The organism is Aquimonas voraii (assembly GCF_900101825.1).
GTDB classification, from domain to species: domain Bacteria; phylum Pseudomonadota; class Gammaproteobacteria; order Xanthomonadales; family Xanthomonadaceae; genus Aquimonas; species Aquimonas voraii.
The window spans coordinates 1-54,327 of the sequence record NZ_FNAG01000011.1; the positions used below are offsets into that span (position 1 = coordinate 1).

Here is a 54,327-nt window from a genome sequence, read left to right on the forward strand (position 1 = left end):
GATCGCCCCGATCGCGATGGAAGAAGGCCTGCGCTTCGCGATCCGCGAAGGCGGTCGTACCGTCGGCGCCGGTGTTGTCGCCAAGATCATCCAGTGATACGATAGCGGGCTTGCACCCGGGGGGTGGGACAGACGCTCCCACCCCCGACGCTCTTTAACGAAAACCAAGGACCAGGCCCATGGCGGACCAGAAGATTCGGATTCGGCTCAAGGCGTTCGATCACCGTCTGATCGACCGTTCTGCGAGCGAGATCGTGGAGACGGCCAAGCGGACCGGCGCGCAGGTGCGCGGCCCGATCCCGCTGCCCACGAAGACCGAACGCTACACCGTGCTCGTGTCGCCGCACGTCGACAAAGACGCCCGCGACCAGTACGAGACCCGCACGCACAAGCGCGTGCTCGATATCGTGGATCCGAACGACAAGACCGTGGACGCGCTGATGAAGCTCGAGCTCGCGGCTGGCGTCGACGTTCAGATCAAGCTGTACTGAGGCATTCCCCATGAGCATCGGAATCGTTGGCCGCAAGTGCGGCATGAGCCGGATCTTCACCGAGTCGGGTGAGTCGGTGCCGGTCACCCTGATCGAGGCGACCCCCAATCGCGTGGTCCAAGTCAAGACGCTGGAGTCGGACGGTTACGCCGCCATCCAGGTCACGGCTGGCGCGAAGCGCGCCGCTCTTCTGAACAAGCCGGAGGCCGGTCACTTCGCGAAGGCGAAGGTTGAAGCAGGTCGTGGTCTTTGGGAGTTCCGCGTTGCCGCCGACAAGGCTGGCGAGTACGCGGTGGGTGCGGAGATCCGCGCCGATATTTTCGCCGAAGGCCAGAAGGTCGATGTCGCTGGCGTTACCCGCGGCAAGGGCTTTGCGGGCACCATCAAGCGCCATGGTTTCACCATGGGCGACGCAACCCACGGTAACTCGCTGTCGCACCGCGCTCCCGGCTCGATCGGTCAGCGCCAGACCCCGGGTCGAGTGTTCCCCGGCAAGAAAATGTCCGGCCACATGGGTGCGGTCAATCAGACCTCCCAGAATCTTGTCGTCATGAAGGTGGATGCCGAGCGCGGCCTGATCGCCGTGCGTGGTTCCATCCCGGGTGCTCCCGGTGGCGACGTCATCGTCCGCCCGGCGGCCAAGGCCTAAAGGAGCTCAGTCATGGAACTCGCAGTCAAGGGAAGCTCCAAGACGCTGACCGTCTCCGACGAGGTGTTTGGTCGCGACTTCCGCGAAGACCTGGTACACCAGGTGGTCGTGGCCTACCGCAATGCCGGTCGTGCTGGCACCAAGGCTCAGAAGAGCCGTTCCGAGGTGTCCGGCACCACCAAGAAGTTCAAGAAGCAGAAGGGTGGCGGTGCTCGCCACGGTGACTACCGCGCGCCGATCTTCATCGGCGGTGGCGTCAGCTTCGCCGCGCGTCCGCGCAGCTTCGCGCAGAAGATCAATCGCAAGATGTACCGCGGTGCCCTGCGTTCGATCCTCTCCGAGCTCAACCGCCACGGCCGCCTGCTGGTCGTCGAATCCTTCGACCTTGCGCAGCCGAAGACCAAGGAATTGGTCGCCAAGCTGGCCGAGCTGCAGTTGGGCAAGCGTCCGTTGATCGTGACCGAAAACGGTTCCGAGGCGCTGTATCTCTCCGCTCGCAATATCCCTTACGTCGAAGTCCGCGACGTTCAGGGTCTGGATCCGGTTTCCCTGGTGGGCGCCGATCACGTCGTGGTGACCGTGGACGCGGTCAAGAAGATCGAGGAGTGGCTGGCATGAGCACCGAACACATCCTGAGCGTGCTGCGCGCGCCCCTGATCTCCGAAAAGGGTGCCCGCCTGCAGGAAGTCTCGAACCAGTACGTCTTCGAGATCGCCGCCGGCGCCACCAAAGCCGACGTCAAGGCTGCCGTGGAGCAGCTCTTCTCGGTCAAGGTCGAGGCGGTGAACGTCGTCAACGTCAAGGGCAAGAGCAAGTCCTTCCGCTCCCGCGCGGGTCGTCGCGGTGATTGGCGCAAGGCCTACGTCAAGCTGGCCGAAGGTCAGTCCATCGACGTTATGGCCCGGGCCTGAGGTAAGCAGACATGGCAGTGATCACTTACAAGCCCACGTCGCCGGGTCGCCGCTCCAAGGTGAGCGTCAGCCGCGACCATCTGTACAAGGGTGCGCCGCACGCGGCTCTGGTCGAAGCGCAGTCGCGCACCGGCGGCCGCAACAACGCCGGTCGCATCACCACCCGCCACATCGGTGGCGGCCACAAGCAGCATTACCGCATCGTCGACTTCAAGCGTGACAAGGAAGGCATCGCCTCCCGCGTCGAGCGCATCGAGTACGATCCCAACCGCACCGCGCACATCGCGCTGCTGTGCTACGCCGATGGTGAGCGCCGCTACATCATCGCGCCCAAGGGCATCCAGGTTGGCGACCAGCTGATGTCGGGTCGTGACGCCCCCATCAAGGTGGGCAACACCCTGCCGCTGCGCAACATTCCGATCGGCACGACGGTGCATTGCGTCGAGATGAAGCCGGGCAAGAAGGCCCAGCTGGCGCGCAGCGCCGGCGCCTCCTGCCAGCTGATCGCCCGTGAACAGGGCTACGCGACCCTTCGCCTCCGCTCCGGCGAGATGCGCAAGGTGCCGGCGGATTGCCGCGCCACGATCGGTGAAGTCGGCAACAGCGAGCACAACCTCACCAAGATCGGCAAGGCCGGTGCGAAGCGTTGGATGGGCGTCCGCCCGACCGTTCGCGGCGTGGTGATGAACCCGGTCGACCACCCGCACGGTGGTGGTGAAGGCCGTACTTCGGGCGGTCGCCACCCGGTCACCCCGTGGGGTGTTCCGACCAAGGGCTACAAGACCCGCAACAACAAGCGCACCGAGCAGTTCATCGTGCGGCGCCGGAAGTAATAGGAATAGGTCATGGCACGTTCACTCAAGAAAGGCCCGTTCATTGATCTGCACCTTGCCAAGAAGGTGGAGACCGCTGCGGCCACGAATAACAAGCGCCCGATCAAGACCTGGTCCCGTCGCTCGATGGTGCTGCCGGAAATGATCGGCCTGACCATTGCGATCCACAACGGTCGCCAGCACGTCCCCGTGCTGATCAACGAGAACATGGTCGGCCACAAGCTGGGCGAGTTCGCCGTCACCCGGACCTTCAAGGGTCACGGTGGCGACAAGAAGTCCGGCCGCTAAGGAGCGATAGCAATGGAAACCAAAGCCATCCTCCGAGGTGCCCGCATCTCCGCACAGAAGGTCCGCCTGGTCGCCGACCAGGTCCGTGGCCTCCCCGTCGATCGCGCCGACAACTTGCTGAAGTTCAGCGAGAAGAAGGCCGCCCAGATCGTCCGCAAGGTCCTGTTGTCGGCGGTTGCCAACGCCGAGAACAACGACGGCGCCGACGTCGACGAGCTCAAGGTCGCCCGCATCTTCGTCGATGAGGGCCCGACCATGAAGCGCTTCCACGCCCGCGCCAAGGGCCGCGGAGCTCGCATCCTGAAACGCACCAGCCACATCACTGTGGTTGTGGGCACCGGCCAGTAATCGGGGACGCACGATGGGTCACAAAGTTCATCCGATCGGAATTCGCCTTGGTATCTCCAAGGACTGGAATTCCAAGTGGTACGCCAACAAGCGCGAGTTCGCCGGTTACCTGGCGGGCGACCTGAAGGTCCGTGAGATGCTTCGCAAGCGCCTCGCCGCTGCGGGCGTTTCGCGCATCCAGATTGAGCGTCCGGCCAAGACCGCCCGCGTGACGATCCACACCGCCCGTCCGGGCGTTGTGATCGGCAAGAAGGGCGAGGACATCGAGAAGCTGCGACGCGACGTCAGCGACATCATGGGTGTGCCCGTGCACATCAACGTCGCCGAGGTCCGCAAGCCCGAGCTCGATGCCCAGCTGGTTGCCGAGTCGATCGCTCAGCAGCTTGAGCGTCGCATCATGTTCCGTCGCGCCATGAAGCGCGCGGTCGGCAACGCGATGCGCCTTGGCGCGCTGGGCATCAAGGTCAACGTCGCCGGCCGCCTCAACGGCGCCGAGATCGCGCGTTCGGAGTGGTACCGCGAAGGCCGCGTACCCCTGCACACGCTCCGCGCTGACGTCGACTACGGCTTCGCTGAAGCGCACACCACCTACGGCGTCATCGGTATCAAGACCTGGATCTACAAGGGCGAGATCTTCGATTACTCGCAGGTGGGTCAGGAGAAGGCCGAAGAGCAGCGCCCCGAGCGCGCGCCCCGCCAGGCCAAGTAAGGAACCACTGTCATGTTGCAGCCCAAAAGAACCAAGTACCGCAAGGTACACAAGGGCCGGAACACCGGCCTCTCCTGGAACGGCGCGCAGGTCAGCTTCGGCGAGTACGGCCTGAAGGCGACCACCTACGGCCAGCTCACGGCCCGCCAGATCGAATCCGCCCGCCGCACCATCAGCCGCTATGTCAAGCGTGGCGGCAAGCTTTGGATCCGCGTCTTCCCCGACAAGCCGATCACGCAGAAGCCGATCGAAGTCCGCATGGGTAGCGGTAAGGGCAACGTGGAGTACTGGGTGGCGCTGATCCAGCCCGGTCGGGTGCTCTACGAGATCGAGGGCATCCCGGAAGAGACCGCCCGCGAAGCCTTTCGCTTGGCCGCCGCCAAGCTGTCGGTGCAGACCACTTTCGTGACCCGGACGGTGCGCTGATGGACATCAAGGAACTCCGCCAGAAGTCGGCCGTCGAACTGAAGGCCCATCTCCTCGATCTGCGCCGTGAGCAGTTCAACCTTCGCATGCAGAAGGGTAGCGGCCAGTTGACCCAGAGCCATCAGCTGAAGAACGTGCGCCGCGAAATCGCGCAGGTCAAGATGCTGCTGGGCTCCAACGCGTAAGGCGACCGACATGAGTGACAACACCCAGACTCCCCGCACCGTCGAAGGTCGCGTGGTCAGCAACAAAATGGACAAGACCGTCACCGTGCTGGTCGAGCGTGCTGTCAAGCACGAGCTGTACGGCAAGTACCTGCGCCGTTCGACCAAGCTGCACGCGCACGACGAGAACAACAGCTGTCAGGAAGGTGACATCGTCCGCGTGGTGGAGTGCCGCCCGCTGTCGAAGACCAAGACTTGGCGCGTTCTCGAAGTCGTGAGCCGCGGCGCCTGATCGCTCAAGGAGAAGATCCATGATCCAGATGCAGTCTTTTCTTGATGCGGCAGACAACTCCGGTGCCAAGGAGCTGATGTGCATCAAGGTGCTCGGCGGCTCCAAGCGCCGTTACGCCCACATCGGCGACATCATCAAGGTGTCCGTCAAGGACGCCATTCCGCGCGGCAAGGTCAAGAAGGGCGAGGTCTACGACGCCGTTGTGGTGCGCACCCGCAAGGGCGTGCGCCGCGCTGACGGTTCGCTGATCCGTTTCGACGGCAACGCTGCCGTTCTTCTGAACAACAAGCACGAGCCGATCGGCACGCGCATCTTCGGGCCGGTCACGCGCGAGCTGCGTGGCGAGAAGTTCATGAAGATCGTCTCGCTGGCTCCCGAAGTGCTGTAAAGGAACTAGCCATGAGCCGTATTCGCAAGGGTGACCAGGTTCTGGTGATCACCGGCAAGAACAAGGGTCAGAAGGGCGAGGTCGTGCGCGTGGTCGGTGACCGCGTGGTTGTCTCGAACATCAATCTGATCAAGCGCCACACCAAGGCGAACCCCCAGGCCAACCAGCCGGGCGGGATCATCGAGCGTGAAGCGCCGATCCATATCTCCAACGTGATGCTGTTCAATCCGGCAACGGGCAAGGGCGATCGCGTTGGCTTCAAGGTGCTGGAGGATGGACGCAAACTGCGTGTGTTCCGCTCCAGCGGTGAGGCGATTGACGCCTGAGGAATGCAGTGATGACCACCCGTCTGGAAAAGTTCTACAAAGACCAGGTAGTGCCGAAGATGATGGAGCGCTTCGGTTACGCCAACGTCATGCAGGTGCCGCGCCTTACCAAGATCACGCTGAACATGGGCGTGGGCGAGGCCGTGGGCAACAAGAAGATCCTCGAGAATGCCGTCGCCGAAATGGCGAAGATTTCCGGTCAGAAGCCGGTGACGACCAAGGCGCGCATCTCGGTGGCGAGCTTCAAGATCCGTGATGGCTGGCCGATCGGCTGCAAGGTCACTCTGCGCCGCGCGAAGATGTTCGAGTTCCTCGATCGTCTGATCAATATTTCGCTGCCGCGCGTCCGCGACTTCCGCGGTGTGTCGGGCCGCTCCTTCGACGGGCGTGGCAATTACAACATGGGCGTGAAGGAGCAGATCATCTTCCCCGAGATCGATTTCGACCAGGTCGACGCGATTCGTGGCATGGATATCGCCATCACCACCACGGCCAAGACGGATGCGGAAGCCAAGGCGCTGCTCGAAGCCTTCCGTTTCCCCTTCCGCAACTGATCCTGAAGGACTCAAGACATGGCCAAGACCTCCATGGTCAACCGCGAGATCAAGCGGGCCAAGACCGCCGAAAAGTTCGCTGCCAAGCGCGCCGAGCTTAAGGCGATCATCGCCAGCCCCAAGGCCTCGTACGAAGACAAGGCCGCTGCCCAGGCCAAGCTGCAGAAGCTGCCGCGTGACGCCAGCCCCTGCCGTCAGCGCAACCGCTGCGAGCTTACCGGCCGTCCGCGCGGCGTTTACCGCAAGTTCGGCCTCGGCCGCAACAAGCTTCGCGAGGCCACGATGCGCGGAGATGTGCCTGGCCTTCGCAAGGCAAGCTGGTAAACTGTCGGACTTAAGTTTCTCCGGGCCGGCTCCGTAAGGGGCCGGCTCTTTCCACTTGAACCGTTCGCGAAAGCGGATATCGGTGCAACTCAAAAGGTAAAACCAAATGAGCATGACTGATCCCATCGCCGACATGTTCGTTCGCATCAAGAATGCGGCGGCGGTTGGCAAGAAGACCGTTAGGATGCCGTCCTCGAAGCTGAAGGTCGCCATCGCCAACCTGCTGAAGAACGAGGGTTACCTCGCCGACGCGCAGGTGCAGACCGTCGAGAACAAGCCGGTGCTCGAGATCGCCCTGAAGTATTACCAGGGCCGCCCGGTCATCGAGAAGCTTGAGCGGTTCTCGCGTTCGGGCCTTCGCCAGTACCGCGGCAAGGCCGAGCTCCCCCGTGTTCTGGGTGGTCTCGGCATCGCCATCATCTCCACCTCCAAGGGCATCATGACCGACGCGCAGGCCAGGGCTGAAGGCCTCGGCGGCGAGGTTCTGGGCCTGGTGGCATAAGAGGAGATCGCATATGTCCCGCGTTGCCAAGAAGCCCATTGCCCTGCCCAAGGGCGTCGAACTCAGCCAGGATGCTTTGAACCTGACGGTCAAGGGCCCGAAGGGCTCCCTGACCCAGGCCAAGCCCGCTGGTGTCGATGTCGCCGTCGAAGGTGGCGAGCTCCGCGTCAAGGCCGCCAATGACGACCTGATCGCCATGGCTGGCACCCTGCGCGCCCTGCTCGCCAACATGGTGGCCGGCGTGTCCGAGGGTTACACCCGCAAGCTGGAGCTGGTTGGCGTCGGTTACCGTGCCTCGGTGGCCGGTCGCGACCTCAACCTGAGCCTCGGCTTCAGCCATCCGGTGGTGTTCTCTGCGCCGGAGGGCATCACCATCGAAACTCCCAGCCAGACGGAAATCCTGATCAAGGGTGCCGATAAGCAGGTGGTTGGCCAGGTGGCTGCCAAGATCCGCGCGTTCCGTCCGCCGGAGCCCTACAAGGGCAAGGGTGTGCGCTACTCCGGCGAGAAGATCGTGATGAAGGAAGCCAAGAAGGCCTGATCCGGAGTCTTCGTGGAGCCTGCGTTGCGGGCTCCCCTCCACGCCTTCAGCTTTCTCAAGGAAAGACCATGGAAAAGAAAATCGCTCGTCTGCGCCGCGCCAAGACCACTCGCGCCCACATTCGCGAGCTCGGCGCTGCTCGTCTGTCCGTGTCGCGGACCGGTCAGCATATCTACGCTCAGCTGTTCACCTCGGATGGCTCCAAGGTCCTGGCTGCGGCCTCGACGCTTGAGTCGGAAGTGCGTGAGGGTCTGGAAGGCACCAAGAACAAGGATGCCGCCGCCAAGGTCGGTCAGGTCATCGCCAAGCGCGCTCTGGCTGCTGGCGTTGAGGCTGTTGCGTTCGACCGCTCGGGCTTCCGCTACCACGGCCGCATCAAGGCGCTTGCCGATGCAGCCCGCGAGGCCGGCCTCAAGTTCTGATCGCTGACGCGATCCATTGGCTGCACCACAACTACAAGCGGCCCGAAGGGCCGTAAGCAACGAGAGAAACGCAATGAGCACGAATGATCGTGACAACAGCGACGGCATGCTGGAAAAGCTGGTTGCCGTCAATCGCGTGTCGAAGACGGTCAAGGGCGGCCGCCAGTTCACCTTTACCGCGCTGACGGTTGTGGGTGACGGTGCCGGCCGTGTCGGCTTCGGCTATGGCAAGGCGCGTGAAGTGCCCGTCGCCATCCAGAAGTCGATGGAATACGCCCGCAAGGCCATGGTCAGCGTCGAGCTGAACGGCGGTACGGTGTGGTACCCGATCAAGGCCAACCATGGCGCGGCGCGCGTCTACATGCAGCCCGCCTCCGAGGGTACCGGCGTAATCGCCGGCGGCGCGATGCGCGCGGTGCTGGAAGCGGCCGGTGTCAAGAACATCCTCGCCAAGGCTGTCGGTTCGCGTAACCCGATCAACCTCGTTCGCGCCACCATCAAGGGCCTGCAGGCGATGCACTCGCCCTCGAAGATCGCGGCCAAGCGCGGCAAGAAGCTGGAGGAGATCAGCAATGGCTAATGCAGGCAAGACCGTCAAGGTTCGTCTGGTCAAGGGTCTGCGTGGCACCCAGTCGCGTCACCGCCTGTCGGTGAAGGCGCTCGGTCTGCGCAAGTTGAACGACGTGCGCGAGCTGCCGGACACTCCGAGCGTGCGCGGTCTGATCAACACCGTCTATTACCTGGTCCGCGTCGAGCAGTAAGCGGAATCTCCGGAGAACACCATGCGTCTCAATACCCTCAAGCCCGCTGACGGCGCCCGCAAGGACCGCGTTCGCGTCGGTCGCGGTATCGGTTCCGGCCTCGGCAAGACCTGCGGCCGCGGCCACAAGGGCCAGTACGCCCGCACCGGCAAGGGCAAGGTCAAGCCCGGTTTCGAAGGCGGCCAGATGCCGCTGCAGCGCCGCCTGCCCAAGGTTGGTTTTCGCTCCAAGCTGAAGGATGACGTCGCCGAGGTCTTCCTGTATCAGCTGGCCTTGGTCGAAGGCGATGTGATCGACTTCCCGGCCCTGCAGGCTGCCAACCTGGTGCCCACTCGTGCGCGCACCGCGAAGATCGTCAAGAAGGGCGAACTCGATCGCAAGGTCAGCGTGCGTGGCTTGACCGCCACGGCCGGTGCCAAGGCGGCGATCGAAGCTGCCGGCGGATCGGTGGAGTAATCCGTGGCTCAGTCGAACGTGGGTGCAAGTTCCCTCGCGGCCCTTGGCAAGCTCACCGAGCTTCGCCAGCGCCTGCTGTTCGTGCTTGGCGCACTGATCGTCTACCGTTTCGGCACCTTTGTGCCGGTGCCCGGGGTCAATCCCGAAGCGATGACGTCCCTCATGCAGCAGCAGGGGGGCGTCGTCCAGATGTTCAACCTGTTCTCGGGCGGCGCGCTGGAGCGATTGAGCGTTTTCGCGCTCAACGTGATGCCCTACATCTCGGCTTCGATCATCGTGCAGCTGGCCTCGCAGATCTTCCCGTCGCTGCAGCAGTTGCGTAAGGAGGGCGAGAGCGGTCGGCGCAAGATCACCCAGTACACCCGCGTCGGCACGGTCCTGTTGGCGGTGTTCCAAGCCTTTGGCATCGCCATGGCCCTGCAGGGACAGAGCAGTCCGGTCGGTCCGGTGGTGTTCAATCCGGGCCCTGGCTTCGTCTTCACTGCGGTCGTGTCCCTCACCGCCGGAACCTTGTTCCTGATGTGGCTGGGCGAGCAGGTCACCGAGCGCGGTGTCGGCAACGGCATCTCTTTGATCATCTTCGCGGGCATCGTTGCCACTCTGCCAGGCGCGATAATCACCGTGCTGACCCAGGTCAGCCAGGGTGAAATGAATCCTCTGACGGTGATCCTGCTCACCGTGATCGTCCTTTCGGTGACCGCCTTCGTCGTATTCGTCGAGCGTGGCCAGAGACGCATCACGGTGAACTACGCGAGGCGTCAGGGCGGTCGTCAGGCCTACATGAACCAGAGTTCGCATCTGCCGCTCAAGCTGAACATGGCCGGCGTGATTCCTGCGATCTTCGCGTCCAGCCTGATCCTGTTTCCGGGTACGGCTGCCACCTGGTTCGGTGAGGCCGGCAGCGTCGGCTTCCTTACCGACCTGTCTGTGGCACTCGCGCCTGGGCAGCCTCTGCACATGGTATTGTATGGCGCGCTGATCATTGGTTTCGCGTTCTTCTACACCGCTCTCGTGTTCAACTCGCAGGAGACTGCGGAGAACCTGAAGAAATCTGGCGCGCTGATTCCGGGGATTCGTCCTGGCAAAGCCACTGCCGACTACGTTGATGGCGTGCTGACGCGCTTGACCCTGGCGGGTTCTCTCTACTTGGTAGCCGTCTGTCTGTTGCCCGAGGCATTGCAGCTCGGCATGAACGTTCCGGCCGCCGTCGCCCACCTGTTTGGCGGTACCTCCCTGCTGATCGTGGTGGTCGTTGTCATGGATTTCATGGCCCAGATCCAGGCGCATCTGATGTCCCATCAGTACGACAGCCTGTTGAAGAAGGCCAATCTGAAGGGCGGCTCGCGCGCCGGCTTCTCGCGCGGGTAGTCGACGTCCCGCCCGGGCTTGCTTCTCCCGGGCGGGATCAGACAACGCCGGAGCACGGGCACCATCGCCCCGTGCCCTCAGGGGTGCTGTGTCACTTGCACCCTGGGACTTTATTTGTCCTCGAAGCCAACGTATACTTCCCGATTCACCGCGCAATACCTTGTTGGAGATCGCCTCATGGCGCGCATCGCAGGTGTCAACCTTCCCGTCCAGAAGCATGTCTGGGTGGGGCTTCAGAGCATCTACGGCATCGGCCGTACCCGTTCGCAGAAGATCTGTGTGACTGCCGGGGTCACCCCGAGCACCAAGATCAAGGATCTGACGGAGGCCGAGGTGGATCGCCTCCGCGCCGAAGTCGGCAGATTCGTTGTCGAGGGCGACCTCCGTCGCGAAATCGGCATCAGCATCAAGCGCCTGATGGACCTTGGCTGCTACCGCGGCCTGCGTCATCGCCGTGGCCTGCCGCTGCGCGGTCAGCGCACGCGCACCAACGCCCGTACCCGCAAGGGTCCGCGCAAGCAGATCAAGAAGTAAGGACCGGTCATGAGCAAGCAGGCTCCCGTCAAGGGCAAGAAGAAGATCCGCCGTGTCGTCACCGACGGCATCGCCCACGTCCAAGCGTCCTTCAACAACACGATCATCACGATCACCGACCGCCAGGGCAACGCCCTGAGCTGGGCCACCTCCGGTGGCGCTGGTTTCCGCGGCTCCCGCAAGTCGACCCCGTTCGCAGCCCAGGTGGCCGCGGAGAAGGCTGGTCGCGTCGCGCTGGAGTACGGCCTGAAGACTTTGGAGGTCCGCATCAAGGGCCCCGGTCCGGGTCGCGAGTCGGCCGTGCGTTCGCTGAACGCTGTCGGCTACAAGGTCACCAACATCATCGACGTCACGCCGATTCCGCATAACGGCTGCCGTCCGCCGAAGAAGCGTCGCGTCTGACGCGCGGCTAGGAGCTCATACCCATGGCACGTTATATCGGCCCCACCTGCAAGCTCGCTCGTCGCGAAGGCGCAGATCTCAGCCTCAAGAGCCCGGCCCGCGCGCTGGATTCCAAGTGCAAGCTCGAGCAGAAGCCCGGTCAGCACGGCGCCGCCCGCAAGGGTCGCTTGTCTGACTACGCGGTCCAGCTGCGCGAGAAGCAGAAGGTCAAGCGCATCTATGGCCTGTTGGAGCGCCAGTTCCGCAACGTCTACCGCAAGGCTTCCACCCGCCGTGGCAACACCGGCGAGAACCTGCTGCAGATTCTCGAGTCCCGCCTGGACAACGTGGTCTACCGCATGGGCTTTGCGGTCACCCGCCCGCAGGCACGCCAGCTGGTCAGCCACTGTGGCGTCTTGGTGAACGGCAAGGCGGTCAATCTCGCTTCGTATCAGGTCAAGCCCGGCGACGCGATCGCTCTGACCGAGCGCGCCCAGCGCCAGCTGCGGGTGCAGGAAGCTTCGGCCCTGGCCCAGCAGATGGACCTGGTTCCGAACTGGATCGACGTCGACAGCAAGAAGTTCAGCGGTGTCTTCAAGGCGCTGCCCGAGCGCTCGGATCTGCCCTCGGACATCAACGAGAACCTGATCATCGAGCTGTACTCGAAGTAATCCACGGAGAACCGCCGAATGTCCGTTTCCGCCACCCAGGTGCTGCGTCCGCGCGGCATCGGCATCGAACGTATCGCCAACAACCGCGCCAAGGTGGTTGTCGAGCCGCTGGAGCGTGGCTACGGCCATACGCTCGGCAATGCGCTGCGTCGCGTCCTCCTGTCCTCGATCCCCGGCTTCGCGATCACCGAAGTCGAGATCGACGGCGTGCTGCACGAGTACACCACGGTTGAGGGTATCCAGGAGGATGTGCTTGAGATCCTGCTGAACCTCAAGGACGTTTCGCTGCGCATGCACAACGTTGACCAGGCCACCGTGACCCTGAGCAAGCAGGGCGCGGGCGTCGTGGTCGCAGGTGACATCCGTACCGATCACAACGTCGAGATTCTGAATCCCGAGCACGTGATCTGCACGCTGACCAAGGATGTCGCGCTGAACATGCGCCTCAAGGTCGAGCGCGGTCTGGGCTACCAGCCCGCCTCCGCGCGTCGTCGTCCTGATGAGGAGTCGCGTGCGATCGGTCGCCTGATGCTGGATGCCTCCTTCTCGCCGGTGCGTCGCGTTGCCTTCGCGGTCGAGAACGCCCGCGTCGAGCAGCGTACGAACCTCGACAAGCTGGTTTTGGACATCGAGACCAACGGCAGCATCGACGCCGAGGAAGCCGTGCGCACCGCCGCCGACATCCTCACCGACCAGCTGTCGGTGTTTGGCGACTTCACCCAGCGCCAGCGCGGCGAGTCGAAGCAGGCCGCCACCGGCGTCGACCCGGTTCTGCTGCGGCCGATCGATGACCTCGAGTTGACCGTACGTTCGGCGAACTGTCTCAAGGCCGAGAACATCTACTACATCGGCGATCTGATCCAGCGCACTGAAGTGGAGCTGCTCAAGACGCCGAACCTCGGCAAGAAGTCGCTCACCGAGATCAAGGAAGTGCTGGCTCAGCGTGGCCTGTCGCTCGGCATGAAGCTTGAGAACTGGCCACCGGCTGGTCTGCAGCAGGGCATGCTCGGCTGATCGATTGATCCAAACCGTCGACGGGCCGCATGGCCCGCGACCGTCGGCCAGGGACGGCCGACCCGGACCATCCGCAGTCCATTGTTGCAACGCCAGGACGGCGACAGCGAAATCCAACAGCTGCAGCATTCAACCAGGAATTTCCCATGCGCCACCAGAAGTCGGGCCGCAAGCTCAATCGCGACAGCGCCCATCGCAAAGCCATGTTCAGCAACATGGTTGCCTCGCTCATCAAGCATGAGCTGATCCGCACCACCCTGCCCAAGGCCAAGGAGCTGCGTCGCTTCGCCGAGCCGCTCATCACCCTTGCCAAGGTCGACAGCGTCGCCAACCGTCGTCTGGCGTTCGCGCGTCTGCGCGACAAGGTCGCCGTCGGCAAGCTGTTCGTCGAGATCGGCCCGCGCTACGTCTCCCGTCCGGGTGGCTACCTGCGCCTGCTGAAGTGCGGCTTCCGCGCCGGCGACAGCGCTCCGATGGCTTACGTTGAGCTGGTTGACCGCCCGCAGGTCGATATCGAGCCGGCTGCCGAGTAGTCGCGGCAACCCAGTTCTCCCGACAGCCCCGGCCTCGTGCCGGGGTTTTCGTTCGTGCGGAACCCGCCGGCGCATTTGCAGTCCTTGGTGGGGCGGACACGTTCGGAGACGCTATTCTTCGGCTGCCCGTCCGTCGTGGCGTGGCCGCGTCGACCCACTGCAAGAGAGCATCGATGAATCCATTCGCCTGGAGTTTTCGCGCCCAGTTCTTAGCCGGCTTCGTCTGTTGCGCCGCCCTGCTCGGCTACGCGCTGTACGTTGAGCACGGCATGCTGATGATGCCGTGTCCGCTCTGCATCCTTCAGCGCATCGCCTTTGTCTTCATGGGCCTGTTCTTCTTGCTCGGTGCCATCATCGGGCCGCGACCTGGCTGGTTGCGGATGCTGAACACCGCGATGGTTGGCTTGGGGGCCGCGGTCGGCGTGGGTGTCGCCGGCTGGCATGTCCGCATGCAGCATCTGCCAGCCGATGAGGTGCCGAGCTGCGGCGGCATGGAGCTTGGCTACATGCTCGATGCATTCCCGCTGCAGACGGTGATCGAGAAGGTGTTCACCGGCTCCGGCGACTGCGCCAAGATCGACTGGACCTTCCTCGGTCTGTCCATGCCGGTCTGGACTCTGGTCTGGTTCATCGGGCTTGGCGTCGGAGCGCTGTGGGCCGGGCTGCGCCGTCCCGCTTGAGTCCATCGCGGTGTGACGGATTGGACCAAGGCCTCGGCTACACCTTGGCTCCGCCGGCCCTGTGGCATGATCGCTGACGCAATGCAGCAAGCCCCCGGAGTCGTGTCATGCCGCCCGAACGCAACCTAGAAGCCGTGAACCTGCCCGCTGACTGGAGCCCGTCCTCGTGGCGTGAGCGCCCCGCTCTGCAGCAGCCGCGCTACCCGGACCGCACGGCCCTTGATGCCACGCTGGCAGAATTGAGTCGGCTGCCGCCGCTGGTGACCTCGCTTGAAATTCTGGCGCTGAAGAAGCAGCTGGCCGAAGCCCAGGAGGGCCAGCGCTTCCTGCTGCAGGGCGGTGACTGTGCCGAGAGCTTCTCGGACTGCGAGTCGGGACTGATCTCGAATCGACTCAAGGTGCTGCTGCAGATGAGCGTGGTGCTGGTGTACGGCCTGCGCATGCCGGTGATCCGGGTGGGTCGATTCGCCGGCCAGTACGCCAAGCCGCGTTCGGCGGATACCGAGATCAAGGACGGTGTCGAGCTGCCCAGCTACCGCGGCGACATCATCAACTCGCCCGCGTTCACGCCCGAGGCGCGCCTGCCCGATCCGCGGCGCCTGATCGAAGCGCACTCGCGATCGGCCTTGACGATGAACTTCGTGCGGGCGCTGATCGACGGCGGCTTCGCCGACCTGCATCACCCGGAGTACTGGGATCTGGGCTGGGTCAGCCATTCACCGCTGGCCGAGGAGTACCACCGCATGGTGCGCGCGATCGGCGATGGCGTGCGCTTCATGGAGACGCTCTCGGGCGAGGCCTCGCAAGGCGTGCGCCGGGTCGACTTCTACACCTCGCACGAGGCGCTCCTGCTCGACTACGAGGAATCGCTGACCCGACAGGTGCCACGCAACTGGGGCTGGTTCAACCTCTCCACCCACTACCCCTGGATCGGCATGCGCACGGCCGCACTGGACGGTGCGCACACCGAGTACATGCGTGGCATCCGGAATCCCGTAGCGGTCAAGGTGGGTCCTGGCGTGAAGCCGGAGTCGCTGCTGCGCCTGGCGGACGCTCTCAACCCGGAAAACGAGGCTGGGCGTTTGACCTTCATCCACCGCATGGGTGCGGCCAAGATTGCGTCGGAGCTGCCTGGGCATCTTGAGCTCATGCGCCGCGAAGGGCGCCGAGTGCTCTGGGTGGCGGATCCCATGCACGGCAATACCGAATCCACCAGCAACGGCTTCAAAACCCGCCGTTTCGACAACATCCGCAGCGAGCTGGAGCAGGCCTTCGACCTCCACGCCGCGGCCGGCACGCGTCTCGGCGGCGTGCATCTTGAGCTCACCGGCGAAAACGTCACCGAGTGCACGGGCGGTGCCCGCGATCTGACTGATGTCGATCTTGAGCGTGCCTATCGCTCCACCGTGGATCCGCGGCTCAACTACGAGCAGTCGCTGGAGCTGGCCCTGCTGATCGTGCGCAAGCGCGGCGTGCAGTCGCTGCCCCTGTGATCCGAAGCGCGCGGGTGCATCGCGCCCGCGCGTGACTTATGGGCGGCGCTGGATTACGCGCCCGCCACTATCGTCTCCCCATAGCCCCGGGTGGGCCCATGGGGAATCGAATGTCCAGATCCATCGTCCGGCCGCTGGCCCGGACCTGCCTTCTTGTGCTGCCGCTGGTAGCCGCCGTTGCGGTCGCGCAGCAGCGTACCCTGCCAAGTGAGGGCGTCGCCGATCGGCCTTCGCGCAGCGTGGCGCTGACCAATGCGCGCGTCGTGCCCGAGCCAGGCAAGGTCATCGAGAACGCCACTGTGCTGCTGCGCGACGGCCGCATCGAGTCGGTGGGATCGGGCCTGCGCATTCCCGCCGGCTTCGAGATTCGTGATCTTGGCGGCGCCACGGTCTTCGCGGGTTTCGTCGAGCCGATCACGACGCTTGGCCTGCCTGCGGATCACCAGCGAGGGGGCATCAAGGATGGACAGCCGGGACAGGCGCCGCCGCATGATCAGCAGGCCAGCCAGCCGGGCACACCGCACTGGAATCGTCGCGCCCAGCCCGAGCGCTCCGCGGCGCGCTCGATCGACTACAAGCCGGCAGACGCCAAGCCGCTGCGCGAGCTGGGGTTCGCGGCCGCACACGTGGCTCCGCAGGCCGGCATCCTGGCCGGGCAGGGCGCGCTGATCAGCCTGATCGATACCGGCCCACGCCGCGATGCCGTGCTGGCGCCAGAGGTCTCGCAGGTGTTCGGCTTCGACTTCCAGTTCGGTTCCGACTACCCGGGCTCGCTGATGGGCAGCATCGCCTTGATCCGCCAGAGTCTGCTCGATGCGCGGTGGTATGCCGGCGCGCAGTCGTCCGCCTCGCGGCGCGCTGTCACCGATGCCCGCCTGCAGCACAGCCAGAGCCTGCAGGCGCTGGCGCCGGTTCTGGCGGGCCGGCAGCGCGTGTTCCTGCTGATGGACGACGAGCTCGATGCCGGCCGTTTCCAGGCCATCGCCGCCGAGTTCAAGCTCGATGGCGTGCTGGTCGGCACCGGCCATGAGTACCGCCTGCTGCCCCAGCTCAAGGCTTGGAACAGGCCCCTGGTGCTGCCGCTCAACTTCCCCGAGGCACCCGCCGTCGAACAGCCCGGAGTGGCCCTGCAGACCGCGCTGGCCGACCTGCAGCACTGGGAGCAGGCGCCTGCCAACGCCGCACGCGTCGCCGAAGCGGGGCTGCCGTTTGCGCTGTCGACCCGCGGCCTGAAGGAGCCGGCCAAGCAGTTCTGGCCGGCCCTGCGCCGCGCGGTGGCGGCTGGACTCTCAGAAGACGCCGCGCTGCGTGCGCTCACCGTGACTCCGGCCGAACTGCTGAAGTCAGGCGATCGGCTCGGCCGGGTGGCGCCGGGCCAGCTCGCCAACCTCGTGATCGCCGATGCCGGCCTGTTCCGTGAGGACAAGGCCAAGCTCTATGAGGTCTGGGTGGAAGGCGAGCGCTTCGAGCTGGCGGCCATCGCGCCGCGTCTGCCGGGCGATGCGCTGAGCCTGCGCTGGCATGCCGACGGTCGCAGCGAGACCTGGTCGCTGAGCGGCAGCGGCGACAGTCGCGAGCTCGCGCTCGGTGAGTCCCGATTGAAACTGAAGCAGCTTGATGGCCGCTGGGTGGCACTACCGGAATCCAGTCCCGCCGGCTGGCCCGCGCGCACCGCACGGGTCGACCTTGCGATCGGCGAGGGCGGGGCGGTGGAAGGTTTTGCGGAAACCGTCGATGGTCGCCGCTACGGCTTCTCCGGCACCAGCAGTGCCGTATCGACCGCGCCTGCCAAGGACTTCAAGCCGGCCGAGCCGCCGCGCGCGATCCCTGCTTACCGCGGCTACCCCGCCGGCGAGTACGCCCGCATGGCGCTGCCGCCGCAGGCCGAGGAACTGCTGATCCGCGGTGCCACGGTCTGGACCAACACCGAGCAGGGCGTGCTCGAAGGGGCGGACGTGCGCGTGCGCCGGGGCCGCATCGTCGAGGTGGGGCAGGGCTTGAGTGCCGGCCGCGCTGAGGTGATCGAAGCCCAAGGTCGGCACCTGACCGCCGGCATCGTCGACGCGCATTCGCATACCGCCATCGCCCGCAACGTCAACGAGCCCTCGCATGCGGTCACCACCGAGGTGCGGGTGGGCGACGTGCTCGATCCGACCGATATCAACCTGTATCGCCAGCTGGCCGGCGGGGTGACTTCAGCCAACCTGCTGCATGGCTCGGCCAATCCCATGGGCGGGCAGAACGCGGTGATCAAGCTGCGCTGGGGCGCGGATGCCGCGGGCCTCGTCTTCGAGGGCGCGCCGACCGGGGTGAAGTTTGCGCTGGGCGAGAACGTCAAGCAGTCCAACTGGGGCGAGAGCATGACCGTGCGCTATCCGCAGACGCGGATGGGCGTGGAGCAGATCATGCGCGACCACTTCCTTGCCGCCCGGGCCTACGACTCTTCCCTGAAGCGAGGTGAGCCCGTGCGTCGCGATCTGCGCCTCGAGGCCTTGGCCGAGATCCTGCGCGGCGAACGGCGGGTGCATATCCACTCCTACCGGCAGGACGAGATCCTGATGTTCGTGCGCCTGTCGCAGGAGTTCGGCTTCAAGGTCGCGAGCTTCCAGCACGTGCTGGAGGGCTACAAGGTGGCCCGCGAGATGGCCGAGATCGGCGCTGGCGCCTCGACCTTCGCCGACTGGTGGGGCTTCAAGATGGAGGTCATCGACGGGATCCCGCACAACGGCGCGCTGATGACCCGCGCCGGCGTGGTCAGCTCCTTCAATTCCGACAGCGACGAGATGGCGCGGCGGCTCAACATGGAGGCCGCCAAGGCGCTGCGCCACGGTGGCCTGAGCGACGAGGAAGCCTGGAAGCTGGTGACACTGAACCCGGCAATCCAGCTCGGGATCGCCGACCGCGTGGGCGCCATCAAGCCGGGCCTGGATGCTGATCTCGTACTGTGGAGCGCGCACCCGCTGTCGAACTATGCGCGCGCCGAGACGACCTGGATCGATGGCCGACGCTACTTTGACCGCAGCGAGGATGCTCAGCTGCAGGCGCAGATCCTCGCCGAGCGCGAGCGCCTGCTGGCGCTGGCTGCCGCCGAGCGGCGCAAGTCACAGTCGATGACGGCCGAGGCGAAGCCGGAAGACGAAAAGCCGGCGCGTATTGATCCCGCCCTGCTGCGGCTGGTGCAGAGCGACGTGCGCTGGCTGGCCCATTTCGGCGCCCTGCGCGGGCTTTATCACGACGGCACCGACCTCAACAGCTGCGGGATCAACGACCATGTCCACTAAGCCCCGCCTGTTCGCAGCAAGCGCTTTGCTGGCTCTGGGCCTTGCACCTGCCTTTGCCCAGCCCGGTCCGCCGGCGCGTCCGGCCGAGCGCCCGATCGTGATCGATGGCGGCACCGTCCACACCGTCAGCGGTGCGCGCATCGAGGGCGGCCGCGTGCGTATCGAGGGCGAACGCATTGTTGCTGTCGGCGGGAGCGAGATCTCGCTCGATGGCGCGGATCGCATCGACGCCACCGGCAAGCAGGTCTACCCCGGTCTGATCGCTGCCCACAGCGTGCTCGGCCTCACCGAGATCGGTGCGGTGCGCGCCACCAACGATATGGCCGAAGTGGGACTCAACGCCGCCAACGTGCGCGCGGAAGTCGCGATCAACCCGGAAAGCGAACTGATCCCCGTGACCCGCGCCAACGGTGTGTTGCTTGCGCTCAGCGCGCCGCAGGCCAGCGCGAGCAGCGTGATCACCGGCACCTCGGCCCTGATCCAGCTCGATGGCTGGACCTGGGAGGAGCTGACGCTCAAGGCGCCGATCGGCCTGCATGTCGTCTGGCCCGGCGGTGAAGTACCGCCCTGGCTGCCGGCCGAAGTGGCCGAAGCCGCGAAAAAGGCGGTCACCGAGAAACAGCGCGGCCTGCGCCGCGCCTTCGAGCAGGCCCGGGCCTATGGCGTGGCCGAGCAGGCCGGCACGGTCGCCCTACCGGATCTGCGTCTGGCCGCGATGCAGCCCGCGATGAAGCGCGAGCAGGCGGTGTTCCTGCACGCCGACGATGCGGTCTCGATCGGCGCGGCGCTGGATTTCGCCGCTGAGTTCAAGCTGCGTGCCGTGCTGGTCGGGGGCGCCGAAGCCTGGCGCCTTGCCGACCGCCTGCGCGCGCAGGAGGTGCCGGTCATCCTCGGCGGCACCCATGTGCTGCCGCAGCGCCGCTTCGATGCGGTCGACGCGATTTACGTCCAGGCCGCCAAGCTCAAGGCCGCCGGCGTGCGCTTCGCCATCGCCTCGCCCGGCGACAGCTTCGACACCAGCAACCTGCGCAACCTGCCGTATCAGGCCGCGAGCGCGGTGGCCTACGGCCTGAGCTTCGAGGACGCCCTCCGCGCGATCACGCTCAGCCCCGCCGAGATTCTCGGCGTCGCCGACCAGGTGGGCTCACTCGATGCTGGCAAGCTCGCGACCCTGGTGATCGCCGACGGCGACCCGCTGGAGGCGCGCACGAACGTCGAACGCGCCTGGATCCGCGGACGCGAAGTGGACCTGTCGAGCCGGCATACGCGCTTGTACGAAAAGTACCGCGTGCGCTGATGCGCCCGCGGTACTTTGGGATTCGGGATTGGGGATTCGCAAAAGCCGAAGCATCAGGGCTCGGCGCTGCACTTGCTTCTCGAAGCATTATGGGCGCGGAGTTTCCTCTCGCGCTCAATGCTTGCGACAAGCTTGAGAGCTCTGGCTTCTGACGAATCCCGAATCCCGAATCCCGAATCCCGTTCCCGGCCCTCGCGCGCAGCGCTCGGGCGTTCGACGACTCGCGCGGCAGTGCCGCGCAAACGAGCCGTCTCACCCCCAATCCCAGCTCTCAAAAATACGTCCAAAGCTCCCGCGCCTCCGCCAGGTGCGGGACGCTGTTCCAGCTCGACAGGCGCATCGCGCCGGTGCGGTGGTGGAACTCGCAGAGCGCGCTGTTGCGCAGGCTGAGGTTCAGTTCGATCGCGCGGGCGTTGCTGGTTTCGAGTGCGGCCTGAGCGAACTGGGAGAGCACGCCGCCGGAGGACACCGCCAGCACGGTGCCGGTGTCGGGGCGCAGGCGTTCGGCGCCGGCGCGGGTGCGGGCCTGGAACTCGGACCAGCGTTCCGGCACGCCTTCGATGCGGTCTTCGGTCCAGGCCGTCAGCGCCGCCAGCAGTTGCTGCAGCACACGGCGTGGATCAACCGGCGCTTGCGCATCCACCCGGAACAGCGCGGCGGCTTCGGCGTGCTCGCGTGCATAGCCATCCAGCACGGCGCGGTGGTCGAACTCGTTGAGGTCTGCATCCACCTCAGGTGCGGGCAACACGATGCCTTCGGCTCGATAGGCTTCGCTCAGCGCCTCCCAGGTCTGGCGATGACGGCGCATCGCGCCTATCACCACGCGCTCAGGCCGCGGCGCGTGCTGCAGCAGCCAACGTCCCAGTCGACGCGACTGCTCATAGCCGGCCTCCGACAGCTGGTCGTAGTCGGCAGCAGCGTAAGACGCCTGGCCATGTCGGATTGCAATCAGACTCATGCAGCGTCCGGGTCAGGGGTGGAAGGTCTGGGCGAAGCGCAGCAGCACCGGCTCGCCGGCGCCCTCGGGGGTGACGCGCACTTCGAAGTCGAGGCGCTCGCCCTCGCTGATGCGCGGCTCGCCGAGGTAGTAGATCGCCTCGCCCTCACGCACCTCGCGCATGCGCAGGCTCTGCCGCTGGCCGGCGGCATTGGTCGCGGCGGCCTCGATCACTGCGGTGACGGCGAATTCGCGCGTGTCTTCCTTCTTGATCACCGCGATATTGAGCAGGCCACGGCTGGCCGAGCGGGTCAGACCGCTGTTGCGCGCCACCTCGGGCGTGATCAGGATGGAGGGCAGGGCGCTGTAGTGGATGGTGTAGAGGCCACGGGTGGTGCTGCTCTGCGCCGAAGCGAGCAATGGCAGCAGGGACAGCGTGAGGCCGAGCAGGAAGCGGAGCGGTGACATGGGGATTCCTCTGTTCTCTCGGGATGCGCAGGCAGCACAGCCTACGCCGGGCGCACGCGCAGGGGATGTCAGCGCGCCAGCGCCAGGCCGAGATCGGTGATTGGCGCGATCACCAGCACCCGCGACAGCGAGATCAGCAGCATGGCCAGCAGCGGCGAGAAATCGAAGCCGCCCAGGTTCGGCAACAGGCGGCGCAGCGGAGCCAGAAGCGGCTCGGTGAGCTGCAGGATGATCGGCAGAGCCGGCGAATGCCCCGCCGGCTGGATGAAGCTCAGGATCACCCGCACCAGGATCAGGGCGAACAGGATCCACAGCACCAGGCCGAGGGTTTCGGCGAAGCCGACGACCAGCGCTGCGCCAAGCCCCAGGCCACGCCCCAGCAGGGCGTAGACCGCCCAGACCTTGATCGTCACGATCAGCCAGGCGACGGCCGCCGCCGAGGTCTCGAAGCGTCCGATCGGCCGCAGCGCGCGGCGCAGGGGTGTCACGACCGGATGGGTGGCGCGGTACACAAACTGGCAGATCGGGTTGTAGAAGTTCGCGCGCGCCAGCGGCAGGGCCACTCGCAGCACGAACAGGGTGGCGAACAGGCCGATCAGGACCTCGATCAGGATCACGCCGGCTTGGGCGAAGTAGCTCATGGACGCGGGTTCCGGTGGACAGGTGGCGAGGATAGGACGTACGCGCAGGCGCCGGTGTCATCAGCGCATCTGGCCGTTGGAGGTTCGGGCGCGCGAGCCAGTCTGAAGCCCGCGCAGGACACGGCGCTCATCCGCGCTAGCGGGTGCGCATGGCGCATCCGCGACATCGCCTTCAGCCCGCCGCCAGCGCGCGGCCGCGTTTGACCGCGGCGTCCACGGCGGCGGCGATCAGGGTCTCGAAGCCGCCGGCCTCGAAGCATTCGATCGCGGCCTGGGTGGTGCCGCCGGGCGAAGTGACCCGGCGCCGCAGTTCCTCGGCGGGATCACCCGATTCGGTCAGCATGCGCGCCGCACCCAGTGCGGTCTGCCGCGCCAGCGCCTCGGCCGTCTCGCGCGGCAGGCCCTGCGCCACGGCGGCCGCGACCAGGGATTCCACCAGCAGGAAGAAGTAGGCCGGGCCGCTGCCGGACAGCGCCGTGACCACGTCCATCAGGGTTTCGTCTTCGATCCAGCGGGTGAGACCAGCGCCGGCCATCACCGCCTCGGCCTTGGCGCGCGCGGCGGCATCGACCTCCGGCGGGGCGAACAGCCCGGTCGCGCCGGCCCCCAGCAGGGCCGGGGTGTTGGGCATCGCGCGGACGATGCGCGGGGTGCCAAGCCATTCACTGAGCCGCGCGCAGGGCAGGCCGGCGGCAACCGAGACCACGACGGCATCGCCCAGCGCGCCACGCAGGCCCTCGCAGACCGCCTGCATGACCTGCGGCTTGACCGCCAGCACCACGATCGAGGCGCCGCCGACCGCGTCGCGGCCCTCGGCGCAGACGCGCACGCCGAACTCGGCCTGCAGGCCTTGGCGCAGCGCATCCTGCGGTTCGGCGACGACGATTCGATCCGCCGACACCCTCTGCCGGCGCAGGCCTGCGATCAGCGAGCGCGCCATGTTGCCGCCGCCAATAAAGGCGGTGAGGCCGGGATTCGGGAAAGGGGAATCGGAAATCGTCATGGGCGAGAGTGAGCCTGCTGAACGCGGAGATGCGATTGCGCCGGATCGGCAAGGATAGCTTTGCGGGGAGCTGCTTCTACCGATTCTCGATCGCCGATTCCCGATTCCCGGCTCCTCGCGGTCCAAACAGCGCGCTGCCCACCCGCACCCGCGTCGCGCCCTCGGCGATCGCAAGTTCGAAGTCCTCGCTCATGCCCATCGAAAGGGTGTCGACCTGTGGATAGCGCGTGCGCAGCTGCTCGAACAGACCGCGCAGGGCCGCAAAGCTGCGGCGGCGTGCTGCAAGGTCGGGGACGGGGGCGGGGATGCTCATCAGCCCGCGCAGGCGCAGGTTCGGACAGCGGGCGGCGACCTCGGCCAGGGCCGGCACGTCGGCGGGCGCGCAGCCGGACTTGCTGGCTTCGTCGTCGATGTTGACCTGCAGCAGGATGTCCAGCGGCCCACGTCCGCTGGTTGCGCGCGCGGCATCCAGCAGCGGCAGCAGCTTGGCGCGGTCCACACTTTCGATGCAGTCGAACAGCGGCGCCGCCTGCGCGGCCTTGTTCGACTGCAGGTGGCCGATCAGATGCCAGCGCAGGCCCAGGGTTCGCAAGGCCGCGATCTTGGCGGCCGCTTCTTGCACGTAGTTCTCGCCGAAGGACCGCTGGCCGCAGGCGGCGAGCGCGGCGACGGCCTCCGCCGGCTGGGTCTTGCTGACTGCCAGCAGCTCGACCGGGCGGCCGTGTGCGGCCGCGCCGATGCGGCGGAGCAGGGCGGACAGGCGGGCTGCGGCGGGCGTCTCGTTATGGGCTTGCATTGGCATGGCCAGGTTGGCGTTCGGGGCTATACTCCAGCGCGTCGTGGCCGGCGCCCGGGGGCGAGGGCGCCCGGAGCTGTGGCACAGTCTAGCGGCGCTGCGCCCGCCTCATCGCGGCGCGCGCCGTCACTCATCACGCGGGGATGCGCGACTCATGGATATCGCTGAGCTTCTGGCTTTTTCGGTCAAGAACAAGGCCTCGGACCTCCACCTTTCCGCCGGCCTGCCGCCGATGATCCGTGTGGACGGCGACGTGCGCCGCATCAACATCCCGGCGCTCGACCACAAGCAGGTGCACGCGCTGATCTACGACATCATGTCGGACAAGCAGCGCCGCGACTATGAAGAGTTCTACGAGGTCGACTTCTCGTTCGAGATCCCCGGCCTTGCCCGCTTCCGCGTCAATGCCTTCAACCAGAATCGGGGCGCCGGTGCGGTGTTCCGTACCATTCCCTCCGAGGTGCTGACGCTGGAGGACCTGGCCGCGCCCAAGATCTTCCGCGAGCTGATCGAACAGCCGCAGGGCCTGATCCTGGTGACCGGCCCGACCGGCTCGGGCAAGTCGACCACGCTGGCGGCGATGATCGACCACGTCAACAAGAACGAATACGGACACATCCTCACCGTCGAGGACCCGATCGAGTTCGTCCACACCTCGAACAAGTGCCTGATCAACCAGCGCGAGGTGCACCGCGACACCCACGGCTTCAACGAGGCCCTGCGCTCGGCCCTGCGCGAAGACCCCGACTACATCCTGGTCGGCGAGCTGCGTGACCTGGAGACCATCCGCCTGGCGCTGACCGCTGCCGAGACCGGACACCTCGTGTTCGGCACCCTGCACACCAGCTCGGCCGCCAAGACCATCGACCGCATCATCGACGTGTTCCCGGCCGGCGAGAAGCCGATGGTGCGTTCGATGCTGTCGGAGTCGCTGCGCGCGGTGATCTCGCAGTCGCTGCTGAAGAAGGTCGGCGGCGGCCGGGTCGCCGCGCACGAGATCATGGTCGGCATTCCGGCCATCCGTAACCTGATCCGCGAGGACAAGGTCGCCCAGATGTACTCGGCGATCCAGACCGGCCAGAACTACGGCATGCAGACCCTCGACCAGTGCCTGCAGGATCTTGTGAAGCGCGGCCTGGTCACGCGTCAGGCGGCGAAGGAATATGCGAAGGACAAGCGCTTGTTTGAATGAGAGCCGGGATTCGGGAGTGGGGATTCGGGATTGGGAGAGCGCCCTCGTGGCCGTGTTCCGATTCCGTCTCCGCCCGAAGCAGTGAGAGTCCCAGTCGCCGCGCCCGCGGTCGTTCCATCCCGAATCCCCCATCCCGAATCCCGCTCCGAAGGAGCCCGCCATGAGCAGCATCGACTTCACCAGCTACCTCAAGCTGATGTCGCACAAGAAGGCCTCGGACCTGTTCATCACGTCCGGCATGCCGCCGACGATCAAGGTGCACGGGCGCCTGCAGCCGATCACCCAGACGCCGCTGACGCCGCAGCAGTCGCGCGATCTGGTGCTGAACGTGATGACGCCGAACCAGCGCGAGGAATTCGAGAAGACCCACGAGTGCAACTTCGCCATCGGCGTGTCCGGCGTCGGGCGTTTTCGCGTGAGCTGCTTCTACCAGCGCAACCAGGTCGGCATGGTCCTGCGTCGCATCGAGACCCGCATTCCGACCTGCGATGAGTTGAATCTGCCGCCGGTCATCAAGACGCTGTCGATGACCAAGCGCGGCATCGTGATCCTGGTCGGCGCGACCGGCACCGGCAAGTCGACCACGCTGGCGGCGATGCTCGGCTACCGCAACCAGAATTCCTCGGGTCACATCATCACCATCGAGGACCCGATCGAGTACGTGCACAAGCACGAGGGCTGCATCATTACCCAGCGCGAGGTCGGCATCGACACAGACAGCTGGGAGGCCGCGCTGAAGAACACCCTGCGCCAGGCGCCTGACGTGATCATGATCGGCGAGGTGCGCACGCGCGAGGGCATGGATCACGCCATCGCCTTCGCTGAAACCGGTCACCTGGTGCTGTGCACCCTGCATGCGAACAACGCCAACCAGGCGATGGACCGCATCATCAACTTCTTCCCGGAAGACCGCCGCGGCCAGCTGCTGATGGATCTCTCGCTCAACCTCAAGGGCGTGGTCGCGCAGCAGCTGATCCCCACACCGGACGGCAAGGGCCGCCGGGTCGCGCTGGAGGTCCTGCTGGGCACGCCGCTGGTGCAGGACTACATCCGCGAGGGCGAGATCCACAAGCTCAAGGAAGTGATGAAAGAGTCGACCAACCTCGGCATGAAGACCTTCGACCAGGCCCTGTTCGAGCTCTACCAGGCCGGCGAGATCAGCTACGAGGATGCGTTGCGCCATGCCGACTCGACCAACGAGGTGCGCCTGAAGATCAAGCTGGCCCAGGGTGGCGACGTGCACTCGCTGGCGCAGGGCATGGACGGCGTCGAGCTGATCGAGTCGCGCTGATCTGCTGCAGTGCCCGCCGCGCGATTTGACAGCGCGCGGCGGGCGGGTCTAGCTTTGCGGCGCTGCGGCGACGTTCTCCTGCAGCCCGTTTCCGAAACCGATCACACCCGAGGTGGCCAGGCGGCAACGCCGGTCGAGCGTGCGACATGTCCACTACCGTCGACTGACATCCCCAGACCGCGCTGGCACCCGCTCCAAGGGCGCTTGCGCCCTTTTTTGTTGCCTGCCTTCAATGCCCCTGGCTTCCGATGCAGGCGCTGCACGAGTGAATTCCCATGCTCCACATCACGCTCCCCGACGGCAGTCGCCGTGAATTCGAAGGCCCCGTGTCCGTGGGCGAAGTCGCCGCCAGCATCGGCGCCGGCTTGGCCAAGGCGGCGCTGGCCGGCAAGGTCGACGGCAAACTGGTCGATACCAGCTATCGCATCGCCTCCGACGCCTCGCTTGAAATCGTCACCGACAAGCATCCAGACGCGCTCGATATCCTGCGCCACTCGACCGCGCATCTGCTGGCCCAGGCCGTGCAGCGTCTCTACCCTGGCGCGCAGGTCACGATCGGCCCGGTGATCGACAACGGCTTCTATTACGACTTCGCCTACGAGCGTCCCTTCACCCCGGACGACCTGCCGAAGATCGAAGCCGAGATGCAGAAGATCGTCGCCGAGAAGCTGGCTGTGAGCCGCACGGTCAAGTCGCGCGACGAGGCGATCGCCTTCTTCCGCGGTCTCGGCGAGCACTACAAGGCCGAGATCATCGAGTCCATCCCCGCCAACGAGGACCTCTCGCTGTACTCGCAGGGCGAGTTCACCGACCTCTGCCGCGGGCCGCACGTTCCCGGTACGGACAAGCTGCGCGCCTTCAAGCTGATGAAGGTGGCCGGCGCCTATTGGCGCGGCGACTCCAACAACCAGATGCTCTCGCGCATTTACGGCACCGCCTGGCTGAACGACAAGGACCTCAAGGCCTACCTGCACCAGCTTGAAGAGGCCGAAAAGCGCGACCACCGCCGTATCGCCAAGCAGCTCGACCTGTTCCACCAACAGGAGGAAGCGCCGGGCATGGTGTTCTGGCATCCGCGCGGCTGGACGCTGTGGCAGACCGTTGAGCAGTACATGCGCGGCGTTTACAAGAATTCGGGCTATCAGGAAGTGCGCTGCCCGCAGATCCTCGACGTCTCGCTGTGGAAGAAGTCCGGCCACTGGGACAACTACAAGGAGAACATGTTCTTCACCGAGTCCGAAAAGCGGACCTATGCGGTGAAGCCCATGAACTGCCCGGGCCATGTGCAGATCTTCAATTCCGGTCTGCACAGCTATCGCGACCTGCCGATCCGCTATGGCGAGTTCGGTGGCTGCCACCGCAACGAGCCCTCCGGTGCGCTGCACGGCATCATGCGCGTGCGTGCCTTCACCCAGGACGACGGCCACATCTTCTGCACGGAAGACCAGATCGAGGCCGAAGTCACGGCCTTCCACCAGCAGGCGATGGCGGTCTACCGCGACTTCGGATTCGAGGACATCTCGCTGAAGATCGCGCTGCGCCCGGACTCTCGCCTCGGTGACGACGCGACCTGGGACAAGGCCGAGAATGCCCTGCGTGCGGCGCTTGGCAGCTGTGGCGTGCAGTGGGAGGAGCTGCCTGGAGAGGGTGCCTTCTATGGGCCGAAGATCGAGTACCACATGCGCGACTCGATCGGCCGCGGCTGGCAGGTTGGCACCATGCAGGTCGACTTCATGATGCCTGGCCGTCTCGGCGCGGAGTACGTCGACGAGACCAGCACACGCCGGCATCCGGTGATGCTGCACCGGGCCATCGTCGGATCCATGGAGCGCTTCATCGGCATCCTGATCGAGCACCATGCCGGCCTGTTCCCGCTGTGGCTGGCGCCGGTGCAGGCGGTGGTGATGAACATCACCGATGCCCAGGCCGACTATGTTCGCGAGGTGACCCAAGCCCTTGTCCAGCAAGGCTTCCGGGTGCAGTCCGACTTGAGAAACGAAAAGATCGGTTATAAGATTCGCGAGCATACCCTGCAGAAGATTCCCTACCTCTTGGTCGTGGGCGACCGCGAAAAAGAGGAAGGGCTCGTCGCAGTGCGCGCGCGTTCCGGCGAAGATCTGGGCAGTCTGAAACTGCCCGAACTCATCGAGCGGCTGCGCGCGGAGAACGGACCAACCGCCCGCGACAAGGTGTGATCTCTCTCAGAATCAAGCCCTTGCGTTGAGGTTTGGACCAGCAGCCCAGCACGGAGACACGCGAATCAATACCGAAAAGCTGAACCGCAAGAACCACGAAATCCGGGTGCCGCGCGTGCGCGTCATCGGTGCCGAAGGTGAGAACATCGGCGTCCTGAGCCGCGATGAAGCCCTGCGCATGGCGCTGGATCTGGAGCTCGACCTGGTCGAGATCCAGCCCAACGTCGACCCGCCGGTCTGCCGCATCATGGATTTCGGCAAGTTCCGCTTTGAGCAGCAGAAGAAGGCGAGCGCCGCCAAGAAGAAGCAGAAGCAGGTGGAGATCAAGGAACTCAAGTTCCGTCCCACCACCGATGTCGGCGATTACGCCATCAAGCTCCGCAACATCCGGCGCTTCCTTGAGGAAGGCGACAAGGTCAAGATCAACATCCGCTTCAAGGGCCGCGAGATGGCGCACCAGGAGCTGGGTATCGCGATGGCGAACAAGATCGAGGCCGATCTGGGTGACGAGGTGGTGATCGAGCAGCGTCCGCGCCTCGAAGGCCGCCAGATGGTGATGATGATCGCGCCCAAGAAGAAGCAGTAAGCGTCTTCGAGCGTCATCGCGCAGGCCCCGACCGTTACTGGCCGGGGCCTCGCGCTTCAAGGATTTCCCGCGCAGGATGCGGCGGGAGCGGCTCGGGTCCATGCAGGCCCGGTTCGCGTGCAGGGCGGGCAGGAGCCCGTGGCTGCCTTACCCGGTTCGCCGGGTCTTTGCCGGTCGCGGTGGTTTGGCGATCGGCGCCTTTGCGGTGCATCGATGCACTCGCGCAGGCTCTTCCGCCCGGTTCGCGGCGCTGCCGTGAACGGGGCTACAAGCGCGGGATGTGCTCCACAAGCGATGCGGTCTCAGGCCTCATCCGCGCATTCCGGGTATCCAAGATCCGCAGCGGTTCGCCGCTGCATGCAAGGAGTTTCCCATGCCCAAGATCAAGACCAATCGGGCTGCCGCGAAGCGTTTCCGCAAAACCGCCTCCGGCAAGTTCAAGTGTGGCCACGCGTTCAAGAGCCACATCCTGACCAAGAAGTCGACCAAGCGTAAGCGCGGTCTGCGCGGCACCAACCACGTTCGTGCGGAGGACGCAGGTCGCGTCCAGCGCATGCTCCCGTACCTCTAAGGGAGGATCGCAACCATGGCACGAGTCAAGCGTGGCGTCACCGCCCGTCGTCGTCACAAGTCCGTTCTCGCGCGCGCGAAGGGTTACTACAACGCCCGTCGCAAGGTGTTCCGCGTTGCCAAGCAGGCCGTCACCAAGGCTGGCCAGTACGCCTACATCGGCCGCAAGCAGCGCAAGCGTCAGTTCCGCGCCCTGTGGATCGTCCGCATCAATGCGGCGGCCCGCCAGTTCGGTCTGTCCTACAGCCGCATGATGAACGGCCTGAAGAAGGCCAGCATCAGCCTGGACCGTAAGGTTCTGGCCGACCTGGCCGTGCACGATCTGCCGGCGTTTGGCGCGCTGGCCGAGAAGGCCAAGGGCGCCCTGGCCTAAGGCCGGAGCGTTCGACATGCCGCGGTGGTTCCACCGCGGATCTCCTGTGGGGAAGGGCATGCTCTTCCCCACAGGCGTTTTCGGGGTCGGAGTTCGCCGGGGGCTTGGCGCGTGGCGCCGCCCGAGGCAGGCTTGCCGATCCACGCCCCGGGCCTCGCGCCCGGGCCAGGCCCGCGAACGCGGGCGCCGTCACGAGCGATGAGCATGAGCGAGTTGGAAGCGCAGGCGCAGAGCGCCGCGAATGAGATCGAACAGGCCGAGAGCATCGACGCGCTGGAGGCCATCCGCGTGCGCCTGCTGGGCAAGGCGGGCCTGATCACCGAGCAGCTGAAGCGTCTGGGCGCGCTGGACCCGGAGGCGCGCAAGGCTGCTGGCGCCGAGGTCAACCGCATCAAGCAGGCGCTGACGGATGCCATCGGCGCGCGACGCGCGCTGCTGGAAAAAGCCGCTCTTGATGCGCGTCTTGCCTCAGAGCGCATCGACGTCAGCCTGCCCGGCCGTGGCGCCCGCGCCGGCAGCCTGCATCCCGTCGCGCGCGCGGCCGAGCGCATCGCCGGCATCTTCGCGCGCATGGGCTACGAACTGGCCGACGGTCCGGAGATCGAGGACGACTGGCACAACTTCGAGGCGCTGAACTTCCCGCCGCACCATCCGGCGCGTGCCATGCACGACACCTTCTACTTCCCGGATGGCCGGCTGCTGCGTACGCATACCTCGCCGGTGCAGGTGCGCTACATGCGCGAGCGCCAGCCGCCCTTCCGCATGATCGCCATCGGCAAGGTCTACCGTTCGGATTCGGACCAGACCCACTCGCCCATGTTCCACCAGATGGAGGGGCTGCTGATCGACGAGACCAGCACCTTCGCCGATCTCAAGGGCACGCTGAAGCAGTTCGTCGACGCCTTCTTCGAGCGCGATTTCGCGATGCGCTTCCGCCCGAGCTATTTCCCCTTCACCGAGCCCTCGGCCGAAGTCGATATCCGCTGGGATCGCGAGGACGGCAGCGAGCGCTGGCTGGAGGTGCTGGGCTGCGGCATGGTGCATCCGAACGTGCTGCGCGCCTGCGGCATCGACCCCGAGCGCTATACCGGCTTCGCCTTCGGCATCGGCATCGAGCGCTTCGCCATGCTGCGCTACGGCGTCAGCGACCTGCGCAGCTTCTTCGAGAACGACACGCGGTTCCTCGCCCAGTTCGCCTGAGGCGAAACGCGGGATTCGGGATTTGTAAGCCGCAGCGGGTCAGGCTCGCGCGGCCTTTGATGGACACAGGCAATGAAGTTTTCCGAGAACTGGCTGCGCGAACACGTCACTGTCGAGGCCTCGCGCGAGGAACTCGCGGCCAGGCTGACCGCGATCGGGCTGGAGGTCGAAGAGATCACCGCCTTGGGTGAGGGCCTGGCTGGCGTGGTGGTGGCGCAGATCCTGGACTGCGCGCGCCATCCCGAGGCCGACCGCCTGCAGGTCTGCACGGTCGATACCGGCAGCGGCACGGTGCAGATCGTCTGCGGCGCGCCGAACGCTCGGCCGGGGCTGAAGGCCCCGCTGGCGACCGTCGGCGCCGAGCTGCCGGGCGGGCTGAAGATCAAGCCGGCCAAACTGCGCGGCGTCGAGAGCTTCGGCATGCTGTGCTCGGCCAAGGAGCTCGGCGTCGATGCCGATGCTTCGGGCCTGATGGAGCTGCCGGCCGATGCGCCGGTCGGTGCCGCGTTCGCCGACTATCTCGGTTTGCCAGACGCCAGCATCGAGATCAAGCTGACCCCGAACCGGGCGGACTGTTTCGGTGTTCGCGGCATTGCATACGACGTCGCCGCCGTGCTGGGAGCGAACGTCAATCCGCTGGACGTGCCGGCCGCTGCCGTCGAGAGCGCCGATGCGCTTTCGGTTGAGTTGAATGCGGGCGCAGCCGCACCGCGTTACTGCGGCCGAGTCATCGAAGGCGTCGATGCATCAGCCCCCACGCCGCTGTGGATGGCCGAGCGCCTGCGTCGCTCCGGCATCCGTCCGATCAGCCTGCTGGTCGATGTCACCCAGTACGTGATGCTGGAGCTGGGCCAGCCGATGCACGCCTTCGATCGCGCCACGCTGAAGGGGCCGGTCGGCGTACGCGCTGCGCGTGCGGGCGAAAGCTTGAAGCTGCTGGACGAGCGCGCGGTCACGCTGGACGAGGGCTTCCTCGTCATCACCGACGCCGACCGCGCGGTCGCGCTGGCCGGCGTCATGGGCGGCTGGGACACCCGCGTCACCACCGACAGCCGCAGCGTGTTCCTGGAGAGCGCGCACTTCGCGCCCGAGGCCATCATCGGCCGCGCCCGCAAGCTGGGCATGCACACCGATGCCTCGCACCGCTTCGAGCGCGGGGTCGATCCCGAGCTGCCGAGCTTGGCGCTGGAGCGCGCCACCCAGCTGATCCTGGCGCACGCCGGCGGCAAAGCGGGCCCGGTCACCGAGGCCGCGCTGCCCGCACACCTGCCCCTGCCCAAGGCGGTGCGCCTGCGTCGCGCGCGGCTTGCGCGCGTGCTCGGCGTGCACATCGCCGACGCCGAGGTCGAGCGCATCCTGCGGGCGCTGGGCATGCAGGTCGAAGCCTTCGACGGCGCAGCGGATGAGCCCGTCGACGCCCTGCGCGGCTCGCACATCGGCGGCGGCTGGTGGGTGACGCCGCCCTCGCGGCGTTTCGACATCGCCATCGAAGAAGACCTCATCGAAGAAGTCGTGCGCATCCATGGCTACGAGGCCATTCCGACCAGCACGCCGACCGGCGCGATTCCACTCGCCATGCCGAGCGAAACGCGACTGGGTGAGGGTGAGCTGCGACGCGCGCTCGCCGGTCGCGGCTACCGCGAAACGATCTGCTTTGCTTTCGTCGAGCATGTACTGCTCGATCGCTGGGGTCTTGCCGAGGGCGCGATCACGCTGGCCAACCCGCTGAGCGCCGAGCTGGCGGTGATGCGCACCGGCCTGCTGCCGGGTCTGGTGCAGGCACTGGCGCACAACCGCGATCGCCAGGACGCGCGACCGCGGCTGTTCGAGCTCGGGCGCGTGTTCCATCAGGGCGAATCCGGCCCGATCGAGACCCTGCGCTTCGCCGCCGCCGCCTGCGGTCGCGCCGAGGCCGAGCAGTGGGGTCTGCCGGCACGCGCGCTCGATTTCCATGATGTGAAGGCGGATCTCGAATCCGTGCTGGCGCTGTCGGGGGAACCGGCTCGCGTCGAGTTCCGTCCGACCACGGCCGCGTTCCTGCATCCGGGGCGCGGTGCGGACGTGTGGTTCAAGGGCCGCAGCATCGGCTGCATCGGCCACCTGCACCCTGCGCTGGCGAAGGTGCTCGACCTCGACGAAGAAGTGGTGGTGTTTGAAGTCGAACTGGCGCCCGTGCTGGAGCGGGCGCTGCCGCGTGCGCAGCCGATCTCGCGATTTCCTTCCGTTCGTCGGGATATCGCCGTGCTCGTCGCCGAGCAGCACCCGTGGTTGGCGCTCGAAGCCTGCCTGCGGAGCGCGCTGGAAGGCCGCGTGCAGGCCATCCAGCTGTTTGACCAATACCAGGGCAAGGGCATCGAGCCGGGCTTCCGCAGCCTAGCTATTGGCTTGATTTTGCAGGACGTTTCACGCACCCTCACGGATCAGGATGCGGACCAAGCCATCGCCGATGCGGTGGCGGCGCTGTCCAGGACGTTCGGCGCCACGCTCAGGGGGTGACATGGCACTGACCAAGGCCGAAATGGCCGAGAAGCTGTTCGACGATGTGGGCCTCAACAAGCGTGAGGCCAAGGAATTTGTCGATGCGTTTTTCGATGTGCTGCGCGATGCGCTGGAAACCGGGCATCAGGTGAAGCTGTCCGGTTTCGGCAACTTCGACCTGCGCAAGAAGAACCAGCGGCCGGGCCGCAATCCGAAGACCGGCGAGGAGATTCCGATCTCCGCGCGTACCGTGGTCACTTTCCGTCCGGGTCAGAAGCTGAAGGAGCGCGTGGAAGCCTATGCTGGATCCGGGCAGTAACGCCGAACTTCCGGCCATCCCGGCCAAACGCTACTTCACCATCGGTGAAGTCAGCGAGCTGTGTCGCGTCAAGCCGCACGTGCTGCGCTACTGGGAAACCGAGTTCCCCAGCCTGAAGCCCGTGAAGCGGCGCGGCAACCGCCGCTACTATCAGCGCCAGGACGTGCTGACTATCCGTCAGATCCGGGCGCTCCTCTACGAAGAGGGCTTCACGATCACCGGCGCGCGCCAGCGGCTCGAAGCCGATGGTCAGCGCCCCAGCGTGCTGGCCAATGACAGCTCCCTGCAGATCCTGCGCGAGGTGCGCATGGAGCTTGAAGCGGTGCTGGAACTGCTGAAGAGCTGAAGTTCCTCCCTGCGCAGCGAAGATCGCTGCGCAGTCGAGACAAGTCCACAACTCTCGTCTATACTTGCGCGCTCTGTGCGGCCGTGGCCCAAGGCCCACGCACAGGCCGCAGCACTGATCGGAATCGCGTCGGGGCGTAGCGCAGCCTGGTAGCGCATTTGCCTGGGGGGCAAAGGGTCGTCGGTTCAAATCCGGCCGCCCCGACCATCCGATCCATCCTCCGCTTCGCCTCACCCTCGCTCTGGCTCGGACACGTTGAAGCCGCGTCCGCTCTGCGCTCGTGTGCGGTGACTCCGTGGATGCGGGCTCCCGGGTGACCAAGCCGCTACACTCGCGGGCTTCCTCCATGGAGCGAGCCCGAGCGATGCGCACACTCTTCCCCGCGATCGAACCCTACGCCAGCGGTGAGCTGGCGGTGTCCGAACGGCACACCCTGTATTTCGAAGAGTGCGGCAACCCCAAGGGCAAGCCGGTCGTGATGCTGCACGGCGGCCCCGGCGGCGGCTGCAGCGCGAAGATGCGGCAGTTCCACGACCCGGCCAAGTACCGAATCGTCCTGTTCGACCAGCGCGGCGCCGGGCGCTCGCGACCGCATGCGGATCTGGTCGACAACACCACCTGGGACCTCGTCGCTGATATCGAGCGCCTGCGCGAGCATCTTGGTATCGAGCGCTGGCAGGTCTTCGGCGGCAGTTGGGGGTCGACCCTGGCACTGGCCTATGCCGAGACCCATCCCGAGCGCGTCACCGAGCTGGTGCTGCGCGGCATTTTCATGCTGCGGCGCTGGGAGCTGGAATGGTTCTACCAGGAGGGCGCTTCGCGCCTGTTCCCGGACGCCTGGGAGCATTACCTGAAGCCGATTCCCGCGGTCGAGCGCGCGGATCTCATCAGCGCCTACCACCGCCGGCTCACCTCCAGCGATCCGGCCGTGCGCGTGGCGGCTGCGCGCGCCTGGTCCGTGTGGGAAGCGGCCACCAGTTTTCTGCATCAGGACCCCGATTTCATCGCTTCGCACGAGGCCGATGACTTCGCGCTGGCGTTCGCCCGCATCGAGAGCCATTACTTCGTCAACGGCGGCTTCTTCGAGGTCGAGGACCAGCTGCTGCGTGACGTCGGCCGCATCCGCCAAATTCCCACCACCATCGTTCACGGTCGCTACGATGTCGTTTGTCCCGTCCAGAATGCTTGGGATCTCAAGCGTGAATTCCCCGAGGCCGAGTTGGTGATCACCGCTGACGCCGGCCATTCCGCCTTCGAGCCGGCCAACGTGGATGCGCTGGTGGCTGCGACCGAGCGGTATGGGTAAGGGCCGGGATTCGGGATTGGGGATTCGGGATTCGCAGAGCCAGTCTCGCCAGCCTTGACCTAGCGACTTGGGGCGAGCCCATTTGAGCCCCTCTCCCTGCGGAGCGGTTCGGGGGCATCGGCTGCCGGTGCAGCCGATGCCCCCGGGCGCCCGAGCGAAGCGAAGGCAAGGGGTTGCAGAGGGGCAGTTCGGAGCGACGAGCTGATTGACGTGCGCCAGCTTCGCTCGCATCCAGTCACAGTCGATGCGGCCAGGTGGCTGTGCGCAGCGTCGCGCATCAGCCTCCAGCGGCGCCCTCACAACCGCGCAAACACCGCCCCATAGCCCGGGAGCTCCACTCGGCCCTCGCGCAGCGCGCCGCCCAACAGGCCGTGTCCGTCGAGTGCCTGCGCGGACTGCGCCTGATCCAGCGCGAGCGTCTGCGCATCCGCACTCAGGTTGAAGACGCAAAGCAGCCGCGCGTCATCGAGCTGACGTTCGAAGGCCAGCACCGGCTCCGACGTCGCCAGCATCCGCACTGCGCCCCAGCGCAGGGCGGGCTGGCCTCGGCGGAACGCCATGAAGCGCCGGAAGCGCTTCAGTGCCGAATCGTCCGCGGCCTCCTGGGCCTCGACGCTGAGCGACCGGTGCTCCGCAGGCACCGGCAGCCAGGGCTTGGCCTCGCTGAAACCGCCGTGATCGATGCCGCGCCAGGGCATCGGGGTTCGGCAGCCGTCACGGCCCTTGAAGTTCGGCCAGAACGCGATCCCGTACGGGTCCTGCAGCTGCTCGAAGGGAATGTCGGCCTCGGGCAGGCCCAGTTCCTCGCCCTGGTAGACGCAGATCGAACCGCGCAGGCTGCAGGCCATGGCGCTCAGCATGGCGGCCATGTGCGCAGGCGGACAGGCGCCGCCCCAACGGGTCACCACGCGCTGCGAGTCGTGGTTGCTGATCGACCAGCAGGGCCAGCCCTCGGTCATCTTGGCTTCGAGTTCGTTCACCGTACGACGCACGTGATCCACACTGAAGTCCGGCGTCAGCAGCTCGAAGCTGTACCCCATGTGCAGGCGGTCGCGGCCGGTGTACTCGGCCATGGTCTGCAGCGAATCCTCGGAGGAGATCTCGCCCAGCGCGGCCACTTCGGGGAACTCGTCCATGAGCGCGCGCAGGCGACGCAGGAAACCGATGTTTTCGGGCTGGGTGTTGTTGTACCAGTGGTATTGGTAGGCGTAGGGATTGTCGGGGCTGAAGCCACGGCCGGTGCGCAGCTCCGGCGGCTTCGCCGGATTGTCGCGCAGCTGGCGATCGTGGAAGCAGAAATTGATGGCATCGAGCCTGAGCCCGTCGACCCCGCGCTCGAGCCAGAAGCGCACGTTGTCCAGCGTGGCCTGCTGCACGGCGGGATTGTGGAAGTTGAGATCCGGCTGACTGACCAGGAAGTTGTGCAGGTAGTACTGCTCGCGCCGCGGTTCCCACTGCCACGCACAGCCACCGAAGATCGAAAGCCAATTGTTCGGTGGCGTGCCATCCGGCTTCGGATCGGCCCAGACGTACCAGTCAGCCTTCGGATTGTCGCGGCTCTGCCGGCTCTCCTGGAACCAGGCATGTTCGCTGGAGGTATGGCTGAGCACCTGGTCGATCACCACCTTGAGCCCGAGCGTATGCGCCTTTGTCACCAACCGGTCGAAATCGGCCAGCGTGCCAAACATCGGGTCGACATCTCGGTAGTCGGCGATGTCGTAACCGAAGTCCGCCATCGGCGACTTGAAGAAGGGGCTGATCCAGATCGCATCCACACCGAGGCCGGCGACGTATTCCAGCCGGTCGATGATGCCCGGCAGATCGCCGATGCCATCGCCATTGCTGTCCTGGAAGCTGCGAGGGTAGATCTGGTAGATGACGGCGCCGCGCCACCAGGGGGCTGTACTCATGTCGTGTTCCAGCGATGGAGGGCCTGGCGGGCGATGGCGTTCAGGCAAGGGGATGTGAAGGTGCCCGCAAGCTTAATCAGCACGCACTGGAATGCTGGCGCGCGTGCATACGTATTCATGCGGAGCCCGCGCTCGCGCGTGTTTTCCCCGGGATGTTCGACTGCAGCATCGTGCCGGCGGCATGCTCGGGAAACGCCTTTTTCTTCAGCTTCTGCACACTGCGCACATGCAGCAAACGACGCGAGCGCTGCCCCTGGATCAGTTCGTCGCATCGCTGGCCACCCAGACCACGGCGGTGCGCGCGGGCAGCTGCAGAAGCACGCGCATGCGCTGGGGCGCCGGTGACGGTTCAAACCGCAGCGTGGCTTCTCTCGCGCGCGGGTCCACGCCGTCGAGCAGCGCGGGATGCAGACGCCAGGCGCGGCGGCCATCGGTGCTCCCGTTCCAGTCGATGCCCAGCTGCTGCGCCTCGCTGCTGACGTTGACGGCATAGAGCAGCTGGGCGTGCGGGTTGGCGGCCAGCCCACTGCCGTCCACGTAAGCCGCGATCACGCCGGAGCGCGCATCGGTGTCGAGGAAGCGCAGCCGCTGCTGCACGTCTTCCGACGAAGCCAGGCGCAGTAGCGGCGTCTGTGCGCGCAGGCGCAGCCAGTCGAGGAAGGCGCGTCGCGTGTAGTCGACGATCTCGGGCGACGGTTTGAGCGCGGGATCGGCCAGCAGTTCGCGCATCAGCGGCCAGTCTCGGGCGTTGTCCCAGGCCGGCGGCAAACCGCGGCCGAAGCTGTTGTCTTCGCCGCTGTAGTCGAGCCGGTTGAAGTGGTCGCCGCTGTCGTAGCTGTTGCGGTCCAGCGACTTGCTGCGCAGCACCTCGACGCCGGCATGGAAGTAGGGCACGCCCTGGCTCAGCAGGTTGAAGGCCATGCCCAGTACCTGCACCCGCGCGCGTTCCTCTGCCGTCGTCGCCTGCGGCAGGCGCAGTGCATTGATGTCGTACAGGGTCTGGTTGTCGTGGTTCTCGACGTAGTTGACGACTTCGTTGGGCGAGGCCACGTAGCCGGCGGGCTGGCCCGCGTAGTCGAACTCGGCGAGCGAGCGCTCGATGCCGTCGCTGCCGCGCATCCGGTACTGGCGCAGCGTCCCGGCGAGACCCACGCGGACGAGGTCGGCGTTGGAGCCGGGATTGGGGAGTCGGGATTGGGAGCCGGGATTGGGAATTGGGGATTCGGGATTCGGAAGCGCCGCCTCCGCGCTCGACGCACGGGCGGTCGACGGGGCGGCTTCAAGCCCCTCTCCCCCAGCCCCTTTCCCACCGGGGGAGAGGGGAGGCGGCGCGGGAGATTCGCGCTCTTCCGAATCCCGAATCCCCAATTCCCAATCCCGGCTCGCAACCCACCCATTCAACCATCCGTATGCCGTCCGCAGCTCCGCCCCGGCGGTCGCCGCACCGCCGCCGCGCAGGGCATCGCGCGCGCGATCGCTGAAGGTGGCGATACCGCTGCCGGCCAGGCTCAGCTGGCTCGCCTGCTCGAAGCGTGCGCCATCGGCGACCTCGCCGAAGTTCCAGCCCTCGCCGATGATCGGGATGCGCTTGCCGGCCGCCGAATCGACAGCGCGCATCAGCTCAAGCATCACCGCCTTCGGCTGGTGGCCCATCAGGTCGAAGCGGAAGCCATCGATGCGGTAGTCGCGCGCCCATACCACGGCCGAGTCGATCATCAGCCGCGCCATCATGGCGTGTTCGGTGGCGGTGTTCTCGCAGCAGGTGCTGCGCTCGATCGCGCCCTTGGGGTCGAGCCGGTGGTAATAGCCTGGAACGATCCGGTCGAGCACCGACTTGGCGTGCTGGCCGGCGTGGCTGCTGTGGTTGTAGACCACGTCGAGGCCCACGCGCAGGCCGAGCGCGTGCAGGGCCATCACCATGCGCCGCAGCTCGCGGATGCGCACCGCGCCGTCGCGCGCGTCCGAGGCATAGCTGCCCTCCGGCACCGTGAAGTGCTGCGGGTCATAGCCCCAGTTGAAGCAGTCCTCGTGCTTGATCGTCGCGATCGTCGCCTGCTGCTGTTCGCCATCCGGTGGCCCCATCACCACCGGCGTCACGCAGCCGGTTTCCGGAATCGTGCTGATGTCGTAGACCGGCAGCAGGTGCACATCGGTGAGCCCGGCCTCGGCCAGCGAGCGCAGGTGACGCATGCCCAGGCTGTCGCGCTGGGCGAAGCCGAGATAGCGGCCGCGGTGCTGCGGCGGCACGCTGGCATCGTCGCGCGAGAAATCGCGCACGTGCAGTTCATACAGCACCATGTCGACGTTGTGCCGTGGTGCCGGCGGACGCGGATGCGCGTCCCAGCCCTCGGGCTTGAAGCGCGCATCATCGAGATCGACCACCATCGCGCGCTGGCCATCGGCGCCCAGGCCCAAGGCGTAGGGATCGGTAACCCGGTTGCGCACCAGGCCAAGGCCGGGCACGAACACGTCGACGAGATAGCTGTAGTAGCTGCCGAGCGTCACACCGGGCAGCCGCGCCGACCACACGCCGCTGGCCGCGTCGCGCTCGAGAGTGTGCGTGGAGCGTGCCGGGCTGTCGCCATCCTCGTACACGCAGACTGCCACCGACTGCGCGGTCGGTGCCCACAGTGCGAAGGCGGTGGCATCGGTCTCGGGCAGTGCTCCCAAGCCTGCCTGCCGCGCCGCCGCATAGCGATCATCGAGGGCAGCCGCCTGCTGCACGCGGGTCATGGCAAGCACACGGCCTTCCGTGTCCAGCGCCGCGAGCAGGAGATCGCCGCGCAGCAGCCCGGCGATGTCGGTCCCATCCGGCAGCGCGAACTCGGCGCCGTCGCCGAACCAGGCGAAGCGCCGCTGTTGTGCGGGCGGCAAGGCCTCGGTCAGCCTCTTCAATTCGAAGCGCGTCACCTCGGGATCGGGACGCCGCTCGGCATCCAGCCCGATCGCCGTGTCGGCATGCAGCAGCACGATGTCGGCCTCTGCCGGTGCCTGCGGCCAACGCAGCCGCTGGGCATCGAGCCAGATCGCCGCGGCTTCAGCCGGCATGTCCGAGCGCGCCAGCACGCGGAAGTGGGCTGGCGCATCGCAGTCCGTCCGCAGTCGATCTTCGGCCTGCGCGAGCGCCGTGCCGGCTGCCAGAAGCAGGGCGAAGGCCAGCGTTCGGCAGAACACCGGCGGCGCGCCTCGGGCTTGAGTCGACAGCGCTGGCGCGGTCATGGGCATGTGGCATCGGTGCGGCATCGCGGCCTTCCGTCGTTGCGGGGCCCTCGACCATGCCAGACGCGGGCGTCCCGCGGGTCCGCCTGCATACGTATGCCTCGCAGCTGCAGCACGGAATGTCGGTGTCGCGCCGCTAGGATCGGAGCCCTGTCATCACCGGTCTTGCCGATGCCTACGACTGCGGTGCCATCGAAACCGAGCCGCGAGGCCAGCCCGCTCGGCATGCTGGCCCTGCTGCTGGCGACTGCAGTGTCCGGCTGTGCCCTGCGCGCGCCCGCGACTGGGGCCCCGAGTCACCCGAAGCTGACCCCGGTCGCCGCCGTCGAGCTCGAGACCACGGCGCTGGATCCGCCCGCTGAAGCCCTGCGCTTCTTCGATGCGATGGCGATCCGCATCGTCGCCGGCGAGCGCGCGCAGTTCGTCGCCGGAGACAATCGCGCCGGCTACTACGAGGGCTGGACGCACGGCTATCGAGGCGGCGTCGGTTACCGCATCGGTGAGCTCAGCCTGTACGAGGATCGTGCGTCGTTCGTCGGAGGGCAGCGCCTGCCGCGTGAGGCGGCCGGCAGCGAGACCCTGTATCCATTCGGACACTGCGTCGAGCATGCGCGCGCGCGGGACTGTCTGCTGCTGCACACCGGTGCCGCTGCGCTGAGCCTGCGGCTTGAAACCGACGAGGCGGCCGAGCTCGCGCTGATGCCGCTGTGGAGCAGGGCTGTGTCGGGCTATCGCATCGAGCGCGTGGAAGAACTGCTGCTGTTGGTGCCGCCCGCTCCGACTCCCGAGGATGGGCACCCGGACTGGATTGCGCTCAGTGCGGACGCGTCGTTCAAGGTGGAGTTGACGCCGACACTCTCGACGGCAGATGCCGCCGTACTCGAGGTGCCTGCCGGCAGCGGTTCACGCCGCCTGCCCGGGCGCGATGCGCAGTCTGCGCTTTCGGCCGGGCCGGTCACCGCAGTGCTGGCGGAGGCCGAGCAGGGCGATGCAGTGCCTCTGCGCCTGCATCGCGCCACGCCAGGCAGACGCCTGACGGTCCACATCGCCTACGCCGACAGTCGCGAACAGGCCCTGCAGTCCGCGCGGGCGCTGGCCGCCGAGGACAGCTGGCAGCGGCAGATCGAGCTTCAGCATCAGCGCCTGGGTCGTGCGGTTCTGAGCACGCCGGATGCCGACTTCAACCGCGCCCTGCGGTGGGCGCAGGCCAGCGCGCACAGCTTCGTGGTGCAGCAGTACGGACCGGGCATCTGGGCGGGCTTGCCCTGGTTCCGCGACAACTGGGGGCGCGACACCTTCATCGCGCTGCCGGGCACCCTGCTGGTCTCGGGGCGCTTCGAGGAGGCGCGCGCCGTGCTTGATGCGTTCGCCGCTCGCCAGCAGCGCGATCCGACTTCAGCGGACTACGGCCGCGTGCCGAATCGCGTGGCGACGAACCAGCCGACGATCTACAACACCGTCGACGGCACGCCCTGGCTGCTGCGCGCGGGGCTCGAGTACGTTCGCTACAGCGGCGATGTCGGCTTCGCCGATCGACTGATCGATCTCGCGCGTCTGTATTTCGATGGCGCGCAGCGCCATCTCGACGGCGAAGGCTTGCTGCGGCACGCCGATGCCGATACCTGGATGGATGCGCGCGTGTACGAGAACGGCCCGGCCTGGTCGCCGCGCGGTGATCGCGCCGTCGAGATCCAGGCGCTATGGATCACCGCGCTGGAAAGCGCCGCCGAGCTGGCCGAGGCGCGCGGGCAGGGCAGCGAGGCCGCGCACTGGCGCGCGCAGGCACAGCGGGCACGCAGCGCGGTGCTGAAGCGCTTCGTGCTTGGCGGGCGCGTGGCCGACCGACTGCGACCCGACGGCAGCGCCGACCTCGCGCGCCGCCCCAATGCACTGATGCTGATCAGCGTGCCGTGGGCGCCGATCCTGGATGCGCAGGCCGAGGCGCGACTGCTGCGCGACAGCGTCGAGCATCTGCTGTTTCCCTATGGCATCGCCTCGCTGGAGCCCGCGCATCCGTGGTTCCATCCACGCCATGAGGCTCTGCGCCACGGGCAGCCCGAGCTGCACCACAAGGATTCGGCCTATCACAACGGCACGGTCTGGGGCTGGAACGCGGGCTTCGCGATCACGGCCCTCACGCGCCACGGCCAGCAGGAACTCGCCTGGCGACTGACGCGCGAGCTGGCGCGCCAGATTCTTGAAGACGGCACGCGCGGCGGCATGAGCGAGCTGCTCGATGCCGCACTCGGCGAAGACGGCACGCCCGTGCCTTCAGGCACCTATGCGCAGTCCTGGAGCGTCGCCGAGTTCGCCCGCAACGCCTGGCAGGACTACCTCGGCGTTCGCCCCGATCTGCTGCGCAACACCCTGCGCTTCGTGCCCGCCCTGCCGCCGGCCTGGACCGAGACGCAGGCGCGCATCCCCTTCGGCGCGAGTGAAACCCTGGGCCTGCGGGTCGAGCAGCAGCAGGGCACCCAGCACTGGCGCTTCAACGGCGCAGCGCAGCCCGCGCGCCGCATCGAGCTCGACCTGCTGCGGATCGATGGCGGGCGCGTGCGCGTCGGCTTTGCGCTTGGATCGGCTGCGCGTGAGCTGGTTTGGAACGGTCGCGAGGCGCGCCTCGATGGTGCGCCCATGGAACAGACCGAGGTGCTGGGTTCGACCCAGGCCCTGCTGCAGGGCCTCGACTTCGCCACGCCACCGTCCGCCGATCCTGCGCGCTACCCGATGACCCGCGAGGTCGATGGCTTGCGTCGGCGGATTCTCGATGCGGCGAAGGCCTCGGAGTCGCCGCGATGAGCCGCCGCTCTGCGCTCTCAGGCTTCGTCGGGCATGCGGGTGGCGCCACGGCTTTCGCCCTGCCGGGGCTGCAGCAGGCGGGCCACCGACTCGGGCAGGTGCAGGTGCATGTCTGTCTGCGGGAACGGAATGCTGTAGCCCGCCTCGGGCAGGCCGCGGTGTATCGCCTCCAGCAGGTCCGAGCGCGTCTGCGCGAAGTCCGGTGTGTTGACCCAGGCGCGCAGTACCAGGTTGACGCTGCTGTCCGCGAGCGCATCGACGACGACATCGGGTGCCGGCTCGGTCAGCACGCTGGGATGCGCCTTGGCGAAGCCCAGCAGCACCTCGCGCGCGCCGCGGATGTCGTTGCCGTAGTCCACGCCCACAGGAATGTCGACGCGTCTCTGCGGCTTGGCGGTGAAGTTGATGATCGGGCTGGCCGTGATCTGGCCGTTGGGCAGGGTGATCTCGTGGTTCTGGAAGCTGCGCAGCACCGTCTGGAACAGCCGCACCTGTTCGACCACGCCGGTGATGCCGGCGATCTCCACCGCATCGCCCGTACGGAAGGGCCGCAGTACGATCAGCATCACGCCGGCGGCGATGTTCGACAGCGAATCCTTCATCGCGAGGCCCACCGCCAGGCCGGCTGCGCCCATCACCGCCAGCAGCGAGGTCGGCGGCACGCCCAGCGCATCCAGCGCGGTGATCAGCACCAGCACCAGTACCGCGGCATGCGCCAGGTTGCCGAAGAAGTTGGCGAGGATGCCCTCGACGCGGGCGCGCTCAAGCAAGCGCCGCAGCGCGTTCGACAGCCGCCGCGCCAGCCACAGCCCGACCAGCACGATCGCCAGCGCCGCGCTGATCTTGAGGCCCCAGAACGTGGCCAGCCCGACCCAGTCGATGCCGCTGCCGGCTTTGATCAACTCCTGCATCGTCTCTTCTCCGTGATGCGCGCGCCCGCGAGCTGCGGCACGCAAGACTTGGCACTCTAGAGAAATCGACCTTAGCGCCCTGTTATCGGATTGCCCTTGAACCAGGAGGAGTACGCGGTGATGCGCCAATTTTCGGTATCGGCCCGCCTGCAGGTTCTGCCGATCCTGCTGCTCCTGAGCGCATTGCTCATGGCGGGTCTCGCGAGCGCCGACGGGCTGCCCGCGGTGGAGTCCGGCCGCATCGAGCGCCTCGAGTTCGCGCCTGCGGGCCTCGCGGCACGCAAGGTCGATGTCTGGCTGCCAGCCGGTTATCCCAAGGACGCGCCCTACGCCACCCTCTACATGCACGACGGCCAGATGCTGTTCGACGCCGGCACGACCTGGAACGGGCAGGCTTGGGAGGTCGAGCGCACCGCCGGCCCGCTCATCGCGTCGGGCGCGCTGCGGCCCTTCATCGTCGTCGGCATCTGGAACGCCGGCGAACACCGCTACCGCGACTACCTGCCGCAGCGCGTGTTCGAGGCCATGCCTGAAGACGCACGCGCGCGCTGGCGGGCGGCCGAGCGCGAGCCGGGGCAACCGCTGTTCGCCGGCCCGCCTGCGGCCGACGCCTATGTCCGCTTCCTTGTCGGCGAGCTGCGCGAGGCGATCGAGTCACGCTACGCGGTCTCACGCGCATCGCAGGACCGCTTCCTGATGGGCTCGAGCATGGGCGGCCTGATCAGCCTCTACGCACTGCTCGAACGGCCCCGGCACTTCGGCGGCGCCGCCGCGCTGTCGACGCATTGGCCGGGCAGCTTCGACCCCAAGGACGACAGCTTCGCGCAGGTGATGCGCGCCTACCTGCGTGAGCGCTTGCCAATTCTGGATCGGCAAAGGATCTGGATGGACCACGGCACCGAAACCCTGGATGCGTTGTATCCGCCGCTGCAGCGCGAAGTCGACCTGGTGTTCCAAGCCTCGCCGCTGCCGCCCACGCAGTGGCAGAGCCGCGAATACCCCGGAACCAACCACAGCGAACAGGCTTGGGCTGCGCGACTCGCCGACCCGTTGCGTTTCCTGCTGGCGCCGGACAAGAAATTGGGTGGGCCCTGACCCACCATGGCCTGAATCCTCGCCCCGCTGCCCGCTGCCCGCTGCCCGCTGCCCGCTGCCCGTCAGACGCTATTCGCTCGCCTCCAACCGCCAACCGCCAACCGCGATGCGCCCTCTAGCGATAGCTGCGGGATGCGCGCCACCCGCTGTCCGCACTGCTGATTGCACTACTGGCTTGCCACTTATGGATCCTCGCGCGACCCTCGGAAGCCCTGCCAGTTTCCGCTTGCTGTTGCTGTTGCTGTTGCTGTTCGCCTTCCGCCCGCACTCCAGCATCGCCTCGACGCCCGCATTCGCACTCCCGGCCGCCCACGCATGTTCAATCCGAATCCCACGCGCCACATCGTTCCCCTGCACGACGGCCACGTCTGCCTCGTCTTCGACGACGTGCTGCTCGATCCTCAGGCCTGGATCGACACCGCCATCCAGCACCGTGCGCGCTTCGTCGAGGGCGCCTGGAACGCCTATCCCGGCCCCGAGCTGCCGCTGGCCGCCGAGGTCACCGATCGCCTCTGCGACTTCTTCGCCCTGCACGCGCGCTCGGCGCTCGGCGCACGCCGCACCCTGCGCGCACACAGCCGCTTCGCCCTTGTGACCCGCGCGCCGGAAACGCTCGCACCCTGCCAGCGCTTCTGCCACCGCGATCGCCTGAGCAGCGAGCCCGGCACCGTGGTCGCGGCCAGCGTGCTTTACCTGTTCGATCGCCCTGAACTGGGCGGCACCAGCTTCTACCGCCCGCGCCGCCCCATGCCGGAGATCGAGGCCCTGGTGCAGGATTCCGTCCGCCTCACCCCCGAGGCCTTCAACGCCCGCTACCCAGACATCGCGCCCGGCTATATGCGCGAAGGCAACCCCTGGTTCGAGCACATCGCCACCGTTACACCGCGCTTCAACCGGTTGATCGTCTACCGCGGCGATCTGTTCCACAGCGGCGACATCGCGAGGCCAGACCTGCTCAGCGCCGATCCGGCGCTGGGGCGGTTGACGGTGAACGGGTTCTTTACCTGTCGGGCGGCGTTGGGGTAGGGAGCTCTGCATTCAAAGAACTCGCCGAATCATCCACGTCATCTGAGCGTTCGGCGGCATGACAAGGTGTGAGGCTCCGCGGCTGGCGTGCTGACAGGTGCCGCCGTTGCGAGGTCTTCGCCGAAGCCCTCAAGAAGCGTGTTGCGATTCGGAGTTGAATCCGCCGCAGAATACAGGAGATTGATTTCAATGCTTCTTATTCAAAGCCATCCGCAAAGACCAGGTTCTGAAATTCGAATGCGCCTACGTCCACAGTTGCTACCCCATTCCCATCACCATCATCGATTCTGCGTTTTCCATCGATATCGCTAGCCGTGGACACGTAGTCATTGAAACCGCGATCCACACCCAGAGAGGTCGCTGAAAGCATGAAACTGCTTGGCTCGAACGTAGGCACCCCGGCGAAATTATCATCACTACCAAGCGCATTCGAACAAAGCCCCGCGAATTCGGAACTGCCTCCGCTGTCGATCATGTTGTTGCGAATCACCGGAGGAAATGGATCATTGAAATTTCCGCAGCTCACCACGCCACTAGTGGCAGTGCTGTTGACCATCAAATTGTTGGCGATACGTGCGTTTCTATCATATCCATCGGCGTAAACGGCTGCGCCTTGGGTGGCACTATTGTTGATCATGGTATTGCCGATGAGCCATACGCCTCGTTCGCCAGAAGGCACCAACCAGTATACCGCGCCGCCTCGGCCACCTGCAGATGAGGTAAAGTTGCCTTGAAACAGGTTGTTCTCAATGAGCGCGTCGGAGCTATTGACTGCCGCAATGCCGCCGCCTTCTAGCGGTGCCGAGTTATTGCGGATCGTGTTACCAATGATGCGAACTGGGCCGGATGCGAAAAGGTAAATCCCGCCGCCCGATAGAAAAGAGGGGGTGCTATTCCCTTCAATCAAATTGCCGATGATCTCCGTGCAAAGAGAAGCCGAGCACCCATTGCCCCTCACTTCTATGCCGCCACCGCCTCCGCCGCCGCTGACCAATCCACTGTTTGTGTTGTTTCGAATAATGTTATGGCGAATTAGAGGGCTGGAAAAGCCGATGCTGATGCCGTTTCCGGTGCCGCCGCGATTGTTTTGGATGATGTTGTTAATGATCGTGGGGCTACCGTTGATGTCTATACCGCCTGCACCGGTGCTCACGCCGCCCTGAACCGTGAATCCATCTAGGACTGCGGCTCTATCGACATTTGTAAAAACAACAACTGCGCCGTTTCCACTTGTAGAGCCATCAATCACCGTGGAGCTAGCCCCAGACATGCTTCTTAGTTCAAGGTTCTTGTTGAACTGGATGCGCTCTAGATAGGTGCCGGGAGCGACGTAAACAGTATCGCCAATGTTCGCGGCATTAATGGCTGCTTGGATGGTCGCAAAGTCTTGAGGAACCAACAGTGTGGCTGCGTCAATTGATGTAGAAGCCAGCAAAAATAAACTTAAACCAAACGTCGAATAACGCATGCTTCACTCCAAAAGTAAGAAACAACCGTAAATGCTAGCGGCATTCTGTGCGCGTAGCTCTCGCCAAAAACCTTTGCTCAGTGCGAAGTCGTCTGGTGGAATGCCTCGCGCACAAATTCAAGCAGCAGTGGGTCTGTGTGACTGCAGATCATTCGCCGAGCGCTATCCAAGAACCACGCTCGCAGCCGGTTTATTTGAAGCGCGCGATCGGAAGCGCACCGTCGTGCAAGAAGTATGGGGACTTCAAACAACTTGGCCCGGCACCTTAACGGGCAGTCGGCGGCGGGTCAAGGGATCGGTGTGCCTGTGTTGAGGGCGGCGTTGAGGAGTCTTCCGGTGGCTTGATGGGGGCAGAATCAGATACGAATCGCTACATTCCTCTTCAGCTGGCTGGTCTCAGTCTGACGAGCAGCACTCCCCGCACGAGTTAAAGCTGTCCCGATCCGAACCCGCCCGCTCTCTGACAACCCGCCTCACCAATTCGCGCTCGGCTAGCGGCTGATTTCGGAGCCGCGCCGGCCGCAAAATCCGCGAGAGCGGCCCGCGCCCGGGCCAGTTCGTCGACTACACGCTGGACGCGGCCGGCAACCGCGTGGGCATCAGCGATGCCGCGGGTCGCGACATCGTCAACACCTTCGATGCGCTGAACCGTCTGGAGACCAGCACCGACGGCATCGGCCTGATCGAGCGTCTGCGCTACGACGCCGACAGCCGCGTGCTCTCGCGCGAGAACGGCCGCGGCGAGGTGACGGGTTTCGAGTACAACGCCCTCGGCCACGAGATCCTGCGCACGCTGCCGCCGAACCAGAGCGGCGCGCGCGAGCTTGAGTTCGAGCCCGGCATCCACGGCGAGGTGCTGGCCGAGACCGACGCCAACGGCAACACCACCACGCACAGCTACGACGGCCTGGGCCGCCGCGTGCTCAGCACCCTGCCGGCGGTGCCGGCCGGGCCGGACAGCGGCAACACCCGCCGCTGGAGCTACGACCGCGTCGGCAACCTGCTGAGCCACACCGACGCGGCCGACCGCGCCACCACCTGGCGCTACAGCCCGCGCAACCAGCGCATCGAGCAGACCGACCCGAGCCCGCCGGGCCATACCCAGACCTGGGACTACGACGTCGCCGACAACCTGCAGCGCCACGTCGACCGCCGCGGCATCGTCCACACCCAGCGCCACGACGGCGAGAACCGGGTGATCGAGCGCACGCGCGACGGCCTGCGCATCGAAGCCCTGGCCTACGACGGCCCGGGCCGGGTGCAAAAGCGCACCGACGCGCGCGACGAAGACACGACCTACACCTACGACCCTGCGGGCAGTGTGCTCACCGAAACCCGAGCGTTAGGCTTTGTGCAGCGCTGGACCTATTGGCCCTGGGGCAGCCCGAAGACCCACACCGACGCCGACGGCCTCGTCCGCAGCTTCGAGTACGACGCCCGCCAGCGCCTCACGAAAGAAACCGACCCCGCCGGCGCCATCACCACCCACGGCTACGACCTTGCCGACCACCGCACGCGGACCACGCGCCCCGGCGCGGCTGAGTGGACCTACGCCTTTGATGCCGACGGCAAGCTGATCGAAGTCGAGAGCCCCGAGGGCCACCGCACCGTCTACGAGCACGACGCCCACGGCAACCGCACCGTCCAGCGCAACGCCGGCGGCATCGTCACCCGCTTCGCCTACGACGCCCGCCACCGCGTCACCGCCATCGACCACCCGATCGGCGGCGACGAGGGCTTTGCCTACAACGGCGAGGGCGAACTCACCGCCCACACCGACCGCGCCGGCCAGCGCATCGAGATCGAGCGCGACGGCCTGGGCCGCATCACCGAGCGTCGCTACACCGCCGCCGCCCCCGGCGACATCCACCGCGAAGTCTTCGCCCTCGACGGCGACGGCCGGCCGACCACGCTCAGCCAGTACGGCGCCGCCGACGGCCCGCAGCACGTGCAGCGCCGCTACGACGGCCAGGGCCGCCTGATCGAAGAAGACGACCGCTTCAACCAGCGCAGCACCTGGACCTACGATGAGGCCGGCAACCGCCTGAGCCTGACCGACCCGGCCGGCACCACGACCACCGCGCCCGACCGCCTCAACCGCATCGCCCGCCAGACCACGGCCGCGGGCAGCACGGAACTCAGCTACAGCAGCGCCGGCCGCCTGCAACAGATCACCCACCCGAACGGCGCGCGCAGCGAAACCCGCTACGACGCCGCCGGCCGCATCGAGCGCATCACCCACTACCAGGGCAGCAGCGAAGTCGCACGCTTCGAATACACCTACGACGCGCGCGGCAACAGAATCGAAGAGCGCCGCATCGACGCCAGTGGCACCCAGCACACGACCTACGACTACGACCGGGACGACCGCCTCACCGGCACCACCGTCACCGCACCCGGCGGCAGCGTCACCGAAACCCGCTACACGCTGGACGACGTCGGCAACCGGGCGCGAGAAGTCGTACGCCGCAACGGCGCCACCGTCAGCGACATCGCCTACACCTACCAGGCCCACCAGCGCCTGACCGAAGCCCGCGACAGCGTCAGCGGGGTCCTCACCGAGTACGCCTACGACGCCCGCGGCCACCTGGTGAGCGAAACCCGCAACGGCCAAACCACCACCTACCGCCCGAACGCGCAGGACCGCCTCGCCACCCTGACCCTGCCCGGCGCGCCGCCGGTGCAAATCGACTACGCCTACGACAGCGAAGGCAAACGCGTCGAACGCCGCACCCCGACCGAACTGACCCGCTTCGGCTGGGACGGCGAGACGCTACGCCGCGAAACCAACGCCGCGAACAACGTCATCGAAGCGCACGACTGGGCGGCGGGCAGAATCCTCAGCAGCCGGCGACTCAACGACACCCGCTACGCCCAGCACGACGCGCTCAGAAGCCCGATCCGCTGGAGCCAAAGCACCGGCGCCGAACAAGGTCAACTGCGCTACGACGCCTGGGGCGAAACCACCGAAACGAGCCCCGACCTCCCGCGCATCGCCTACACCGGCCACTACCGGGAGCGCGAAGGCGGCAGCTACTACGCGCAGCAGCGGAACTACCGGCCGGGGTTGGGGCGGTTCAATCGAATCGACCCGTGGTCGGGCAACGAAACCAACCCGATCACGCTGAACAAGTACCTGTATCCGAACGGGAATCCGCTGGCTTACATCGATCCGGATGGCTTGCGCTCGGTCAGCACGATGATCGACGACGCGGCCGAAGGCTGTGGCCCAGTGAGCTGTGCCGGATGGGCAATGCTGTACGGCGCGTACCACGTCGGCACGCTCGGCTTCGCCGGCATTCACGACCCTGCGCGCGATGCCTACAGCGCGGGAGAGATTGATGGCACGCAGTACGCCACCCATACCGCTGGGGCCTTGGCGATCACCGCCGTCAGCGCGACAGGCGTCGGCAGCGGCGCCCGGGTCGTTGCGGGTGCGACCACAGTAGTTGGACGAGTAGGGGCAGGCGCGGCAGTTGGTGCGGCCACGGGCGGCGGCCTCGACGCAGCAACCCAAGGCCTGTCCATCGCGACCGGCGTGCAGGAAGGCTACGATCTGAACCGGACGCGAAACGCCACGCTGTTGGGCGGCGCGCTGGGCGGGAGCGTTGCGGGTGCGGGCCACTTGGTCCAGAGCCGACAGCAGGCGTCAGCGCTGAGTGCGGAGGCTGCGGCTCGACGTGTCGTTCGGACGCCCTCGGACGGCGCTGAGCGGCTCGCAGTGCAGCAGGGCAAGCCAATAGTTGTCACAGAAAATGCGGAGTCCTTGGATGCAGCGGTGTTCGGGCCGACGATCGGAAAGTCCGAATACAGGGATTGGGCAGCGTTCAATGCTGAAGCATATCGGCGCTATCAGTCCTATGTGGACGATGCGTACGATGCAGCCATCGCGGCAGAGAGCGAAGGGCTGTTGAGGGGAAACAAAAACACCCGTATTGGAGACTTTGTCGACCGACAGAGTCGAGATGAGTTTCTCGACTGGCTTGCGTCAGAGGGCATCTCTGAGGGGGCGGAAAGCGTGATAAAGGTGAATCGATGGTTGCGGGACCCCGCAGGTACGGGGAATTATGTACGGCCTGATATTCAACTGCCTGGAATAATCATGGATGCGACGGTTGGAAGAAAGCCGCCAGGGACTTTGCAGGTCATGAAGAATGCTCTCTATTCAAATGGATTGCCAACTACGGTAGTCCGACCAAGTCAGCGTAGTGGCAGTTGTACGGTTTTGGGGTGCTCGGATCAATGACTCGCTATGTTCGTTCGCTACGTGGACTGCGCGACTTTATCGCTACCGTTGTTTTGAGCGCGCCGGACAGATTTCGGTATAGAGATCATCGTCCAGAAGATGATCAGCTCTCACTTGATCGAGCTTTCGCTGAGCTTCGTGCTGGATTGGAGTTTGTCGAGCCCAGGGCAGAAGATGCGGAACTACACGCGCGTTTGATTGCAACGCTGGATGCATCGAAGTCAGCCTATCTTGCCGGGGAGCGCAAAAAGGGGGCCCACCTATTGCAGGATTTTCAGGACATGATTTTTGGTCCTCAAGAGCCGTGAGGGTGGACTCCGAAGGCTGGGTGCACTTAGGTGTAAGGTTTCGGACGATCAAGAAGCTGCCTGGCGAAGAGTCTCCAAGATTGCTCAAGTTCCAAGAAATGGCGCTTCTTGCAAAGAAGGCTGCACTTGATGCTTTGCGGGCGCACTCGCCTCCTGAGACCGCCGTCTCCATCTTGAGGGCAAGTCAGTGATCCCCCAGGTCTTTTGCGGACGGTTTGCGCCAGTGACGTTCTGTTGTGCGTTCGTGAAGCTTCGGTTTGACGACCTAGTGCGCGAGTATCTTGAGCTTCTTCGGAGGAACTTTCCTGAGGCGCGCGTCGATTTGCACAATGAGCCTTTAGAGGCGGTGCTACAGAGTTTTGAGCCGCTGGTTTCGCCAATGACTCGTGAACTGTTGGTTTCGACTGATTCGGATTGGACCGTGATCTTTGGGAGCAGCGTTGGGCTTTCTGACTGTTTCACGGTCTCAGCGATGTGCGCGCGCTTTCTTTCTGTGGACGCTTTCGCAGTTGTTAATGCTCCGGATCGCATGGATCAAGTCCGAGATGGTGCCGTAAACGTCTATCGATCTATGCAGTTCCAGTACTACAGCGCGCGAGCAGAAGAGCCGACGCGGACGATTGTGTCTTCGAACGACGGTGGTCGCTGGGTGTTTATCGACCAAGGCACGCCCTTCGAGTTCGAGGATGCTGCGAAGTATTTGTCAAAGAGAGTTAGGGCTCGTATCGGTCCTCAAGATATCGAGGTCGCGTGCAATTACTTTGGTGTGAGTCTCGCTAAGGGAGATTATTTCGGATCTCGCAGTGCGATGGTTGCTCGTAATTAGCCAATTCCAAATGCACGGGTTATGGCTTACAGTGAAGCGCAGCGGACGCTGGGCATCACTATCGCGTGACGTAGACGAATCTACGGGTTCATCGACTAGAAAGAGATTGATGGCAGCGAACTACCCGAGCATTTCGCGCGCAAGGCACTCAGTGAAAGCTGTCGGGATCGGTGGTGCAGCA

Annotated in this window: 58 protein-coding genes and 1 tRNA gene; 50 read left to right on the forward strand and 9 right to left on the reverse strand. The window is 65.8% G+C overall.

Annotated features, from left to right (window positions below):
• From BLP83_RS14330 to BLP83_RS14485, 32 genes are all read left to right on the forward strand, one after another.
• Window positions 1-97 (forward strand): EF-Tu C-terminal domain-related protein (locus BLP83_RS14330; RefSeq protein ID WP_483757027.1); only part of this gene is annotated, 97 nt, incomplete at its 5' end.
• An 82-nt stretch (window positions 98-179) separates the two neighbouring features.
• Window positions 180-491, forward strand: a complete 312-nt coding sequence (gene rpsJ, locus BLP83_RS14335) for a 30S ribosomal protein S10 (protein WP_091244219.1) — start codon at window positions 180-182, stop codon at window positions 489-491.
• A 10-nt stretch (window positions 492-501) separates the two neighbouring features.
• Window positions 502-1,140 carry a 50S ribosomal protein L3 gene (gene rplC / locus BLP83_RS14340; RefSeq protein ID WP_091244222.1) on the forward strand — a complete coding sequence of 213 codons (639 nt, stop codon included), beginning with the start codon at window positions 502-504 and terminating at the stop codon, window positions 1,138-1,140.
• 12 nt (window positions 1,141-1,152) lie between these two features.
• Complete coding sequence (gene rplD / locus BLP83_RS14345) at window positions 1,153-1,758, forward strand: 50S ribosomal protein L4 (protein ID WP_091244224.1); 606 nt, start codon at window positions 1,153-1,155, stop codon at window positions 1,756-1,758.
• Window positions 1,755-2,051: a 50S ribosomal protein L23 gene (rplW, locus tag BLP83_RS14350; RefSeq protein WP_091244227.1), complete on the forward strand. Its 297-nt coding sequence runs from the start codon at window positions 1,755-1,757 to the stop codon at window positions 2,049-2,051. The genes rplD and rplW overlap by 4 nt, the downstream gene beginning before the upstream one ends.
• A gap of 11 nt (window positions 2,052-2,062) precedes the next feature.
• On the forward strand, window positions 2,063-2,884 hold the full coding sequence (rplB, locus tag BLP83_RS14355) for a 50S ribosomal protein L2 (protein WP_091244229.1): 822 nt from the start codon (window positions 2,063-2,065) through the stop codon (window positions 2,882-2,884).
• 12 nt (window positions 2,885-2,896) lie between these two features.
• Window positions 2,897-3,172, forward strand: coding sequence for a 30S ribosomal protein S19 (gene rpsS, locus BLP83_RS14360; RefSeq protein ID WP_091244232.1), 276 nt, complete (start codon window positions 2,897-2,899; stop codon window positions 3,170-3,172).
• Between the two features lie 12 nt (window positions 3,173-3,184).
• Window positions 3,185-3,520, forward strand: a complete 336-nt coding sequence (gene rplV, locus BLP83_RS14365) for a 50S ribosomal protein L22 (RefSeq protein ID WP_176764213.1) — start codon at window positions 3,185-3,187, stop codon at window positions 3,518-3,520.
• A 13-nt stretch (window positions 3,521-3,533) separates the two neighbouring features.
• Window positions 3,534-4,229, forward strand: a complete 696-nt coding sequence (gene rpsC / locus BLP83_RS14370; protein ID WP_091244236.1) for a 30S ribosomal protein S3 — start codon at window positions 3,534-3,536, stop codon at window positions 4,227-4,229.
• 12 nt (window positions 4,230-4,241) lie between these two features.
• A complete protein-coding gene (rplP, locus tag BLP83_RS14375; RefSeq protein WP_091244238.1) occupies window positions 4,242-4,655 on the forward strand; it encodes a 50S ribosomal protein L16 in 414 nt (137 codons plus the stop codon).
• Window positions 4,655-4,840, forward strand: coding sequence for a 50S ribosomal protein L29 (gene rpmC, locus BLP83_RS14380; RefSeq protein WP_091244240.1), 186 nt, complete (start codon window positions 4,655-4,657; stop codon window positions 4,838-4,840). Before rplP ends, rpmC begins: the two co-directional genes overlap by 1 nt.
• 10 nt (window positions 4,841-4,850) lie before the next feature.
• Window positions 4,851-5,111, forward strand: coding sequence for a 30S ribosomal protein S17 (gene rpsQ / locus BLP83_RS14385; RefSeq protein ID WP_091244243.1), 261 nt, complete (start codon window positions 4,851-4,853; stop codon window positions 5,109-5,111).
• 19 nt (window positions 5,112-5,130) lie between these two features.
• A complete protein-coding gene (gene rplN, locus BLP83_RS14390) occupies window positions 5,131-5,499 on the forward strand; it encodes a 50S ribosomal protein L14 (RefSeq protein ID WP_091244246.1) in 369 nt (122 codons plus the stop codon).
• An 11-nt stretch (window positions 5,500-5,510) separates the two neighbouring features.
• Window positions 5,511-5,825, forward strand: coding sequence for a 50S ribosomal protein L24 (gene rplX / locus BLP83_RS14395; protein ID WP_091244248.1), 315 nt, complete (start codon window positions 5,511-5,513; stop codon window positions 5,823-5,825).
• A gap of 11 nt (window positions 5,826-5,836) precedes the next feature.
• A complete protein-coding gene (gene rplE / locus BLP83_RS14400; RefSeq protein WP_091244251.1) occupies window positions 5,837-6,379 on the forward strand; it encodes a 50S ribosomal protein L5 in 543 nt (180 codons plus the stop codon).
• An 18-nt stretch (window positions 6,380-6,397) separates the two neighbouring features.
• The gene (rpsN, locus tag BLP83_RS14405; RefSeq protein WP_091244254.1) at window positions 6,398-6,703 is read left to right on the forward strand and encodes a 30S ribosomal protein S14; all 306 of its coding nucleotides are present in this window, start codon (window positions 6,398-6,400) and stop codon (window positions 6,701-6,703) included.
• 106 nt (window positions 6,704-6,809) lie between these two features.
• Window positions 6,810-7,205, forward strand: a complete 396-nt coding sequence (gene rpsH, locus BLP83_RS14410) for a 30S ribosomal protein S8 (RefSeq protein WP_091244257.1) — start codon at window positions 6,810-6,812, stop codon at window positions 7,203-7,205.
• Between the two features lie 13 nt (window positions 7,206-7,218).
• The gene (gene rplF, locus BLP83_RS14415; RefSeq protein WP_091244260.1) at window positions 7,219-7,746 is read left to right on the forward strand and encodes a 50S ribosomal protein L6; all 528 of its coding nucleotides are present in this window, start codon (window positions 7,219-7,221) and stop codon (window positions 7,744-7,746) included.
• A gap of 68 nt (window positions 7,747-7,814) precedes the next feature.
• On the forward strand, window positions 7,815-8,168 hold the full coding sequence (rplR, locus tag BLP83_RS14420; protein WP_091244263.1) for a 50S ribosomal protein L18: 354 nt from the start codon (window positions 7,815-7,817) through the stop codon (window positions 8,166-8,168).
• Window positions 8,169-8,241: 73 nt separating this feature from the next.
• A complete protein-coding gene (gene rpsE, locus BLP83_RS14425) occupies window positions 8,242-8,748 on the forward strand; it encodes a 30S ribosomal protein S5 (RefSeq protein ID WP_091244266.1) in 507 nt (168 codons plus the stop codon).
• On the forward strand, window positions 8,741-8,929 hold the full coding sequence (gene rpmD, locus BLP83_RS14430) for a 50S ribosomal protein L30 (RefSeq protein WP_091244268.1): 189 nt from the start codon (window positions 8,741-8,743) through the stop codon (window positions 8,927-8,929). Before rpsE ends, rpmD begins: the two co-directional genes overlap by 8 nt.
• Window positions 8,930-8,950: 21 nt before the next feature.
• Complete coding sequence (rplO, locus tag BLP83_RS14435) at window positions 8,951-9,385, forward strand: 50S ribosomal protein L15 (protein ID WP_091244270.1); 435 nt, start codon at window positions 8,951-8,953, stop codon at window positions 9,383-9,385.
• Window positions 9,386-9,388: 3 nt separating this feature from the next.
• The gene (gene secY / locus BLP83_RS14440; protein ID WP_091244272.1) at window positions 9,389-10,753 is read left to right on the forward strand and encodes a preprotein translocase subunit SecY; all 1,365 of its coding nucleotides are present in this window, start codon (window positions 9,389-9,391) and stop codon (window positions 10,751-10,753) included.
• Window positions 10,754-10,930: 177 nt separating this feature from the next.
• The gene (gene rpsM, locus BLP83_RS14445) at window positions 10,931-11,287 is read left to right on the forward strand and encodes a 30S ribosomal protein S13 (RefSeq protein WP_091244274.1); all 357 of its coding nucleotides are present in this window, start codon (window positions 10,931-10,933) and stop codon (window positions 11,285-11,287) included.
• A gap of 9 nt (window positions 11,288-11,296) precedes the next feature.
• The gene (gene rpsK / locus BLP83_RS14450; protein ID WP_091244278.1) at window positions 11,297-11,689 is read left to right on the forward strand and encodes a 30S ribosomal protein S11; all 393 of its coding nucleotides are present in this window, start codon (window positions 11,297-11,299) and stop codon (window positions 11,687-11,689) included.
• Between the two features lie 23 nt (window positions 11,690-11,712).
• Window positions 11,713-12,339 (forward strand): 30S ribosomal protein S4, encoded by a 627-nt coding sequence (rpsD, locus tag BLP83_RS14455; protein ID WP_091244280.1) that lies wholly within the window; start codon window positions 11,713-11,715, stop codon window positions 12,337-12,339.
• A gap of 18 nt (window positions 12,340-12,357) precedes the next feature.
• The gene (locus BLP83_RS14460; protein WP_091244284.1) at window positions 12,358-13,353 is read left to right on the forward strand and encodes a DNA-directed RNA polymerase subunit alpha; all 996 of its coding nucleotides are present in this window, start codon (window positions 12,358-12,360) and stop codon (window positions 13,351-13,353) included.
• Window positions 13,354-13,499: 146 nt separating this feature from the next.
• Complete coding sequence (rplQ, locus tag BLP83_RS14465) at window positions 13,500-13,886, forward strand: 50S ribosomal protein L17 (RefSeq protein WP_091244287.1); 387 nt, start codon at window positions 13,500-13,502, stop codon at window positions 13,884-13,886.
• 173 nt (window positions 13,887-14,059) lie between these two features.
• On the forward strand, window positions 14,060-14,566 hold the full coding sequence (locus BLP83_RS14470; RefSeq protein WP_091244290.1) for a disulfide bond formation protein B: 507 nt from the start codon (window positions 14,060-14,062) through the stop codon (window positions 14,564-14,566).
• A 107-nt stretch (window positions 14,567-14,673) separates the two neighbouring features.
• Entirely contained in the window at window positions 14,674-16,059 is a 1,386-nt protein-coding gene (locus BLP83_RS14475) for a class II 3-deoxy-7-phosphoheptulonate synthase (protein WP_091244292.1), read from the forward strand.
• Window positions 16,060-16,169: 110 nt separating this feature from the next.
• Window positions 16,170-19,340 (forward strand): amidohydrolase family protein, encoded by a 3,171-nt coding sequence (locus tag BLP83_RS14480; RefSeq protein WP_176764214.1) that lies wholly within the window; start codon window positions 16,170-16,172, stop codon window positions 19,338-19,340.
• On the forward strand, window positions 19,330-20,637 hold the full coding sequence (locus tag BLP83_RS14485; protein ID WP_091244298.1) for an amidohydrolase family protein: 1,308 nt from the start codon (window positions 19,330-19,332) through the stop codon (window positions 20,635-20,637). The genes BLP83_RS14480 and BLP83_RS14485 overlap by 11 nt, the downstream gene beginning before the upstream one ends.
• A 271-nt stretch (window positions 20,638-20,908) precedes the next feature.
• Here BLP83_RS14485 and BLP83_RS14490 read toward each other — a convergent pair whose 3' ends face one another.
• The 5 genes from BLP83_RS14490 to BLP83_RS14510 all read right to left on the reverse strand — a co-directional run bounded on the left by BLP83_RS14490 (window position 20,909) and on the right by BLP83_RS14510 (window position 24,488).
• Complete coding sequence (locus BLP83_RS14490) at window positions 20,909-21,595, reverse strand: histidine phosphatase family protein (protein ID WP_091244299.1); 687 nt, start codon at window positions 21,593-21,595, stop codon at window positions 20,909-20,911.
• A 12-nt stretch (window positions 21,596-21,607) separates the two neighbouring features.
• Window positions 21,608-22,042 carry a DUF4426 domain-containing protein gene (locus tag BLP83_RS14495; RefSeq protein ID WP_091244302.1) on the reverse strand — a complete coding sequence of 145 codons (435 nt, stop codon included), beginning with the start codon at window positions 22,040-22,042 and terminating at the stop codon, window positions 21,608-21,610.
• Between the two features lie 68 nt (window positions 22,043-22,110).
• Window positions 22,111-22,683 carry a YggT family protein gene (locus BLP83_RS14500; protein ID WP_091244305.1) on the reverse strand — a complete coding sequence of 191 codons (573 nt, stop codon included), beginning with the start codon at window positions 22,681-22,683 and terminating at the stop codon, window positions 22,111-22,113.
• A gap of 172 nt (window positions 22,684-22,855) precedes the next feature.
• On the reverse strand, window positions 22,856-23,686 hold the full coding sequence (gene proC, locus BLP83_RS14505; protein ID WP_091244308.1) for a pyrroline-5-carboxylate reductase: 831 nt from the start codon (window positions 23,684-23,686) through the stop codon (window positions 22,856-22,858).
• A 76-nt stretch (window positions 23,687-23,762) separates the two neighbouring features.
• Entirely contained in the window at window positions 23,763-24,488 is a 726-nt protein-coding gene (locus tag BLP83_RS14510; protein ID WP_091244311.1) for a YggS family pyridoxal phosphate-dependent enzyme, read from the reverse strand.
• A 148-nt stretch (window positions 24,489-24,636) separates the two neighbouring features.
• On the opposite strand from BLP83_RS14510, the gene BLP83_RS14515 reads away from it, so the two are divergent.
• From BLP83_RS14515 to pip, 12 genes are all read left to right on the forward strand, one after another.
• The gene (locus tag BLP83_RS14515; protein WP_091244316.1) at window positions 24,637-25,674 is read left to right on the forward strand and encodes a type IV pilus twitching motility protein PilT; all 1,038 of its coding nucleotides are present in this window, start codon (window positions 24,637-24,639) and stop codon (window positions 25,672-25,674) included.
• Between the two features lie 160 nt (window positions 25,675-25,834).
• Window positions 25,835-26,965, forward strand: coding sequence for a PilT/PilU family type 4a pilus ATPase (locus tag BLP83_RS14520; RefSeq protein ID WP_091244318.1), 1,131 nt, complete (start codon window positions 25,835-25,837; stop codon window positions 26,963-26,965).
• A gap of 275 nt (window positions 26,966-27,240) precedes the next feature.
• Window positions 27,241-29,160, forward strand: a complete 1,920-nt coding sequence (thrS, locus tag BLP83_RS14525; protein ID WP_091244321.1) for a threonine--tRNA ligase — start codon at window positions 27,241-27,243, stop codon at window positions 29,158-29,160.
• A gap of 64 nt (window positions 29,161-29,224) precedes the next feature.
• Window positions 29,225-29,746 carry a translation initiation factor IF-3 gene (gene infC, locus BLP83_RS14530; protein WP_091244476.1) on the forward strand — a complete coding sequence of 174 codons (522 nt, stop codon included), beginning with the start codon at window positions 29,225-29,227 and terminating at the stop codon, window positions 29,744-29,746.
• Window positions 29,747-30,119: 373 nt separating this feature from the next.
• The gene (rpmI, locus tag BLP83_RS14535) at window positions 30,120-30,317 is read left to right on the forward strand and encodes a 50S ribosomal protein L35 (protein WP_091244323.1); all 198 of its coding nucleotides are present in this window, start codon (window positions 30,120-30,122) and stop codon (window positions 30,315-30,317) included.
• 15 nt (window positions 30,318-30,332) lie between these two features.
• The gene (gene rplT / locus BLP83_RS14540) at window positions 30,333-30,689 is read left to right on the forward strand and encodes a 50S ribosomal protein L20 (protein WP_091244325.1); all 357 of its coding nucleotides are present in this window, start codon (window positions 30,333-30,335) and stop codon (window positions 30,687-30,689) included.
• Between the two features lie 204 nt (window positions 30,690-30,893).
• Window positions 30,894-31,889 (forward strand): phenylalanine--tRNA ligase subunit alpha, encoded by a 996-nt coding sequence (gene pheS, locus BLP83_RS14545; protein WP_091244478.1) that lies wholly within the window; start codon window positions 30,894-30,896, stop codon window positions 31,887-31,889.
• 72 nt (window positions 31,890-31,961) lie between these two features.
• Entirely contained in the window at window positions 31,962-34,385 is a 2,424-nt protein-coding gene (gene pheT, locus BLP83_RS14550) for a phenylalanine--tRNA ligase subunit beta (RefSeq protein WP_091244328.1), read from the forward strand.
• Window position 34,386: 1 nt separating this feature from the next.
• Entirely contained in the window at window positions 34,387-34,686 is a 300-nt protein-coding gene (locus BLP83_RS14555; protein WP_091244331.1) for an integration host factor subunit alpha, read from the forward strand.
• Complete coding sequence (locus tag BLP83_RS14560) at window positions 34,667-35,032, forward strand: MerR family transcriptional regulator (RefSeq protein ID WP_091244334.1); 366 nt, start codon at window positions 34,667-34,669, stop codon at window positions 35,030-35,032. The genes BLP83_RS14555 and BLP83_RS14560 overlap by 20 nt, the downstream gene beginning before the upstream one ends.
• A gap of 130 nt (window positions 35,033-35,162) precedes the next feature.
• Window positions 35,163-35,239: transfer RNA gene (locus BLP83_RS14565), tRNA-Pro, on the forward strand.
• Between the two features lie 157 nt (window positions 35,240-35,396).
• Complete coding sequence (pip, locus tag BLP83_RS14570; RefSeq protein ID WP_091244336.1) at window positions 35,397-36,338, forward strand: prolyl aminopeptidase; 942 nt, start codon at window positions 35,397-35,399, stop codon at window positions 36,336-36,338.
• A 296-nt stretch (window positions 36,339-36,634) separates the two neighbouring features.
• On the opposite strand, the gene BLP83_RS14575 is transcribed toward pip, so the two are convergent.
• Window positions 36,635-38,248 carry an alpha-glucosidase family protein gene (locus BLP83_RS14575; protein ID WP_091244338.1) on the reverse strand — a complete coding sequence of 538 codons (1,614 nt, stop codon included), beginning with the start codon at window positions 38,246-38,248 and terminating at the stop codon, window positions 36,635-36,637.
• Window positions 38,249-38,506: 258 nt separating this feature from the next.
• Complete coding sequence (locus BLP83_RS14580; RefSeq protein WP_176764215.1) at window positions 38,507-41,473, reverse strand: alpha-1,6-glucosidase domain-containing protein; 2,967 nt, start codon at window positions 41,471-41,473, stop codon at window positions 38,507-38,509.
• 165 nt (window positions 41,474-41,638) lie between these two features.
• Here BLP83_RS14580 and BLP83_RS14585 point away from each other — a divergent pair, with 165 nt between their 5' ends.
• Window positions 41,639-44,266, forward strand: coding sequence for an amylo-alpha-1,6-glucosidase (locus BLP83_RS14585; protein ID WP_176764216.1), 2,628 nt, complete (start codon window positions 41,639-41,641; stop codon window positions 44,264-44,266).
• Between the two features lie 17 nt (window positions 44,267-44,283).
• Here the strand turns inward: BLP83_RS14585 and BLP83_RS14590 are convergent, their stop codons facing one another.
• Window positions 44,284-45,177: a mechanosensitive ion channel family protein gene (locus BLP83_RS14590; protein WP_091244342.1), complete on the reverse strand. Its 894-nt coding sequence runs from the start codon at window positions 45,175-45,177 to the stop codon at window positions 44,284-44,286.
• Between the two features lie 96 nt (window positions 45,178-45,273).
• On the opposite strand from BLP83_RS14590, the gene BLP83_RS14595 reads away from it, so the two are divergent.
• Together BLP83_RS14595 and BLP83_RS14600 are read left to right on the forward strand one after the other, a co-directional pair.
• Window positions 45,274-46,272, forward strand: a complete 999-nt coding sequence (locus BLP83_RS14595; RefSeq protein WP_218121256.1) for an alpha/beta hydrolase — start codon at window positions 45,274-45,276, stop codon at window positions 46,270-46,272.
• 315 nt (window positions 46,273-46,587) lie between these two features.
• Window positions 46,588-47,298, forward strand: coding sequence for a DUF6445 family protein (locus BLP83_RS14600; protein ID WP_091244345.1), 711 nt, complete (start codon window positions 46,588-46,590; stop codon window positions 47,296-47,298).
• A 196-nt stretch (window positions 47,299-47,494) separates the two neighbouring features.
• On the opposite strand, the gene BLP83_RS14605 is transcribed toward BLP83_RS14600, so the two are convergent.
• A complete protein-coding gene (locus tag BLP83_RS14605; protein WP_091244347.1) occupies window positions 47,495-48,766 on the reverse strand; it encodes a right-handed parallel beta-helix repeat-containing protein in 1,272 nt (423 codons plus the stop codon).
• Between the two features lie 592 nt (window positions 48,767-49,358).
• On the opposite strand from BLP83_RS14605, the gene BLP83_RS14610 reads away from it, so the two are divergent.
• The 3 genes from BLP83_RS14610 (at window position 49,359) to BLP83_RS18395 (ending at window position 54,146) form a co-directional block, all read left to right on the forward strand.
• The gene (locus BLP83_RS14610; RefSeq protein ID WP_091244350.1) at window positions 49,359-53,012 is read left to right on the forward strand and encodes an RHS repeat-associated core domain-containing protein; all 3,654 of its coding nucleotides are present in this window, start codon (window positions 49,359-49,361) and stop codon (window positions 53,010-53,012) included.
• Entirely contained in the window at window positions 53,009-53,320 is a 312-nt protein-coding gene (locus tag BLP83_RS18390; RefSeq protein ID WP_143006698.1) for a hypothetical protein, read from the forward strand. The genes BLP83_RS14610 and BLP83_RS18390 overlap by 4 nt, the downstream gene beginning before the upstream one ends.
• Before the next feature lie 187 nt (window positions 53,321-53,507).
• Window positions 53,508-54,146, forward strand: coding sequence for a hypothetical protein (locus BLP83_RS18395; protein ID WP_143006699.1), 639 nt, complete (start codon window positions 53,508-53,510; stop codon window positions 54,144-54,146).
• Window positions 54,147-54,327: the final 181 nt, after the last annotated feature.

What these genes read in the sequence shown, in the direction of transcription:
- rpsJ (WP_091244219.1), top strand. Translation starts at nt 180, where the DNA reads ATGGCGGACCAGAAGATTCGGATTCGGCTCAAGGCGTTCGATCACCGT.
- rplC (WP_091244222.1), top strand. Translation starts at nt 502, where the DNA reads ATGAGCATCGGAATCGTTGGCCGCAAGTGCGGCATGAGCCGGATCTTC.
- rplD (WP_091244224.1), top strand. Translation starts at nt 1,153, where the DNA reads ATGGAACTCGCAGTCAAGGGAAGCTCCAAGACGCTGACCGTCTCCGAC.
- rplW (WP_091244227.1), top strand. Translation starts at nt 1,755, where the DNA reads ATGAGCACCGAACACATCCTGAGCGTGCTGCGCGCGCCCCTGATCTCC.
- rplB (WP_091244229.1), top strand. Translation starts at nt 2,063, where the DNA reads ATGGCAGTGATCACTTACAAGCCCACGTCGCCGGGTCGCCGCTCCAAG.
- rpsS (WP_091244232.1), top strand. Translation starts at nt 2,897, where the DNA reads ATGGCACGTTCACTCAAGAAAGGCCCGTTCATTGATCTGCACCTTGCC.
- rplV (WP_176764213.1), top strand. Translation starts at nt 3,185, where the DNA reads ATGGAAACCAAAGCCATCCTCCGAGGTGCCCGCATCTCCGCACAGAAG.
- rpsC (WP_091244236.1), top strand. Translation starts at nt 3,534, where the DNA reads ATGGGTCACAAAGTTCATCCGATCGGAATTCGCCTTGGTATCTCCAAG.
- rplP (WP_091244238.1), top strand. Translation starts at nt 4,242, where the DNA reads ATGTTGCAGCCCAAAAGAACCAAGTACCGCAAGGTACACAAGGGCCGG.
- rpmC (WP_091244240.1), top strand. Translation starts at nt 4,655, where the DNA reads ATGGACATCAAGGAACTCCGCCAGAAGTCGGCCGTCGAACTGAAGGCC.
- rpsQ (WP_091244243.1), top strand. Translation starts at nt 4,851, where the DNA reads ATGAGTGACAACACCCAGACTCCCCGCACCGTCGAAGGTCGCGTGGTC.
- rplN (WP_091244246.1), top strand. Translation starts at nt 5,131, where the DNA reads ATGATCCAGATGCAGTCTTTTCTTGATGCGGCAGACAACTCCGGTGCC.
- rplX (WP_091244248.1), top strand. Translation starts at nt 5,511, where the DNA reads ATGAGCCGTATTCGCAAGGGTGACCAGGTTCTGGTGATCACCGGCAAG.
- rplE (WP_091244251.1), top strand. Translation starts at nt 5,837, where the DNA reads ATGACCACCCGTCTGGAAAAGTTCTACAAAGACCAGGTAGTGCCGAAG.
- rpsN (WP_091244254.1), top strand. Translation starts at nt 6,398, where the DNA reads ATGGCCAAGACCTCCATGGTCAACCGCGAGATCAAGCGGGCCAAGACC.
- rpsH (WP_091244257.1), top strand. Translation starts at nt 6,810, where the DNA reads ATGAGCATGACTGATCCCATCGCCGACATGTTCGTTCGCATCAAGAAT.
- rplF (WP_091244260.1), top strand. Translation starts at nt 7,219, where the DNA reads ATGTCCCGCGTTGCCAAGAAGCCCATTGCCCTGCCCAAGGGCGTCGAA.
- rplR (WP_091244263.1), top strand. Translation starts at nt 7,815, where the DNA reads ATGGAAAAGAAAATCGCTCGTCTGCGCCGCGCCAAGACCACTCGCGCC.
- rpsE (WP_091244266.1), top strand. Translation starts at nt 8,242, where the DNA reads ATGAGCACGAATGATCGTGACAACAGCGACGGCATGCTGGAAAAGCTG.
- rpmD (WP_091244268.1), top strand. Translation starts at nt 8,741, where the DNA reads ATGGCTAATGCAGGCAAGACCGTCAAGGTTCGTCTGGTCAAGGGTCTG.
- rplO (WP_091244270.1), top strand. Translation starts at nt 8,951, where the DNA reads ATGCGTCTCAATACCCTCAAGCCCGCTGACGGCGCCCGCAAGGACCGC.
- rpsM (WP_091244274.1), top strand. Translation starts at nt 10,931, where the DNA reads ATGGCGCGCATCGCAGGTGTCAACCTTCCCGTCCAGAAGCATGTCTGG.
- rpsK (WP_091244278.1), top strand. Translation starts at nt 11,297, where the DNA reads ATGAGCAAGCAGGCTCCCGTCAAGGGCAAGAAGAAGATCCGCCGTGTC.
- rpsD (WP_091244280.1), top strand. Translation starts at nt 11,713, where the DNA reads ATGGCACGTTATATCGGCCCCACCTGCAAGCTCGCTCGTCGCGAAGGC.
- BLP83_RS14460 (WP_091244284.1), top strand. Translation starts at nt 12,358, where the DNA reads ATGTCCGTTTCCGCCACCCAGGTGCTGCGTCCGCGCGGCATCGGCATC.
- rplQ (WP_091244287.1), top strand. Translation starts at nt 13,500, where the DNA reads ATGCGCCACCAGAAGTCGGGCCGCAAGCTCAATCGCGACAGCGCCCAT.
- BLP83_RS14470 (WP_091244290.1), top strand. Translation starts at nt 14,060, where the DNA reads ATGAATCCATTCGCCTGGAGTTTTCGCGCCCAGTTCTTAGCCGGCTTC.
- BLP83_RS14475 (WP_091244292.1), top strand. Translation starts at nt 14,674, where the DNA reads ATGCCGCCCGAACGCAACCTAGAAGCCGTGAACCTGCCCGCTGACTGG.
- BLP83_RS14480 (WP_176764214.1), top strand. Translation starts at nt 16,170, where the DNA reads ATGTCCAGATCCATCGTCCGGCCGCTGGCCCGGACCTGCCTTCTTGTG.
- BLP83_RS14485 (WP_091244298.1), top strand. Translation starts at nt 19,330, where the DNA reads ATGTCCACTAAGCCCCGCCTGTTCGCAGCAAGCGCTTTGCTGGCTCTG.
- BLP83_RS14490 (WP_091244299.1), bottom strand. Translation starts at nt 21,595, where the DNA reads ATGAGTCTGATTGCAATCCGACATGGCCAGGCGTCTTACGCTGCTGCC.
- BLP83_RS14495 (WP_091244302.1), bottom strand. Translation starts at nt 22,042, where the DNA reads ATGTCACCGCTCCGCTTCCTGCTCGGCCTCACGCTGTCCCTGCTGCCA.
- BLP83_RS14500 (WP_091244305.1), bottom strand. Translation starts at nt 22,683, where the DNA reads ATGAGCTACTTCGCCCAAGCCGGCGTGATCCTGATCGAGGTCCTGATC.
- proC (WP_091244308.1), bottom strand. Translation starts at nt 23,686, where the DNA reads ATGACGATTTCCGATTCCCCTTTCCCGAATCCCGGCCTCACCGCCTTT.
- BLP83_RS14510 (WP_091244311.1), bottom strand. Translation starts at nt 24,488, where the DNA reads ATGCCAATGCAAGCCCATAACGAGACGCCCGCCGCAGCCCGCCTGTCC.
- BLP83_RS14515 (WP_091244316.1), top strand. Translation starts at nt 24,637, where the DNA reads ATGGATATCGCTGAGCTTCTGGCTTTTTCGGTCAAGAACAAGGCCTCG.
- BLP83_RS14520 (WP_091244318.1), top strand. Translation starts at nt 25,835, where the DNA reads ATGAGCAGCATCGACTTCACCAGCTACCTCAAGCTGATGTCGCACAAG.
- thrS (WP_091244321.1), top strand. Translation starts at nt 27,241, where the DNA reads ATGCTCCACATCACGCTCCCCGACGGCAGTCGCCGTGAATTCGAAGGC.
- rpmI (WP_091244323.1), top strand. Translation starts at nt 30,120, where the DNA reads ATGCCCAAGATCAAGACCAATCGGGCTGCCGCGAAGCGTTTCCGCAAA.
- rplT (WP_091244325.1), top strand. Translation starts at nt 30,333, where the DNA reads ATGGCACGAGTCAAGCGTGGCGTCACCGCCCGTCGTCGTCACAAGTCC.
- pheS (WP_091244478.1), top strand. Translation starts at nt 30,894, where the DNA reads ATGAGCGAGTTGGAAGCGCAGGCGCAGAGCGCCGCGAATGAGATCGAA.
- pheT (WP_091244328.1), top strand. Translation starts at nt 31,962, where the DNA reads ATGAAGTTTTCCGAGAACTGGCTGCGCGAACACGTCACTGTCGAGGCC.
- BLP83_RS14555 (WP_091244331.1), top strand. Translation starts at nt 34,387, where the DNA reads ATGGCACTGACCAAGGCCGAAATGGCCGAGAAGCTGTTCGACGATGTG.
- BLP83_RS14560 (WP_091244334.1), top strand. Translation starts at nt 34,667, where the DNA reads ATGCTGGATCCGGGCAGTAACGCCGAACTTCCGGCCATCCCGGCCAAA.
- pip (WP_091244336.1), top strand. Translation starts at nt 35,397, where the DNA reads ATGCGCACACTCTTCCCCGCGATCGAACCCTACGCCAGCGGTGAGCTG.
- BLP83_RS14575 (WP_091244338.1), bottom strand. Translation starts at nt 38,248, where the DNA reads ATGAGTACAGCCCCCTGGTGGCGCGGCGCCGTCATCTACCAGATCTAC.
- BLP83_RS14580 (WP_176764215.1), bottom strand. Translation starts at nt 41,473, where the DNA reads ATGCCCATGACCGCGCCAGCGCTGTCGACTCAAGCCCGAGGCGCGCCG.
- BLP83_RS14585 (WP_176764216.1), top strand. Translation starts at nt 41,639, where the DNA reads ATGCCTACGACTGCGGTGCCATCGAAACCGAGCCGCGAGGCCAGCCCG.
- BLP83_RS14590 (WP_091244342.1), bottom strand. Translation starts at nt 45,177, where the DNA reads ATGCAGGAGTTGATCAAAGCCGGCAGCGGCATCGACTGGGTCGGGCTG.
- BLP83_RS14600 (WP_091244345.1), top strand. Translation starts at nt 46,588, where the DNA reads ATGTTCAATCCGAATCCCACGCGCCACATCGTTCCCCTGCACGACGGC.
- BLP83_RS14605 (WP_091244347.1), bottom strand. Translation starts at nt 48,766, where the DNA reads ATGCGTTATTCGACGTTTGGTTTAAGTTTATTTTTGCTGGCTTCTACA.
- BLP83_RS18390 (WP_143006698.1), top strand. Translation starts at nt 53,009, where the DNA reads ATGACTCGCTATGTTCGTTCGCTACGTGGACTGCGCGACTTTATCGCT.